Below are 55509 nucleotides of genomic sequence, written 5' to 3' on the forward strand. Positions count from 1 at the left end.
CTCGCCGCCCGCCGCGCCCTCACCCCCGCCGCCCTCGTGGGTCTCCTCGCCGCCGAGGCCGGCCGGCTCGACCACCTCGAATACGACGACCTGAGCGTGCGCCGTTCCCTGTCCGTCGCGCACGACGCCCTCGACCCCGACGCCGCCCTCGCCCTTCGCAGACTGGGCGTGGTCGACCTTCCGGAGTACGACGCGGCGCTGGTCGCGCAGCTGATGGCGTCCGACGCGTCACAGCCCGCCGCGGACGAACGCCGCGCGGTGGCCGCGCTGGAACGGCTCGTCGACGTCGCGCTGCTCGACGAGGTCGCGTACGGCCGCTTCGTACCGCACGACCTGGTACGGGACTTCGCGCGCGAGCTCGCCGTACGGCTGGACGACGAGGACGAGCGCACGGCCACGGCCGAACGCGCCCTGCGCTGGTACGGGGAGTCCGCCCGGCAGGCGGGGCTGGCCCTGGTCCCCGCCCATCTGGCGGGCAACCGGGTGCCGCCGCCGATCGGCGAGGCCCCGTCCTTCGCCGGCGAGGCCGAGGCGCTCGCCTGGGGCGACCGCGAGCTGCCGGGACTCGTCGCGCTGGCCCAGACGTACGCGCCGAAGTCGCGCACGGCGCTACGGGTCATCCGCGCCGCGCTCCCGTATCTCCAGCGGCGCGGACGCCTCCAGGAGCTCGGCGTCCTCAACGAGGTGGCGCTGGACGCCGCGCGGGAGGCCGGCGATCCCGAGGCCGAGGCGCACGCGCTGACCGATCTCGCCGGAGTGCACTTCATGCGCGGCCACAGCGAGCGCTCGCTCGCGCTCAACGACGAGGCCATCAGCCTGTGGCGCGGACTGGGCGAGGACAGCTGGGTCCAGCGGGGGCTCGCCAACCGGGGCATGCTGCTGGAACGTCTCGAACGGTACGAGGAAGCCGCCCTCGCACTGGAGGAGTCGCTCGCCTGCGCCCACCGCCTCGGCGACGACTACGGGGAAGGGATCATCCTCAGCCACCTCGGCAATCTCCACGAGCACACCGACGCCCGTCTCGCCATCAGCTGCCACGAGCGAAGCCTCGCCGTCGGCGTCCGGCTCGGCAGTTCACTGCTGCGGCACACCGCCCACTGCAACATCGGCTACGCCCGCCTCACCCTCGGCGAGCCGGCCCTCGCCCTGGGCCACTTCGAGGAGTGCCTGGCCATCATCGGCGACGGCGACGAGGGCGACTGGCAGTCCCAGTCCCAGTCCCGGATCGGTCTCGTCCGCGCCCTGCGGGTCCTGGGACGCGGCGCCGCCGCCCTCCGCGAATGCACCCTCGTCCTGGAGCGCGCCGTGTCCCGCGGCGACGAGTTCACCGAGGGGCTGGCACGTCATGAACACGGGCTGCTGCTGAGCGCGGAGGGCCGTACCGACGAGGCGCTCGACGAGTGGCGCCGCGCGTACGCCTCCCTCGACGGGACGGACGCCAAGGCCCTCTCCGAGCTCCGTGAGCTCCTCGGCGAATCCGCCTGAACATTTGCGCAGGTCCATCGCGTCAATGGGGTGAAGGCCAGGAGAGGGGCAAGGGTGGGGACGAGAAGATCCCGGACGGACGAGTTCATGGAGTTCGCGACCGGCCGCACGGGACATCTGTACCGATCCGCGTGCCTGCTCACGAGCGGGGACACCCATCTCGCAGAGGACCTGGTGCAGGAGACGCTCGGGCGGATGTACGGCCTGTGGGGCCGGATCTCCCGGATCGACAACCCCGCGGCGTACGCCCAGACCGTCCTCGTCCGCACCTTCCTCACCCAGCAGCGCAGGCGCTCCTCCACCGAACGCCCGCTGAGCGAACTGCCGGACGTCCCCGCACCGCACAACGGTGGCCTCGACGACGCGGCACTGCGCCTCGCACTCCTCCAGGCCCTGGTGAGCCGGCGCCGAAGGACCGGGCGGTCGTCGTGCTGCGGTACTGGGAGGACCGCAGCGTCGAGGAGACCGCCTCGGCCATGAACGTCAGCTCGGCCGCCGTACGCACGCGGTGCAGTCGCGCCCTCGCCCAACTGCGCGCACAGCTGGGCGGAAGTCTCGCCGAACTGATCGTCGCCCACTGAACGGGTCTCGCGACCGTACGACCTCCTCCTGGCACCTCGACCACGAACGGCGGATTCACCATGCCCTTTGAAGACGAGCTGAGTGAGGCGCTCCGACGCACCGGTGACGCCTTCGAGCCCGACCGCACCGAGCTGACCGTCGGCGGCCTCGTCCGCGGTCGCCGACGGCTGCTCCGCCGCCGCGTCTCCGCGACGGCCGGGGGACTGCTGGCACTCGCCGCGGCCGTGCCGCTGACGGGCATCGGCGACGGGCTCCTCGACGGCCCCGAAGCGGTGTCGGTGGGCGAGCAGAAGCCCACGCCGCTGCCCGTGCGCATCCTCCGCCCGGAGGACTTCCCGGAACCTCAGGCTCCCGACCCCAAGAAGTACTTCAGGGCCTCCGCCTCCCAGATGCTCAAGATCCTCGAGATCTCGCTCCCGGACGGAAAGCTGAGCGGGCAGCGCGGCACGAGCAATTTCGGATCGTTCGGTGAGCCGGCGAAGGCGTCCCTGGTGTACGACGACGGCTTCGGCGGGGGCATGGTGTCCATCGCCGTGAGCCGGATCGACGCGAAGGACAAGAAGTACCGCAAGCTCGTCACCTGCCCGGACAAGAAGACGACTCCGTACGAGAAGTGCAGTGACGAGACCGATGTCCGGCGGCCCGAGTGGGACCCCACGGGTCACATGATGCTGCTGGGGTACGAGGACCCGAAGCGCACCGACGGCGTGAAGCAGTGGAAGTCCGTCGGTGTCTACCAGGAGGGCTATCTCGTCGAGGTGACGGAGACCAATGCCCCGGCCGAGGGCGCGGCGCCCTCCCGGGCGAAGCCGCCGCTGACGGAGATGCAGCTGTCCAATCTGACGCTGTACGTGCAGTCGGCGTTCAACCAGTTCGGCGGGCTCGCCGGAGAGTTCTTCGCCGAACCGAAGGACATCGGCGGCAGCAACGCCGTCATGGACCTGCTTCCCACGCTGCTGCCCAAGGGCATGCAGTCCCGCGGAAGGGGAGGGCTCGGCAACGACGGGTACTCCATCGTCTGGGACGGCAAGGCCAAGACCCACCTGCGCGCGACCATCCAGGGCGGGGTGAAGGGACTGCCCGGCGACGTCTCGGTCCTTCCGGACGGCACCGAGGTGGTGACCTCGCAGAAGGCGGGCAAGGCGAAGGGCGCCGTCGAGTGGACGGTCGACAGCCTCCACCCGAACGGCATGCGCGTCACCGTCACCGCGTACAACTCCGAGTACCCCCACCGCGAACCGGTGCGTGACGAGCCCGCTTTCACGATGGAGCAGTTGCGGGCGCTCGCGACGGACAAGGCGTGGACCACGCTCAAGTAGCGCGAGCGTCACTTCGCGTCGGAGTACCGCTCCACCACCGCCGTCGTGAACGGGAACCGCACCGGAGTCTCACCGAAGGCGATCCGTCCGGCCAGCTCACCGGCCGAGCGGATCGCCCGCACCACGTCGTCGGCCTCGTCGGCCGGGCAGTGCACGATCACCTCGTCGTGCTGGAAGAAGACGAGCTCCGCGCGCATGTCGGCGGTGGCCCTGCGGAGTGCGGCGAGCATCAGCAGCGCCCAGTCCGCGGCGCTGCCCTGGACGACGAAGTTACGGGTGAACCGGCCGCGGGCCCGTGCGTCCGTCGAGGCGTAGCCCGGGGAGAACTCGCCCCGGCCTTCCAACGCGGGGCCCTCGCCTGGGGCCTCCTGCGGGATGCCGGCCTCGTCGTCGTCCCCGCCACCGGCCGCCCGCGGGCTGGTGCGGCCCAGCCAGGTGCGCACGAGGCGGCCCTCCTCGCCGGCGCGGGCCGCGTCGTCCACGTACGCCACGGCGAGGGGGAAACGGCGGCGCAACGCGGCGAGGTTCTTCAGGCCGTCGCCGCTGGTCTGGCCGTAGATGGCGCCGAGCAGCGCGATCTTGGCGTGATCGCGGTCGCCGGAGAACGCCCGGTCCGACAGCCGGGTGTACAGATCGCCGTCGTGGCCCGCGACCTCCATCAGTCCGGGATCGCGGGAGATGGCGGCGAGGACGCGCGGCTCCATCTGGTCCGCGTCGGCGACGACGAGCCGCCAGCCGTCGTCCGCGACGACCGCACGCCGGATCACCTTCGGGATCTGCAGCGCCCCGCCGCCGTTGGTGGTCCAGCGGCCGGAGACGGTGCCGCCGGGCAGATACTCCGGCCGGAAGCGGCCCTCACGCACCCAGTCCTGGAGCCAGCCCCAGCCGTGGGCCGTCCAGATCCGGTACAGCTTCTTGTACGCGATCAGCGGCCGCACCGCCGGATGGTCGATCTCCTCCAGCTCCCAGCGCCGGGTCGACCTCACCTTGATGCCGGCCTGCGCGAACGCCTTCACCACGTCCGTCGGCAGATCCGGGCGCACCCGCCGCCCGAACGCCGTCGAGACCTCGTCCGCCAGTTCGGCGAGGCGGCGCGGCTCGCCACCGCCCGCGTACCGCTCGCCGAGCAGCTCGTGCAGCACCTCCCGGTGGACGTCGGCCCGCCAGGGCAGGCCCACCCGGTTCATCTCCGCGGCCACCAGCATCCCCGCCGACTCGGCCGCGGTCAGCAGCCGCATGCGGCCGGGATGCTCGGTGCCCTCGTGTCTTCGCTGCTGGTCGGCGTAGACCGCGAGCAGGCCCTCGAACGGCACGGACACGGGCTCCGGCTCGAACAGCGACGACTGCGAACCCGGCTCGGCGGCGCGCGGCGGCGGATCGGGCGGCACCGGCGCCTGCCGGAGCCGGGCCCAGGCGGCCGCCGCGGACCGCGGCTCGCCGAGCCGCCCCTCGTGCCCGAGCAGCAGCAGCTCCGCGTCCTCGACGTCGTAACACCGCTCGACGCGCACCCCGGCCGCGAGCAGCCGCGGATAGATCTCCGCCGTGGACCGCCACACCCACCGGCCGACCTCGGGCCGCGACCGCACCGCCCCGACGAGATCCCCCTCCCGCCGCACCTCCCCGGCGGGCAGTCCTTCCGGCCCGAGGGGCACGAGCAACGCCCCGCCGCCCTCGACCGGGGCCAGGGCCCACCGTTCGCTCATGGTTGCGAGTGTGGCACCCACCACTGACAACACCGGCGTGGACGTGTGCGGCCGGCGGTGACGTGTCCTGCGTGCTCCACGCCTCCTGCGCCGCCGCATCGAACGTCACCGTCGCGCTCACGTCAGCGTGCGGACCACCCTCGCCGGGTTGCCCACCGCCAGCACCCCCGCGGGCAGGTCCTTGGTGACCACGGCCCCCGCCCCGACCACCGTGTCGTCCCCGATCGTCACGCCCGGGCAGACGATGACGCCCCCACCGAGCCACACGTTGTCCCCCATCGTGATCGGGTCCCCCTTCTCCCAGCCCTCGCGGCGGCGTCGCGCGTCCAGTTCGTGGGAGGCGGTGAGCAGTTGGACGTTCGGCCCGATCTGGCAGTCCGCGCCGATCGTGATGGGGGCGATGTCGAGGAAGACCGCCCCGAAGTTGACGAACGTTCCCGCGCCGATGCGGATGTGGCTCCCGAAGTCGCACTGGAACGGTGGCCGGATGCGGACGTCCGCGCCGACCGAGCCGAGGAGCTCGGCCAGGATTCCGGCCCGGTCGGCGGACGCGGCACCGCCGTTCGCGTTGTACGCCGCGCAGAGCGCGAAGCGGCGCTCGCTGTCGGCGGCGAGTTCGGGGTCGTCGGGGAGGTACCAGTCTCCCGCCAGCATGCGCTGCTTGTTCTCACCCATGTCCGTCACCGTACGGCCCGCCGGCCGGGCATCGGCGTGATTCCCGCGACCATCGCGACCACCGCGACCACCGTGAGCAGCGCGCACCCGCCGGCCTCCGGGCAGGCGTGGCGCGGCGCGCGGAGCCGTGGGGCGTTCCGGGGCAGGCGTGGCCCTGGCTCCGCGGCGGCCGGGCGGGCTGGCGTAGGCTCGATCGGCGTGAACGTGGTGGAGCGTGCGCTCGGCGGGGCGCTGTACGCCGATGACGACGACGCGCTCGACACCGGCGCCTCACTGCTGGCCGCCGCCCCTGACGCCGACGCGGAACTCGTCAGGCGCGGCGAGGAGTTCGTACGCCGGGCCTGGGAGCGCGGCTGGCAGCCGGCCGATGTCGTGCGGCTCGTCCGCCGCGACCTCGACGAGAGCCATGTGGAGCTGGTCGCGGACCTGGTCGCCGGTGAGACCCGGCGATACGGGAAGGACCTGCCGCCGCGCTGGGAGACGCAGCTCGCCGAGCTGCCGAGCGGGGGCGGGAAGCGGCCCAGTGACCGGTTCTCGTACGCGACGGCGGTGCTGGAGCTGTACCGGCTGCTCGTACGGCTGCCCGCGATCGAGCCGGTCGGCCCGGTGCCGGGAACGCCCGTGCACCGGCAGCCCGCCGCGCGGCACGGCGAGCCGCGCATGCTCACCCGGATCCGCGCACTCCTCGCCAAGGCGGAGGCCACCGGCTTCCCGGAGGAGGCGGAGGCGCTCACCGCGAAGGCGCAGGAACTGATGGCCAGGCACAGCATCGACGAGGCGGTGCTGGCCGCCCGCGCCCACCGCAAGGACGTGCCCGGCGCCTGCCGCATCGGTGTCGACGCGCCGTACGAGACGGCCAAGGCGATCCTGCTCGACGCGGTCGCCTCGGCGAACCGCTGCCGGGCGGTCTGGAACAGCGACCTCGGCTTCTCCACCGTGGTCGGCTTCGAGGCCGACCTGGACGCGGTCGAGCTGCTGCACACCTCGCTGCTGGTGCAGGGCACCGCGGCGATGACCCGCGCGGAGGCGTCCCAGCGCGCGGGCGGACGCAAGCGGACGAAGACCTTCCGCCAGTCCTTCCTGCTGGCGTACGCCCATCGCATCGGCGACCGCCTCGCCCGGGCGACGTCCCACGCGGCGGAGGAGGCGGCCGGCGGGGACCTCCTGCCCGTCCTCGCCGCCCGCGACGTCGCCGTCACGGACCACACGGACCGTCTCTTCCCTGCCACGGTCCGCACCCGTGTCCGAGGCGCCACGGACGAGGCCGGCTGGCACGACGGCACGACGGCGGCCGACACGGCCCACATGCCCTCGCACCGCCCGCCGGACGCCCTCCCGGACTAGCCACCGGACCGATGCGTCAGCCGCCCGCACCGGCCCCCGCCGAGTGTGCGGGCAACGTCACACGCCCATTTTGGGAATGGGGGCCATTTCCATTTGTTATCCCCACATGGCTCACAACGAACTGCGTCCGATCGTCAAGCTCCGCTCCACCGCGGGGACCGGCTATACCTACGTGACACGCAAGAACCGCCGCAACGACCCCGACCGCATGGCGCTGCGCAAGTACGACCCAGTCGCCGGCCGGCACGTCGGCTTCCGCGAGGAGCGCTGACGGAAGATAGGTAGGCGTTTCCCTACGCTTGACGCGTAGGGAAACGCCTACCTATCGTTGATGGCATGACCATCACCCATGCCTCCTTCGTCACGCTCCCGGTCTCCGACCAGGACCGTGCCCTCGCCTTCTACACGGACGTCCTCGGTTTCGAGGTCACCGCCGATCGTCGGATGCCCCCCGGCCGGTGGCTGCAGGTCGCACCCGAGGGCGCGCAGACCGTCTTCACGCTCTCCGGACCTGGCATGGGCGGTTTCGAGCCCGGATCGGCACGGGGGATCATGTTGGTCACGACCGATGTCGACGCCGACTGTGCGAAGCTCGCCGCGGCCGGGGTCACGGTGGACGGGCCCAACGACGTGCCGTGGGGGCGGATGGCAGGCTTCACCGACCCCGACGGCAACGGTCTGATGCTGCTGACGGAGAACGACGGGGCGGAGGGAGCCTGACCCGATGACTGCGACCGGTGTCCGCGAACAGGCTGAGGACCGCATCTTCGCCGCGCTCGCGAACACCACCCGGCGCGAAGTGCTGCGGCTGCTCCGCGAGGGCGGACCCCAGCCGGTCCAGGTCCTCGCCGACCACTTCGACATGCGCCGCCCGAGCCTCTCGGAACACCTCAAGGTGCTCCGGGAGGCCGGACTCGTGTCCGAGGAGCGCTCCGGCAGGCAGCGTATCTACCGCCTCGAGGCCGCTCCGCTCGCCGGTGTATCCGACTGGCTCCATCCGTACGAGCGGTTCTGGCGCGACCGTCTCAAGGGTCTCGGCGAACTGCTGGACCGGATGCCCGACGATGAGGCATGAGTTCCGATCGTGACGACGACCCCACCACCATCAGGGTCGACCAGTTCCTGGCCCATCCGCCGGCCAAGGTCTGGCGTGCGCTGGCCGAGCCCGAGCTCATCGCCCAGTGGCTGATGCCCGGTGCCTTCAGGCTCGAGGTGGGTCACCGCTACACGATGCGGACGCTGCCCAGGCCCGGTACGAACTTCTCCGGCACGGTCGAGGCCGAGGTCCTGGCCTTCGAAAGGGAGCGGATGCTCCGCATCCGCTGGGTCGACCGGCAGTCCGCAGGTGAGAACGCGCGTGCAGCCGGACAGAACGCCGGACAGAACGCCGCGGACTGGACAATCACCTGGACCTTGGATCCGGAAGGGCGTGGAACGCGTCTCTTCCTCGTACACGAGGGTTTCGATCCTGACGACCCGGCGCAGATGAGGGCACGGAAGATCATGGGCGGCGGCTGGCGTGGCCGCGTGATGGTGGCACTGGAGGAGGTCCTGGGCGAGAGCGGGCCCGGGCTGTAATCGAGGGACCACCCCGCGTGCACGTGCATCTGCTCATGCATCCACATATGAACAGAGCTATGATCCGAGACAGTTGACACCTGCACCTTTGTAACTCGGGGAGCGTCCTGTGCACGACGTGTACAACGGCATGGCGGCCACAGAGCTTCACGGAGTCGTCTGGCAGAAGAGCAGGCACAGCAACTCACAGGGATCGTGCGTGGAGTTCGCGAAACTACCCGGCGGGAACGTCGCGGTACGCAACTCGCGCTTCCCGGAAGGACCGGCGCTCGTCTATACACCGGCCGAGATAGAGGCACTGCTGCTGGGGGTGAAGGACGGGGAGTTCGATCACCTCGTCTAAGCCTGCTCCACGGGACAGCACGGTGCGGCCGGCTCCTCAGGGGGCAGGCCGCACGCTCGACTCACTCGGCTCCCGGCTCATTCGGCCACCGGCTCGCCCGGCTCCCGGCTCACTCCGTGGGCAGGAGGAACAGCGCCCAGACGACCTTCCCGGTCAGCGGCCCCGCGAGCGGGTGCCAGCCCCAGCTGTCGCTGAAGGAGTCGACCAGGAACAGCCCCCGGCCGCACTCGGCGGAATCCTCCGCCTCGCCCGCGACGGGGCTCTCCTCGCTGGGGTCGCGCACGGCGCACACCAGCCGGCCCGTCCAGCGCATCAAGTGCAGCCGCACAGGGGGCTCCTGGCCACGCGGGGTGTCCGCGGGCAGGGCGTGCCGCAACGCGTTGGTGACGAGTTCGGACACGACGAGTGCGACGTCGTCGAAGCGTTCGTCGAGCTCCCACTGGGTCAGCGTTCTGCTGGTGAACTTCCGGGCACCGCGTACGGCTTCGTAACGGGCGGGGAGGGCGCAGGAGGCTGAGCTGGACACGGCCGCGGGATCGATCGGCGGAAGGCCCTGCCGTAACGGCTCGAGCATGGTCGATCCATTCGTTCCCATGCGAGGCACTCCCGGGAATCGCGGCTGTGACGCTACAACACGAACGAGCACGAACGAGTACGCAGGTGCGCGGGGTCCATGGTTCCGAATGCGTACATCAGATGCAAGGGCAGATGCACGTGCACGCGCCGGACCTGTCCGAACCCGTGCCGGTTCACACTCATATCTTCCGTGTGCTTCTTGCGCGCCCTTCCCAAAGGCCTCCTCTTTCTGTAATCGATTGAGTACGGGCTGAAGCGTTTTGGTGGCAGAATCCGGGGCTCGGGGTTCGGGGGTGCTCCGAGAACCGATGGCGATGGGGAGGGTTGGAGACGTGACAGCAGCGGAGTCGTGGGGCTACCCCCGGGCCGATGGCCCTGGCGGAGGTTCAGTGGTGCGCCGCATCCTGCTGGGCTCACAGCTGAGGCGGCTTCGTGAGTCGCGAGGCATCACCCGTGAGGCCGCGGGCTACTCGATCCGCGCCTCCGAATCCAAGATCAGTCGTATGGAGTTGGGACGGGTGAGCTTCAAGGCCAGGGACGTCGAGGACCTCCTCACCCTGTACGGCGTCACGGACGATGCCGAGCGCGGCTCGCTGCTCGGGCTGGCCAAGGAGGCCAACGTCGCGGGCTGGTGGCACAGCTACGGCGATGTGCTGCCCGGCTGGTTCCAGACGTACATCGGCCTGGAGGGCGCCGCCTCGCTCATCCGGATCTACGAGGTCCAGTTCGTTCACGGCCTGCTGCAGACCGAGGCGTACGCCCACGCCGTCGTCGCGCGCGGCATGCCCGGGGCGCCGAGCGCCGAGATCGACCGCCGGGTCGCGCTGCGTCTGGAGCGCCAGAAGGCGCTGGTCTCCGAGCGCGCCCCCCGCTTCCACGCCGTCCTGGACGAGGCCGCGCTGCGCCGTCCCTACGGCGACCGGGCCGTCATGCAGGGCCAGTTGCGGCACCTGATCGAGGTCTCCGAGCAGTCGAACATCACGCTCCAGGTCATGCCGTTCAGCTTCGGCGGCCACGCGGGCGAGTCCGGCGCCTTCACGATGCTCCGCTTCCCGGAGTCGGACCTCTCCGACATCGTCTATCTGGAGCAGCTGACCAGCGCGCTGTACCTCGACAAGCGCGAGGAAGTCGCGCAGTACGAAAGGGTGATGGAGCGCCTCCAGGAGGACAGCCCCGGGCCGGCCGAGAGCCGGGACCTTCTCCGTGGTCTACTCCAACTCACCTGACCGGCCAGTACGATGACGTGACATCAGGCTCACTGGTATCTGCACATGCATCTGCTTCCGCGGCCGGTAAAGGGATCTCATGTCCTCCTTCTTCAGCGATCTGGCACTCCAGTACATAGATGGTGAGTGGCGCCCGGGGAGCGGTTCCTGGGACATCATCGACTTCAACCCGTACAACGAGGAGAAGCTCGCCTCGATCACCGTGGCCACGGCCCACGAGGTCGACCAGGCCTACCGGGCGGCTGAGCGTGCGCAGAAGGAGTGGGCCGCCACCAACCCGTATGCGCGACGGGCGGTCTTCGAGCGGGCCCTGAGGATCATCGAGGACCGCGAGGAGGAGATCTCGGAGGCGATCGTCGCCGAGCTGGGCGGCACCCGTGTGAAGGCGGGCTTCGAGCTGCACCTCGCCAAGGAGTTCCTGCGCGAGGCGGTCCAGCTGTCGCTGCGCCCCGAGGGCCGCATCCTCCCGTCGCCCGTCGACGGCAAGGAGAACCGGGTCTACCGGCTCCCCGTCGGTGTCGTCGGCGTCATCAGCCCGTTCAACTTCCCCTTCCTCCTGTCGATCAAGTCGGTCGCCCCCGCGCTGGCGCTCGGGAACGCGGTCGTCCTCAAGCCGCACCAGAACACGCCGATCTGCGGTGGCTCCCTGGTCGCCAAGGTCTTCGAGGACGCGGGACTGCCCGGCGGCCTGCTGAACGTCGTGATCACCGACATCGCGGAGATCGGCGACGCGCTGATAGAGCACCCCGTCCCGAAGGTCATCTCCTTCACCGGCTCCGACCGGGTGGGCCGGCACGTCGCGACCGTGTGCGCGGCCAACTTCAAGCACGCCGTCCTCGAACTGGGCGGCAACAGCGCCTTCATCGTGCTCGACGACGCCGACATCGACTACGCCGTGGACGCCGCGGTCTTCAGCCGCTACGTGCACCAGGGCCAGGTCTGCATGGCGGCCAACCGCATCCTGGTCGACCGCAAGGTGGAGAAGGAGTTCACCGAGAAGCTGGTCGCCAAGGTCCGGACCCTCAAGGTCGGCGACCCCGCGGACCCCGGGACCCACATCGGTCCCCTCATCAACTCCCTGCAGGCCGAGGCCGTGTCGAGCCTGGTCGAGCAGTCCGTCGAGGCAGGCGCGACGGCCCTGCTCCGCGGCCGGACCGAGGGCAATCTGGTCTCCCCGTCCGTGCTGACCGGTCTCGCGCCCGACTCGCCCGTCCTGTCCCAGGAGATCTTCGGTCCTGTGGTGCTCCTCGTGCCGTTCGACGGTGAGGAGGAGGCGGTCCGGATCGCCAACGACACCCCGTACGGGCTCAGCGGCGCCGTGCACACCGGGGACATCGAGCGCGGCGTGGCGCTCGCCCAGCGGATCCACACGGGAATGATCCACATCAACGACTCGACCGTGCACGACGAGCCCATCGTGCCCTTCGGCGGCGAGAAGGCCTCCGGCCTCGGGCGGCTGAACGGCGAGGCGATGGTCGAGGTGTTCACCACCCAGAAGTGGATCTCGGTCCAGCGCGGGCGCTCGATCTTCCCGTTCTGAGAGCCCTCCGGGCACCGAGGAGCGTCCCGAGGACTTGAGGACAGAGGCTGACCGCAAGGGTTCGTAGTGTCGGTGGTGTCAGGGCGGCCGCAACGGCGGCCGCGCCGGTCCCTACCCGAAGGCGGACCCCATGGTCACTCACGTTCCCGCAGAGGCCCACGGCGACGAGCGCGGCGCGCTGCTCAACTTCGTCGAAGCGCAGCGCGGAGCGATCCGCCGCTCGGTGCTCGGCCTGACCGAGGAGCAGGCGGCGAGCCGCCCCAGCGCCAGCGAGCTGTCGCTCTCCGGACTCCTCAAGCACGTCGCGGAGACCGAGCTCAACTGGCTGCGGATGGCGCAGCAGAAGCCGAACGAGCGGCAGCGCACCGAGGAGACCTGGGGCGACAGCTTCCGGCTCGTCGACGGCGAGACGGTCCCCGAGGTCCTGATCTTCTGGGACGGGGTCGCGAAGGAGACCGAGGAGTTCATCCGTTCGGTGCCGAGCCTCGACGACACCTTCCCGCTGCCCGAGGCGCCGTGGTTCCCCAAGGAGGGCCGGGTCTCCATGCGCTGGCTGCTGCTGCATCTGGTCGAGGAGACCGGCCGGCACGCGGGCCACGCGGACATCATCCGCGAGTCGCTGGACGGCAAGGGTGCGTTCGACCTGGTGGCCATGTCGAGCGACGCTTGATGTATGAGTGACGAAGCAGGAGTGGCCCCGATCGTCGTCCACGGTGTCATCCCGGGCGATCCGCCGTTCCGGATGGTGGACATCAACGGGGAGACGGTCGGGACCGCGCACGACATGCTCGACGTGATCCGGCTCGCGCACGCGGCGGGGCTGGATCATCTCGACCTCGACGATCCCGCGTTCGTGCGCTGGGTCGGCGGGGGCAAGTACAAGTGGGTTCCCTGAGCGGGGCCCAGGAACGCCCGAGGGCCGGACGCGTACCCTAGTCAAAGTTGAATAGGAGGGTACGCGCATGTCAGCGATCCGGCTTCTGGTCCTTGGCGCGGTGCGCCAGCACGGCCGCGCGCACGGCTATCAGGTCCGCAACGACCTGGAGTTCTGGGGCGCGCACGAATGGTCGAACGCCAAGCCCGGATCGATCTACCACGCACTCAAACAGATGGCGAAGCAGGGGCTGCTGCACGCTCATGAGATCGCGCCGTCCACGGCCGGCGGTCCGCCGCGCACGGAGTACGAGATCACCGAGAGCGGCACGAAGGAGTTCTTCGCGCTTCTGCGCGAGGCGCTGACCTCGTACGACCAGAAGGTGGACGTGCTCTCGGCGGGGATCGGCTTCATCGTGGACCTGGAGCGGCACGAGGCGGTGGAGCTGCTCCAGGAGCGGGTGCGCAGCATCGAGGAGTGGCGTGCGTCGGTCACCGAGTACTACACCCCTGAGGACGGGCCCGAGTCGCTCGGCCACATCGGCGAGATCATGAACATGTGGGTCCACTCGGCGGACGCCGGTGCGGCCTGGACGCGCGGCCTGATCGAACGGATCGAGGGCGGCGCGTACACCTTCGCGGGGGAGGGCGAGCCCTTCGTGGGGGTTCTCGCGGAGGGGCAGGAGAACCCGTACGCGACAGGTGTCCCGCATGCGGGAGATCAAGCCTAATCAAGTTTGACCAGTGGCGTCCGTGGGTTTACCTTTCCTCGGGTAGTCAAGTTTGACTACGCGATCTCGGGCTGGACCGGAGCGCGGAGGAGACGGATGACGGACGCGATCGTCGTCGAGGGCCTGCACAAGGGATTCGGCGGCAGACAGGCCCTGGACGGGCTCGACCTGGTGGTCGGCAGCGGCACGGTGCACGCGGTGCTCGGGCCGAACGGAGCGGGGAAGACCACGGCGGTACGGATCATGGCGACGCTGCTGCGCCAGGACGCGGGCGTGGTGCGCGTGGCGGGGCACGACGTACGGACACAAGCCGCAGAGGTACGGCGGCGCATAGGCCTGCTCGGGCAGCACGCGGCGGTGGACGAGGAGCTCGGCGGCCGGCAGAACCTGGAGATGTTCGGGCGGCTGCACCACCTGGGCGCGCGGCGGGCGGGGACGCGGGCGGACGAGCTGCTGGAGCGGTTCGGGCTCGCGGACACCGGCCGCAAGGCGGTCAAGCGGTACAGCGGCGGAATGCGACGCCGGCTCGACCTGGCCGCGTCACTGGTCACCGAGCCCCAGGTGCTGTTCCTGGACGAGCCGACGACGGGGCTCGACCCGCGGGGACGTGCCGAGGTGTGGGAGTCGGTGCGCTCACTGGTCGGCGGCGGGACGACCGTTCTGCTCACCACGCAGTATCTGGAGGAGGCGGACCAACTGGCCGACCGCATCTCCGTGATCGACCAGGGGCGGGTCGTCGCGGACGGCACGGCCGACCAGCTCAAGGCGAAACTGGGCGGTGACCGGATCGACGTGGTCCTGCGGGACGCGGCCGACCTGGCGCGCGTCGCCGCCCTGCTGCCCGGTGACGCCGCCGTCGACCAGGACCGGAGGCTGCTGAGCGCGCCGGTCGACGACCGGATGGCGGCGCTGACCGAGACCGTGCGCGCGCTGGAGGAGGCCGGGATCGAAGCCGAGGACATCGCGCTGCGCCGGCCGACCCTCGACGAGGTCTTCCTGCACCTGACGAAGGAGGCCGCGGCGTGAGCACGTACGTCCTGACCGACTCCTGGACCATGACGCGGCGCGAACTGGCCCACTGGGCGCGGCAGCCCGTGGAGGTCCTCGTCGGACTCGCCTTCCCGGTGATGCTGTTGCTGATGTTCGGTCATCTCATCGGCGGCGGGCGCGACGTCGAGGGGGCGTACATCGCCTTTCTCGTCCCCGGGATGCTGGCGCTGACGATGGCCTTCGGCCTCGACGCGACCATGACGGCCGTCACCCAGGACCTCGGCAAGGGAGTGATCGACCGGTTCCGGTCGCTGCCGATGGCGGACTCGGCGGTACTGGTCGGCCGCAGCGTCGCGGATCTGCTCCAGTCGGCGCTGAGCCTGATCGTGATGACCGGTGTCGCCTACGCGATCGGCTGGCGCTGGAACGGCGGATCCGCTGCGCTGCTCGGCGCCTTGGGCCTGCTGCTCCTGCTGCGCTTCGCGATGCTGTGGCTCGGCATCCATCTGGCGATGGTGGCGGGCAGACCGCAGCTGGTGCAGGCCGTGCAGATCCTGATCTGGCCTGCCGGTTTCCTCTCCAACGCGTTCGCCACGCCCGCGTCGATGCCGGGCTGGCTGGGCACGGCGGTCGAGTGGAACCCCCTGTCGGCGACGGCGACCTCGGTACGGGAGCTGTCGGGCATCGCGGCCGGCAGCGGCTCCTGGGCGGCCGAGCACGCCCAGCTTCTGGCGCTCGCCTGGCCGTTGCTGCTGGTCGCGGTGTTCTTCCCGCTGGCGGTGCGCCGCTTCGTACGGCTGAGCCACTAGCTTCCGGGCGGGCGGGGACGCGGCATCTGCCGCGTCCCCGCCCGCGCCGCCTCAGTGGTGGAAGCCGGTCGCCGCCGCCTTGTCCTTGCTCAGCGGGGCGCTCTGCTCCCGCAGGTCGGGCATGATCCGCGCCACGTCCTCCACGAGCAGTTCCGCGAGGTCCGCCGAGAACCCGTTGCGGCAGACGAAGCGGAGGACCGACAGGTCCTCGCGGTTGGGCGGGAAGGTGTACGCGGGGACCAGCCAGCCGTTCTCCCTCAGCCGCCGCGAGACGTCGAAGACGTCGAAGTTCGTGATGTCGGGGGCCGTCGTGACGGCGAAGACCGGCAGCTGGTCACCTCTGGTGAGCAACTGGAAGTCGCCGAGCGCGTCGATCTGTTCGGCCAGGCTTCGAGCCACTTCCCGGGTCGTCTGCTGCACCGCCCGGTAGCCCTCGCGACCGAGCCGCAGGAACGTGTAGTACTGCGCCACGACCTGGGCCCCGGGCCGCGAGAAGTTCAGTGCGAACGTGGGCATGTCGCCGCCGAGATAGTTGACCCGGAACACCAGCTCCTCGGGCAGTTCCTCGGGCGAGCGCCACAGCGCCCAGCCCACACCCGGGTAGACCAGCCCGTACTTGTGGCCCGAGGTGTTGATGGAGGAGACCCGAGGCAGCCGGAAGTCCCAGACCAGGCCCTCGTCCACGAACGGCGCCACCATCGCCCCGGAGGCACCGTCCACATGGACCGGGATGTCCAGGCCCGTGCGCTCCTGGAGCGCGTCCAGTGCCGCGCAGACCTCGGCGACGGGCTCGTACGAGCCGTCGAAGGTGGAGCCCAGGATGGCGACCACCCCGATCGTGTTCTCGTCGCACAGCTCGGCCGCGGCCTGTGGATCGAGGTGGAAGCGGTCTCCCTCCATCGGGACCAGCCGCGGCTCCACCTCCCAGAAGTTGCAGAACTTGTCCCAGCAGACCTGCACGTTGATACCCATGACGAGATTCGGCCTGGCACCGGGACCGGGATACCGCGAGCCCTCCGCCCGGGCCGCGGCCCGCTTCGACCACCGCCGCTTCAGCGCCAGCCCGGCGAGCATGCACGCCTCGCTCGACCCGGTCGTCGAACAGCCCACCGTGGACGACGGGTCCGGCGCGTGCCAGAGGTCGGCGAGCATCGCCACGCACCGCCGCTCCAGCTCCGCCGTCCGCGGGTACTCGTCCTTGTCGATCATGTTCTTGTCGCGGCACTCCGACATCAGCACGGCGGCCTGTGGTTCCATCCACGTCGTGACGAACGTGGCCAGGTTCAGCCGTGAGTTGCCGTCCAGCATCAGCTCGTCATGGACCAGCTGGTACGCCGTCGCGGGTGGCATCGGCCGTTCCGGCAGCCGGTGCCTGGGCGGTGCCGCCATCATGTCGCCGACCGGGTCGGCCGCCCCGTAGAAAGGGTTGATCGAGAGCCTGCGCAGCTCCTGGCTGTCCTGGCGGCGTTTGCCGCCCTTGTGCAGAGCCATGTGTGACTGCCTTTCAGCGTCGTTCAGCGCAATGGGGTGCCGTCGTCGTGGAGTTGCATCTGGGGCCGTCCGGTCACCAGCAGCCAGGCCGGGAGCAGGGCGACGCACAGCAGCGGGAGCACATGCGGGTCGGCGGCGAGGATCGCCGCCGTGAACAGGCTCAGCCAGCCCTGCCGGGTCACGGCCAGCAGCACCCCGAGCACCGAGCACACCACCGCGAGCGTCGGATGTACCTCGGGTACGAGCGCACTCACCCCGAGGCCGAGGGCCACCCCCACGAAGATGCTCGGGAAGATCCGGCCGCCCCGGAATCCGCACGCCGCCGCGACCGTGAGCGCGGCCACCTTGACGACCGTCATCAGCGCGAACTGCCCGGACGACCAGCCCGAGGGGTCCGCCGCCAGCGTCTTCACCTCGGAGAGCCCCTTGAAGAGCGTCAGCTGCCCGCCGAGCGCCCCGAGCAGCCCCAGCACGAGTCCGCCTGCGGTGAGCGCCAGTACGGGGTGCCCGAGCCGCTTGAAGGCGGCGTGGAGGTACGGGAAGGCGTAGACGGCCGCCATTCCCACCAGCGCGCCCAGTGACGAGACCACCAGCGCCGCGGGCACATCGCCCCATCGTGATCCGCTGAACGCCGGCAGCGCCAGATCGAACGTCGGGTGGGCGATCAGCACCGTCGTCAGCGCGCCGGCGCCGCCCGCGATGAGCGGGGCGAACAGCTTGTTCCACAGCGCGCCGGGTGCCGGCCGCGCGGCGAGCGCCTCGGTGAGGATCAGTGCGGCCGCCACCGGTGTGCCGAAGAGCGCCCCGACCGTCCCCGCGGCCGCCAGTGCCGCCCAGAGGTCCGCGTCCGTGCCGCGTATCGCCCTGCCGCCCAGCCAGGCCGCGAGTGCGATGTTCGCGGCCGTGATGGGGTTCTCGGGCCCCAGGCTCACCCCGCCCGCGAGCCCGAGGATCGCCGCCAGCAGCAGGCTCGGCACCACCCTGGCGGGCAGCGGTGGGTCGACGAGTCCCATCGTGGCCGGATCGGGACCGGCGTGCCCGTACACCTTCCACACCACGAGCCCCACCGCGAGGCCGGTGGCCGTGAGCACGGTGATCACCCAGAGGACCGAGTAGCGGCCGATGCCGAGCGCGTCGGGCAGAACCTCCCACAGGACGTCCTTGAGCTGGTCCGAGAGCTCGGTGAGCCCCAGCAGGAGCAGGCTCGACGCGATGCCGACGACGAACGCCGGGACGATCAGCGGCAGCAGGGCGCGCGCCGGGGTGGCTGCCGGGGCGTGCTCGGTCGTCGTCACGGGCCTCACGATAACGGCCCAAATCGTGCATATGGCGCGTAATCAAAGGGTGTGCACGGCACGTGGCGTGGGGCTGCCGTCAGGTTCGCGCGATCACCACCGCGGTCCCGTACGCGCACACCTCCGTGCCCACGTCCGCCGCCTCCGTCACGTCGAAGCGGAACATCAGCACCGCGTTGGCGCCCCGCGAGCGTGCCTGCTCGACCAGTCGCTCCATCGCCTGATTGCGGGTCTCCACAAGGGTCTTCGTCAGACCCTTCAGCTCACCGCCGATCATCGACTTCAGGCCGGCGCCGATCTGGCTGCCGAGATGCCGCGAACGCACCGTCAGCCCGAAGACCTCACCGATCACCTGCTCCACCCGGAACCCCGGGATGTCGTTCGTTGTGACGACCAGCACATCGGCGTTCGGGCCCTGCCCACCGCCGTAATCCTCGATACCCATGGCCACAGCCTTGTGGCCATCCGTTCACCCCGCATCCGGAGAGGGCAGGTGGAACCGGCCGCCCCGCCGATGCGTTGATAGTTTTGGGCAGCCGCCACGCCGACGACTATCACCACAGGAGCCCGGACCTCGTGAACACCCTTGCGCTCGGACCGAGCTGGCTGGACCCGGACTATCTGATCACCACCTTCGGGCTGATCGGTGTACTCATCATCGTGTTCGCCGAGTCCGGTCTGCTGATCGGGTTCTTCCTGCCCGGCGACTCGCTGCTGTTCACGACAGGTCTGCTGGTCACGACGGGTGTGATCAAGCAGCCCCTGTGGATGGTCTGCGTACTCGTCGTGCTCGCCGCGATCATCGGCGACCAGGTGGGCTATCTCTTCGGCCGGAAGGTCGGCCCCAGCCTCTTCAATCGCCCCGACTCCAAGCTCTTCAAGCAGGAGAACGTGGAGAAGGCGCACGACTTCTTCGAGAAGTACGGCCCGAAGTCCCTGGTCCTCGCCCGCTTCGTGCCGATCGTGCGGACGTTCACGCCGATCGTCGCCGGTGTGAGCCGGATGAACTACCGCTCGTTCATCACGTTCAACATCATCGGCGGTGTGCTCTGGGGCGCGGGTGTGACCCTGCTCGGCGCCGCGCTCGGCAAGGTGGACTTCGTCCACAAGAACATCGAGGCGATCCTCATCGCCATCGTCCTCATCTCGGTGCTCCCGATCGTCATCGAGTTCCTGCGGGCCCGTTCCAAGGGCAAGAAGGCGGCCGCGGCCGCCGACGCGGAGGACGTTCCGCCGTCCGGCCAGCGCGGCCGCCACGCCAAGCGCTGAAGCCGTAGCTCTCCTGCCCCCGGGTCCACGTGGGCCCGGGGGCCCGGTCAGAAGCCGCGTGTGCGCTTGGCCGCGCGGCGGCGGCCCGCAGCCGCGGGGCTGCGCAGGAACATCCGGGCGATCTCACCACCGAGGTTCACGCCGATCGCGATGGCCAGGGCCAGCGCCGCGGCCCTCGCCAGCGAGGCGAAGCCCTGGTCCATGTTGTTCTGCGCGATGTGCAGCACGCCGAAGTACGTGGCGCTACCCGGCAGCAGCGGGCCGATCGCCGCCGTCACGTACGGCAGTGACGAGGTGTGCTGCACACGGGCCAGCAGCTGCCCGAACAGGCCGACCAGCCCGGCCGCCACCGCCGTCGCCAGCACCGACGAGCCACGCGCCGTCACCGCGATCGACGCGAAGATCACCCATGCCACTCCGCCGTTGACTGCTGCGATCAGCACCGTGGAACGGTCCTGCTGGAGCAGTACGGCGAAGGTCAGACACAGCGCCATCGACGCCAGGATCTGCACCACCGGCCGCTCGACGATGCTCAGCGACCCCTCCGGACTGAGGTTCGCCTCGAACTGCACGCCGATGTACAGCACCGTGAGCACTCCGACGACGATCGCCACGAAGAAGTAGGCGACCTCCAGCAGTCGGGCCGACGCCGTGATGTAGAAGCCCGTCAGCCCGTCCTGCACCGCCGCCACCAGAGCCCGTCCCGGGATCAGCGCGAACAGCCCACCGGTGATGACCGCGGACGGCCGCAGGTCCGTGTGGAGCGCGCTGAGCGCCACCCCCATCGCGGCCGGCGGCATCGCCGCCACCACGAACTGGTAGAACTCCGGCAGCCCGCGCCCCGCGCACAGCCACGCCAGCCGGTCGCCCAGCATCGCGCCGACCGCCGCCGCCACGAACACCAGCGGGCCACCGCCGACCAGCACGGACGCCGAGCCGGCGAGGACGCCCGCGGCGAGCGTGAGGACCCAGCCGGGGTACGGGTGCCGGTTCCTGCGGATCTCGGCGAGCCGCCGGTAGGCCTCGTCCAGCCTGACGTCGTGGTCCTCGGCGCTGATGTCGGCGACCAGCTGGTAGACGGCCGCCAGCCGGGTGTAGTCGGTGACCCGGCGCCGTACCGTCCGGTTCGCCGTCACCGGATCGTCGACGAGCGACGGCTGGTACGTGATCGACAGCAGGGTGAACGTGACGGTGGGCTCGCAGGCGTCGAGCCCGTACGAGCTCGTGATCGCGAGCATCGCCGCCTCGACGTCCTCGGCGCCCTGACCGCCCGCGAGCAGCAGCTCGCCGATACGCAGCGTCAGGTCGAGCACGCGCGGCACCGCGGGCCCCGACTCGTCGTGCCGCTGGGCGGGCTCCGGCGCCGGCCGCTCGCTGACCGGAATCCGCAGCATCGTGCGCATCCGGTCGTGCCAGGGCGCGTCCTTGGACAGCTGGACCACCGGGATGCCGTGCGCGGGCGTGTACGCCGGCGGGGACGCCTTCGCGCGGTACGTGGACGGCGGCGCGAAGGCCGAGCCCTCGGGTTCGCCCGCCGGCTCCGTGGACAGTCCGTCGGGAACGGCGAACTCGGAGGACGGATGGTCCTCCTCGGGCGGTCCGGGCTGGTCGACACCCTCCGGCGGGGTGAAGGCGCTGTGCGCCTCGTCGGACTGCGGCTTCCGGTCCTCCCCAGGACCTTCCGGCTCCGCAACCACGCTCTACCGTCTCCTCGCGTTCGTGTACGGCGTGTGTGCGCTCAGTATGCGACGGGCGGTGCACCCCGTGTGGGGTGCACCGCCCGTTACGTCTGCCGGGGGCGCGTCAGTGCGCGCCGCCCTGCGCCTCAAGACGCTTGTAGGAGGCCTCGATCTCCGCCTCGGCCTCGGTGCGGCCCACCCAGTTCGCGCCCTCGACGGACTTGCCCGGCTCCAGGTCCTTGTAGACCTCGAAGAAGTGCTGGATCTCCAGGCGGTCGAACTCCGACACGTGGTGGATGTCCCGCAGGTGCTCCACGCGCGGGTCGGAGGCCGGGACGCACAGCAGCTTGTCGTCGCCGCCGGCCTCGTCCGTCATCCGGAACATGCCGATGGCGCGGCACTTGATCAGGCAGCCGGGGAACGTGGGCTCGTCCAGGATGACCAGGGCGTCCAGCGGGTCGCCGTCCTCGCCCAGGGTGTTCTCGACGAAGCCGTAGTCGGCCGGGTAGCTCGTCGAGGTGAAGAGGCGACGGTCCAGACGGATCCGGCCGGTCTCGTGGTCCACCTCGTACTTGTTCCGCGACCCCTTCGGGATCTCGATGGTGACGTCGAACTCCACGGGTGGCACTCCTCCATGATCAACACATATGTAGGTGACGCGGCTATCCGCTATCCGCAGTGATTAAGTGTCCCCTACGCAGGTGGGTGATCGCGAAAGGGGCTGGTCAAGGGTGCCCGACCGAGGAACATGGCAGTTCACGGCAGGTGCGGCCGTGATCGGCCTGGCCATCGCGGCCGCGGCGGTGACCGCGGCCGGTCCCTGGGACTCCGGTCAGCGTAAGGCCGAGCGTGACCGCGCGGCTTCCCTGGGCCGTACAGGTGGCACACATCACCAGGCGCCGGGACGGGGCGTGGACGCGGCGGAAGCGCCCGGGCCCGCGCCCGCGCCGAGCGCCCCCGGCGTACTCGCCGCCGCGCCCGCCCCCGTCACCCGGTCCGACACCGGGCCCGCCGACCCGCCCGCCACGTCGTCCGCCTCCGTGGCCAAGGTCCTCGCCCCGCTGCTGGACGACCCGGCGCTCGGACCGGTCCGTACCGCCTCGGTCGTGGACGTCGGCACCGGGAAGCAGCTGTACGGGCGTGGCGCGACCACGCCCATGACTCCCGCGTCCACGATCAAGATCGCCACCGCCGCGGCCGTGCTGTCCGCGACCGGCCCCGACCACCGCATCCCCACCACGGTCGTCGCCGCATCCGACTTCCACGGGATCACCCTGGTCGGCGGCGGGGACCCCACCCTCGACATGCCCCGGCTGCGCTCCCTGGCCGACCGCACCGCGCACGCCCTGCGCGACCGTGGCGTCACCACCGTCCGCCTCGCCTACGACACGACGCTCTACAAGGGCCCGGTGGCGCATCCCATCGGCGCCGGCAACGACAACATCGCCCCCGTCACGCCCCTGATGCTCAACGAAGGGCGCCTCGACGACTCGACGGAGGGCAGCGCCGACCGCGGCGCCGATCCGGCGGGCGACGCGGCCCGCGCGTTCGTCGGACTGCTGAGCGAGCGCGGCGTGAACACCGAGGCGGGGCCCACTTCGGCCAAGGCCCCCGCCAAGCCCTTCCCCCTCGCCACGACCCACTCCGCGCCGGTCTCCGCGCTCGTCGAGCGCATGCTGACCAACAGCGACAACGACATCGCCGAGGCACTGGCCCGGCAGACCGCGATCGCCGGGGGCCGGCCGGCGAGCTTCGCCGGGGCGGAGGCCGCCGTCACCGAGCAGCTCAAGCGGCTGAAACTGCCCGTCGCCGGCGCCCGGTTCGCCGACGGCAGCGGGCTCAACCGCGCGGACAAGGTCTCCGCGGCGTTCCTCACCGCCGTCCTGAGCCGAGCCGCCGACCCCGCCCACCCCGAGCTCCGCCCGGTCCTCACCGGACTGCCCATCGCCGGCTTCACCGGCACCCTCAGCGGCCGCTCCTCGGCCGGATCCGCCGGCCTCGTCCGCGCCAAGACCGGCACCCTCAGCCACGTCGACACGCTCGCCGGCACGGTCCTCTCACGCGACGGCCGCCTCCTCGCGTTCGCCTTCCTCGCGGGTGACACCTCCTCCGCCTCCGTCGCCCGCCCGGCCCTGGACCGCCTCGCGGCGGCCCTCGTCGGCTGACGTCAGGCGCTGCCGAGGGCCTGGGGACCACCGGGTGGCGTGAGGTCCGTGACGGCGCCGGGGCAGCCACCGGGGGCCGTCGGCCCCGGCCGCAGCGCGCTGTTGGGGTCCGACACCTCACCGTGTGGCGGGGCGACAACGTACCGTTGACGCATGACGAGCATCGGTGGTGCCGAGATGGTCGACTGGAATCTCGCGGTCGCGACCGCGATCCGCCTCGTACGGCCGGGGCCGGACGTCAGCCGGGACGAGGCGCGGGCCGTCGTCGCCGAGCTGCGGCGGCACGCCAAGGCGTCCGAGCAGCACGTCCGGGAGTTCACCCGGATGATTCCCGAGGGGCACGAGCCGGAGGACACTCCGGTTCTCGTCGTCGACCGGGCGGGCTGGGTCAAGGCCAACGTCGCGGGCTTCCGCGAGCTGCTGAAGCCCCTGCTGGACAAGATGCAGGAGCGCCGTTCCGGCAGCCCGGGCGGCGCCGTCCTGGGTGCGGTCGGCGGCAAGGTGACCGGCGTCGAGCTGGGCATGCTGCTGTCGTTCCTGGCCTCCCGGGTCCTCGGTCAGTACGAGACCTTCGCCCCGCCCACGAGCGAGCTGCCCGGCGCGCCGGGCAGCGGTGGCAGGCTCCTGCTGGTCGCGCCCAACATCGTTCACGTCGAACGCGAGATGGAGGTCGACCCGCACGACTTCCGGCTCTGGGTCTGCCTCCACGAGGAGACCCACCGCACCCAGTTCACCGCCGTGCCCTGGCTGCGCGACCATCTCGAGGGCGAGATCCAGTCATTCCTCGCCGAGACCGAGGTCGACCCCATGACCGTGCTGGAGCGGCTGCGCGAAGCCGCCCAGACGCTCGCCGGCGGCCGCCCCGAGGGTGAGCAGGACGAGGGCCGCTCCCTCGTCGAGATCGTGCAGACGCCCGAGCAGCGCGAGATCCTCGGCCGGCTCACCGCCGTGATGTCCCTGCTCGAGGGCCACGCGGACTACGTCATGGACGGGGTCGGGCCCCAGGTCGTGCCGTCCGTCGGCGAGATCCGCGAGAAGTTCCAGCAGCGACGCGCCCGTGGCGCCTCCCGTCTCGACATGGCGCTGCGCAAACTGCTCGGCCTCGACGCCAAGCTGCGCCAGTACCGGGACGGCGAGCGATTCGTACGGGCCGTCGTCGAGGAGGTCGGTATGGATGGTTTCAACCGGGTATGGACGTCGCCGAACACCCTGCCCACCAAGGCGGAGATCGCCAAACCGGCGGACTGGATCGCAAGGGTGCACCGCCGGGCGGAGCCGTGAGTACCGAGCGGCCGACGGCAGACGGACGCCCCCCTAATCACCCATCCGAGGGACCGTAGGTAATGGGTAGGCGTGCAATGCTCGGGGAACGGGCCGGTTCTGTCACCATCGACACACTCTGAGTGACCGAATCTCCGTCCCGACTCCTCACCGAGGCACCCCCCAACTCCACGAAGGGCACCGGACATGGGTCCGCATCCTGCGGTCGCGGCGATACGCCTGGCGGTCCGCCGCGTACTCCACGACGTACTCAACGAACTGAACGAACTCCCGGGCGGCATGTCCGCCGCCGACCGGCGGTCCGAGGCCGTGCGACAGAGCGCCGGACACTGCGCCGGAGTCGGCGCCGCGCATCGCGCTGGGCACAACACCGGGCGTCGCGCCGTGCAGACTCCCGACCGGCGGCCCCTCGTGCTGGTGGCCTGCTCCGGCGGGGCCGACTCCATGGCCCTCGCCTCCGCTCTCGCCTTCGAGGCCCCGAAGCTGTCCGTCCGCGCCGGTGCCGTCACCGTCGACCACGGCCTGCAGGCCGGCTCGGACCTCCGCGCCGCAGAGGTCGCCCACCGCCTCGCCGCCCTGCACCTCGACCCCGTCGAGGCCGTCGCCGTGACCGTCGGCCGCACGGGCGGCCCCGAAGCAGCCGCCCGCGACGCCCGCTACGCCGCCCTGGACGAGGCCGCCGAGCGCCACGGCGCCGTCGCCGTCCTTCTCGGCCACACCCGGGACGACCAGGCCGAGACCGTACTGCTCGGCCTCGCCCGCGGCTCCGGCATCCGCTCGCTCTCCGGCATGGCCGCCGTCTCCGGCACCGGCCGCTACCGCCGACCCTTCCTCCAGCTCGACCGCCAGACCGCGCGCAAGGCCTGCCTCGTGCAGCATCTGCCCGTCTGGGACGACCCGATGAACGCCGACCCCGCGTACACCCGCTCGCGGCTGCGCCACGAGGGTCTGCCCGCGCTGGAGAAGGCGCTCGGCAAGGGCGTCGTCGAGGCCCTGGCCCGCACCGCCCAGCTCTCCCGCGACGACGCCGACGCCCTGGACGCCTGGGCCGCGCAGGCCGATGCGAGCGTCCGGGACGACGCCGGTCTGCTCGACTGCGCGAAGCTCTACGCACTGCCTCCCGCGGTCCGCCGCCGGGTGCTGCGACGGGCCCTGGTCGCAGCCGGTTCACCTGCGGGTTCGCTCTTCGCCCGGCATGTCGAGGAGGTCGAGCGGCTCATCGTCGGCTGGCGCGGCCAGAAGCCCCTGAATCTGCCCGGCCGGGTCGAAGCCCACCGGCAGGGTGGCAGACTGGTCATTCGGCAAGGCTGAGCCGGCAGCGGGCCGAGCGCCGGGACGCCGAGACAGAAAGCGACGCGGGTGAACGAGAAGGACATGGGCGCCGATCTCAAATCGGTCCTCATCACCAAGGAAGAGATCGACGCGAAGCTGGCCGAGCTGGCCGCGAAGATCGACGCAGAGTACGCGGGCAAGGACCTGCTCATCGTCGGAGTCCTCAAGGGCGCCGTGATGGTGATGGCGGACCTGGCGCGTGCGCTGTCCACCCCCGTCACGATGGACTGGATGGCGGTGTCGTCCTACGGCGCGGGCACCCAGTCCTCCGGAGTGGTCCGCATCCTCAAGGACCTGGACACCGACATCAAGGGCAAGCACGTCCTGATCGTCGAGGACATCATCGACTCCGGGCTGACCCTGTCGTGGCTGCTGTCGAACCTCGGCTCCCGTGAGCCGGCCTCGCTGGAGGTCTGCACGCTGCTGCGGAAGCCGGACGCCGCCAAGGTCGCGATCGACGTGAAGTGGATCGGTTTCGACATCCCGAACGAGTTCGTCGTCGGATACGGCCTCGACTACGCCGAGAAGTACCGCAATCTCCCGTTCGTGGGTACGCTCGCGCCCCACGTCTACGGAGGCTGAGGCCCGGGCCGCGCCCCGGGAACCCCGGCCGTCTTCCCGCCGTTGGAGCATGCGAAGGCGGTACCGGGTGACAATGCTGGGGTACCGTCCGAAGAACAGTCTTTTCCGTTGAGTCTCACAGCAGCACTCTCATAGCAGCATTTACCTACGGGCAGGAGGGACGGAGCGACACCGCTCCGTATGGATGGACGTGAAGCGATACTTCCGTGGGCCGGTCATGTGGATCGTGCTGGCCGTCCTCGCCGTGGTCGTGCTGATGCAGGTCGTCGGCTCGTCGGGCGGCTACAAGACGGTGGACACCGGCGAGGTTGTCCAGGCGATCAACAAGAACCAGGTCGAACAGGCCAAGCTGACCACCGGCGACGAGCAGATCATCAAGATCGAGCTGAAGGACGGCCAGAAGGTCGACGGCAGCGACAAGGTCCAGGCGAGCTACATCGGCGACCAGGGCGTCGCGCTCGCCACGACCCTGCAGCAGAAGTACGACGCGGGTGAGATCGAGAAGGGCTACACGGTCTCGCCCGAGCGGCAGAGCCCGTTCCTCTCGGTGCTCCTCTCGCTGCTGCCCTTCGTGCTCATCGTGGTCGTCTTCCTGTTCCTGATGAATCAGATGCAGGGCGGCGGCTCCCGGGTCATGAACTTCGGGAAGTCCAAGGCCAAGCTCATCACCAAGGACACCCCGAAGACGACCTTCTCCGACGTGGCCGGATCCGACGAGGCCGTCGAGGAACTCCACGAGATCAAGGAGTTCCTGCAGGAGCCGGCGAAGTTCCAGGCCGTCGGCGCCAAGATCCCCAAGGGTGTGCTGCTGTACGGGCCGCCCGGTACGGGCAAGACGCTGCTCGCGCGCGCCGTCGCGGGCGAGGCGGGCGTCCCGTTCTACTCGATCTCGGGTTCCGACTTCGTCGAGATGTTCGTCGGTGTCGGCGCCTCCCGGGTCCGTGACCTCTTCGAGCAGGCCAAGGCGAACGCCCCGGCGATCGTCTTCGTCGACGAGATCGACGCGGTGGGCCGACACCGCGGCGCCGGTCTCGGCGGTGGCCACGACGAGCGCGAGCAGACGCTGAACCAGCTCCTCGTCGAGATGGACGGCTTCGACGTGAAGGGCGGCGTCATCCTGATCGCCGCCACGAACCGGCCGGACATCCTCGACCCCGCGCTGCTGCGTCCCGGCCGGTTCGACCGGCAGATCGCCGTCGACCGCCCGGACATGCAGGGCCGTCTCGAGATCCTCAAGGTCCACCAGAAGGGCAAGCCGGTCGCTCCGGACGTCGACCTCTCGGCCGTCGCCCGCCGCACCCCCGGCTTCACGGGTGCCGATCTGTCGAACGTGCTGAACGAGGCCGCCCTGCTGACGGCCCGCAGCGACAAGAAGCTGATCGACAACCACTTCCTGGACGAGGCCATCGACCGCGTCGTGGCGGGCCCGCAGAAGCGGACCCGGATCATGTCCGACAAGGAGAAGAAGATCACCGCGTACCACGAGGGCGGACACGCCCTGGTCGCGGCGGCTTCCCCGAACTCCGACCCGGTCCACAAGATCACGATCCTGTCCCGCGGCCGGGCCCTCGGCTACACGATGGTGCTCCCGGAGGAGGACAAGTACTCCACCACGCGCAACGAGATGCTCGACCAGCTGGCCTACATGCTGGGCGGCCGCGCGGCCGAGGAGCTCGTCTTCCACGACCCCACCACGGGCGCGGCGAACGACATCGAGAAGGCCACGACCACGGCCCGTGCCATGGTCACGCAGTACGGCATGACCGAGCGGCTCGGCGCGATCAAGTTCGGCGGCGACAACACCGAGCCGTTCCTGGGCCGTGAGATGGCGCATCAGCGCGACTACTCGGAAGAGGTCGCGGCGCTGGTCGACGAAGAGGTCAAGAAGCTCATCGAGACCGCGCACAACGAGGCCTGGGAGATCCTCGTCGAGAACCGCGACGTTCTCGACAACCTGGTCCTCGCGCTGCTGGAGAAGGAGACCCTCGGCAAGGAGGAGATCGCCGAGATCTTCGCCCCGATCGTGAAGCGCCCGGCCCGTCCGGCGTGGACCGGCTCCTCGCGCCGTACCCCCTCCACCCGTCCGCCGGTGCTGTCCCCGAAGGAGCTCGCTCTGACGAACGGCGCGGCCAACGGTGCGACGGCGGGCACGGCCCCCACGGTGACCGATGTCACCAAGTCGGCCACCGAGGCGGTCCAGGAGGAGCGCCCAGAGGCCTGACCAGGCATTACTCTGCCGCAAGGGCCACTGGTCCGGAATGAACGCCGCATCTCCCGGGTTCTAGCCTGGGAGATGCGGCGTTTTCACGCCATGTCGGAGCACAGGAGCGAGGCACACATGACCGACCCGGTGACGCTGGACGGCGAGGGCAGGATCGGCGAGTTCGACGAGAAGCGCGCCGAGAACGCCGTGCGCGAACTCCTCATCGCGGTCGGCGAGGACCCGGACCGCGAGGGCCTTCGGGAGACGCCAGGGCGAGTGGCGCGGGCGTACAAGGAAATATTCTCCGGGCTCTGGCAGGAGCCGGAGGACGTGCTGACGACGACGTTCGACCTGGGACACGACGAGATGGTCCTGGTGAAGGACATCGAGGTGTTCTCGACCTGTGAGCACCATCTGGTGCCTTTCCGGGGCGTCGCCCACGTCGGCTACATCCCGTCGACGACCGGCAAGATCACCGGATTGTCCAAGCTGGCGCGCCTTGTCGATGTGTTCGCCCGCCGCCCTCAGGTGCAGGAGCGGCTGACCACGCAGGTCGCGGACTCCCTGATGGACATCCTGGAGCCGCGCGGAGTGATCGTGGTGATCGAGTGCGAGCACATGTGCATGTCGATGCGCGGCATCCGTAAGCCGGGCGCGAAGACGATCACCTCCGCGGTGCGCGGGCAGCTTCGCGATGTCGCCACCCGCAATGAGGCGATGAGCCTGATCATGGCGCGCTGAGCCCGGCCACGGTGCACCGAGCGGTGTGCCCGCCTCAACTCCGGGGCGCGGGCGGGACGCTGCCGCAGGGCGGAGGCCGGGGGCGCAGCACCCGGCCGTCGCACGTCCGAGGCGCGAGGGCCGGCGCGGAGCCTGCCTGGGCGGGCCTGCCGGGGCGGAGCCCCGCTACCTCGCCGGGACCTGGCCCGTGCCGTCGTCCTCGTCCTCGGGGAGCTTGCAGACGCGCTCCAGGAAGATCGCCGCCGCGATCACCGCGATGCCGGCCAGAACCGAGAAGCCGGCGTAGATCGCCTGGTCGCGGCGGGCCGGGATGTCGAGGAAGCCGAGCAGGAAGACGCCCGCGCCGCCGTACAGACCGCTGACGAGGGCCGCGACCAGGGCGCTCGCCTGGCCGAAGACGACCGCGCGGGCGGCCATCAGGGGCTCGACTCCCTTCGCGCCGGGACGGCGCTCGCGCTGGGCGCGCAGCCGGGCACGGAGCGAGAGCGCGGTCGCGGTGAGGACCGCGGCGATCGCCGCGAGCACGATCGGCGCGGCCAGCGGCACGCTCGGCAGCGTGCCGACCGAGTCCCACAGACGGGTGCCGGCCCATGACAGGATTCCGGCCACCACGAAGAGCCCGGCGAGTACCCCGAGCCGTAGTTGCTTCACCATGTGCCCTTCGTGTCGGCGACCCTGGAAAGCGTAACGACTATTCGGGCAGGCGGAGTTCCAGGTCCACGCGCGGCGCGACCCCGGTCCGGCCGACGCCGTCGAGCAGATCGGCGACCGGTCCGCGGCCCGGAAGCTGGGCCTCGGGCTCCACGTCGTGCCACGGCGCGAGGACGAAGGCCCGCTCATGCGCCCGCGGGTGCGGGAGCGTGAGCACCGGGTCGTCGGAGATCACTTCCGCGTACGCCACGATGTCCACGTCGATCGTGCGCGGACCCCAGCGCTCCTCGCGCACCCGGTCGAACGCCTCCTCGATGGCCTGACCGCGCTCCAGCAGGGAGCTGGGCGGCAGGGTCGTCTTCACGAGCACCACCGCGTTGAAGTACGACGGCTGGGAGCCCGGCTCGACGCCCCACGGCTCCGTCTCGTAGACGGGAGAGACCGCCTTGACCCGCACGCCGGGCGTGTCCTCCAGCGCGTCGATGGCGCCCTGGATCGTCTCCAGGCGGTTGCCGAGGTTGGCGCCGAGCGCGATCACGGCCCGCTTCGGGTTGGACAGGGTGATGTCCGCCGCGTCGACCTGCTCGACGACGGCGGTGGGCACGGGCTGCACTGTGGGGTCGCTCATGCTCGGCTCCGGGTGATCGTGATGGTCACATCGTCGAACGGGACGGTGATCGGGGCGTCCGGCTTGTGCACGACGACCTCGACCTCCTGGACGCCCTCGTGCTTGAGGCACTGCTGGGCGATGCGCTCCGCGAGCGTCTCGATCAGGTCCACCGGGTCGCCCTGGACGACGTCGACGACCTCCTCCGCCACCACTCCGTAGTGCACGGTCTTCGCCAGGTCGTCGTCGGCCGCCGCGGGGCGGGTGTCCAGGCCGAGCACCAGGTCCACGATGAAGGTCTGCCCCTCCTCGCGCTCCCGGGGGAAGACGCCATGGTGCCCGCGGGCCTTGAGGCCGCGCAGCGCGACACGATCCACGCGAATCACTCCTGCTGTCGTAGGTCCTGCGCGCACACAGCCGCGTGCGGGCGGCAGCAGTGCACGGGTTCGAATCTACCTGCGAGCACTGACACCATCTGCCCACGGGGGCTATGGACAGAGCGGTCGGCGACTGGTAGCCGCGCCTACCCCGCAGTTGTGGAAACGAACCTCCCACATGCCCGTTTACCCACTCAGGAGGGGGATTCGCCGTCCTGTTCGTCGTCCGATTCGGCCAGAACCGGTGAACCGTGGTGTGACCAGATTCTCCAGCCCTCCGGTGTGCGCCGGAACACATTCGTGGCGACCACCAGTTGTCCCACGAGCGGTCCGAGCTCCCCGGCCTCCTCCGCGGGGCCGCCACTGAGGATGTTCTCCGTGCAGGTGACGAGCGCGGTGTCGCCGACGACGCTGACGCGCACATCGGTGAGGAAGAACTGGATGTACTCGGTGTTCGCCATGATCAGCGCGTACGAGCGCAGCACCTCGCCGCGTCCCGACAGCACCGGCCACCCCGGGTGCACGCACGAGATGTCGTCGGCGCCCTCGCCGTCCAGCCAGAGGGACGCGATCCCCTCGAAGTCGCCGCGCTCCATCGCTTCGTAGAAGGCGGTATTGGCCGCCTCGACGCTTTCGACGTCGGTACGGGAAGTCACTGTGTCCTTCCCGCGCCCTCGACCGCGCGCGCGACCCGCACGGCGTCCGCCGTGGCCCGTACCTCGTGGACCCGGACGGCCCAGGCGCCCTCGTGGGCGGCGATGGCGGAGACGGCGGCGGTGGCCGCGTCCCGCTCACGGGCGGGCGGCGGGGTCGGGGCGCCGTCGGCCAGCACATGGCCGAGGAACCGCTTGCGGGAGGCGGCGACCAGCAGCGGGCGGCCCAGCGTGCGCAGCTCGGCGAGACGGGCGACCAGCGCGAGGTCGTGCTCGGCCTGCTTGGCGAAGCCGAGGCCCGGGTCGATGATGATCCGCTCGGCGGCGACACCGCCCGCGATCACCGCGTCCATCCGCTCGCGCAGCTCCGCGACGACCTCGGCGACGACGTCCCCGTACACCGCCCGGCTGTTCATGTCCTCGCTGAAGCCGCGCCAGTGCATCACGACGAACGGCACCTCCGCGGCGGCGACGGTCCGGACCATCTCCGGGTCGGCGAGTCCGCCGGAGACGTCGTTGACCAGCGCCGCCCCGGCGGCGACCGCCCGGGCGGCGACCGAGGCGCGCATGGTGTCGACGGAGACGGTGACGCCTTCGGCCGCCAGGCCCCGGACGACGGGGACGACGCGCCGCAGCTCCTCGTCCTCGTCGACCCGCGTGGCGCCGGGCCTGGTGGACTCGCCACCGACGTCCACCAGATCGGCGCCCTCGGCGACGAGGTCGAGGCCGTGCTTGACGGCGGCCGTGGTGTCGAACCAGCGACCTCCGTCGGAGAAGGAGTCGGGCGTCACATTGACGACTCCCATGACCGCACAGCGGTCCCACTCCGGCAGGCCCTCGGCCGTGCCCCGTCCACGCAACGTACTCATACGACCAGCCTAGGCCCGTATGCCGCCCCGCTACGCCGCTGCCGCTCCGCTATGCCGCGCGCATCTCGCGCTCGCCGGCCGACGCCGGGTGGATGTGCGCGCAGGGGCGTGGCGCGCGGGTGCGCCGGCGCCGGAAGGGGCGGGGCAGGGCGAAGGTCACGAAGCCCTCGGCCTGCATCGCGGCGAAGCCGATGCGGGGCAGGTCGCGGGTCTTGCGGAAGACCACGAAACGCGGCTCCCAGCGTGGCCGGAACTTGGCGTTGAACTTGTACAGCGACTCGATCTGGAACCAGCGGGAGAGGAACACCAGCAGTCCCCGCCAGGTGCGCAGGACCGGGCCGGCGCCCAGCTTCTCGCCGCGGGCGAGCGCCGAGCGGAACATCGCGAAGTTCAGCGAGACCCGCTCGATGCCGAGCTTGGGGGAGGCCTGCAGGGCGGCGACGATCAGCAGCTCGTTCATGCCGGGGTCGGCGGAGCGGTCGCGGCGCATCAGGTCCAGGGACATGCCGTCCGCACCCCACGGGACGAAGTGGAGGACGGCCTTCAGATCGCCGTACGGTCCCGGCTCGCCCTCGTCCTTGTGGGCGGTGGCGATCACGCTGTCGCCGTCGGAGGGGTCGCCGATCCTGCCGAGGGCCATGGAGAAGCCGCGCTCGGTCTCGGTGCCGCGCCAGTCCTCCGCGGCCCGGCGTATTCGCTCCAGCTCTCCGTCGGAGAGATCACGGACGCGGCGGACGCGGGTCTCGTAACCGTTGCGCTCGATGCGCTTCACCATCTGGCGCACATTGCGCATCGCGCGCCCGGTGAGCGAGAAATCCGCGACGTCCACCACCGCCTCGTCGCCGAGTTCCAGGGCGTCCAGGCCGGTCTCGCGGGTCCACACCTCGCCGCCGGTCTCGGAGCAGCCCATGACCGCGGGGGTCCAGGAGTGGGCCTTGGCCTCGTCCATGAAGCGCTCGATGGCGCCGGGCCAGGCCTCCACGTCGCCGATCGGGTCGCCGCTGGCGAGCATCACGCCGGAGACGACGCGGTAGGTGACGGCCGCCTTGCCGCTGGGGGAGAAGACGACGCCCTTGTCGCGGCGGAGCGCGAAGTGGCCCAGGGAGTCGCGGCCGCCGTGCCTGGCGAGCAGTTCGCGGAGCTGTGCCTCGTCGTCCTCAGTGAGGGTGGCCGCCGGGTGCTCGGGGCGGAAGGCGAGGTAGATGGTGGTGATGGCGGTGAGCAGGCCGAGCGCGCCGAGCGAGTAGCCGACGGTCCAGTCGACGCCGCCTTCGTAGCCGACCGGGCCCTCGACGCCGAAAAGGCCGAAGAGGACGTGCTCGAGGCGGTCGGTGAGGCTGGGGCTGCCGACGACCCTGCGCGGATGGGCGCTGACGATGACCAGGCCCAGAATGATCGAACCGGCGCCCATCAGCACGAAGTTGGCCAGTGCCTTCCACCGGCTGCGTGGGTCGGGCAGCGCCGCGAACTGGCCGCGGTGACGCAGCAGCAGGGCCAGCAGCGTCAGCGACAGCAGGACGCCGATGACGGAGTGGCGGTAGGCGAACTGGGCGGCCGCCCCGGCCGGCAGCAGGATGACGGCGGCCCGCCAGGCGCGCCGCTTGTGCCGCTTGAGACCGTGTGCGAGGAGCAGCAGCAGGACGCCGACGCTGAGGGAGAGCGCGGCGGCGAACGGGCCGAGGGCGCCCGGGAGCACTTCGGCGAGGGCGTGCATCCGGCTGTGTCGGAAGCGCGGGAAGACTCCTGCAGCGATGTCGATCAGGCCGATGAAGGTGCAGGCCGTGCCGACCAGAGCAGGAACGGATTCGGCGCGCGGGCCGCTCAGGATCCGGCGCAGACGATCCGGAACCAAGCCCGACTTATCCCCATCTATCGTGACAGACATCGCTTCCCGTGGCTCTCGAGAGAGATTGTGGAGTCCTTCGCCGCAGAACAGTCGGCACGGACAATTTGCGCTCTCTAGGACGGCACTTCCGGGCGGCGGGTTCACTCACTCTCAGGAAATTCTCACGGAAGAAGCTCGATCGCCTCATGGGTCTCACCAGTAACAAGGTTCTGGCGCTGGCCGTTCTGGCCGCCGTGGCTCTCTTCGCCGCGACGATCTGGCTCTGGCCACGGCTGTCCCGCCGTGGCTGGCGCGCCGTGCTCGGCAGGGTGGGCCTGCTGCTCGCCACCCAGCTGGCGCTGTTCGCCTCGGTGGGCCTGGCCGCGAACAACTCCTTCCTGTTCTACGGCTCGTGGGCCGACCTCTTCGGTCAGCAGCAGGAGATGGGCGTGGTCGTCGACCACTCGGCGAGCAGCAGGACCGTCAAGGTGGTCGGCAAGCAGCGTCTGGACGTGCCGGGTGGTGCCCGGCCGGCGATCGGCGGACAGATCCAGAAGGTCGTGATCATCGGGGAGAAGTCGAAGATCGACAGCCCGGCGTACGTGTATCTGCCGCCCGAGTACTTCCAGCCCGCCTACGCGAAGAAGACGTTTCCCGCGACGGTCGTCCTGACCGGCTATCCGGGCACGGCGGAGAACCTGCTCAAGGGCCTCAAGTACCCGAGAACGGCGTACCAGCAGGCCAAGGACGGGAGGATGCAGCCGATGATCCTGGTGATGCTGCGGCCCACGGTCGCGCCGCCCCGGGACACCGAGTGCGTGGACGTCCCGGGCGGCCCGCAGACCGAGACCTTCTTCGCGAAGGACCTGCCGGCCGCGGTCTCGGAGACGTACCGCGTCGGCACCAAGCCGCGGAACTGGGGCTTCATGGGGAACTCGACCGGTGGCTACTGCGCGCTGAAGATAGCCGTGCACCACCCGGAGCGGTTCGCGGCCGGGGCGGGTCTGTCCGCGTACTACAAGGCCGCCGAGGACCCGACGACCGGCGACCTCTTCCAGGGGAACAAGCTCGAGCGGCAGCGGGCGAACCTGCTGTGGAGCCTGGACAACCGGCCGCAGGGCGCCTCGTCGTTCCTGGTCACCACGTCCGAGCAGGGCGAGGGCAACCTCAAGGGCACCCGCGACTTCGTCAAGAAGGTCAAGGCGCCCGCGCGCGTCTCGTCCATCACGCTGGACAGCGGCGGGCACAACTTCAACACCTGGCGCCGGGAGATCCCGCCGGCGCTGGTGTGGATCAGCGGCCGGCTCAGCGCGGCCTGACGCCGGCGGTCACGGCGACGTTCACGGCGAGGGTCACGGCGACGGAACCTTGTCGATGCGCACGGCGGTACGGGGGACGGCCTGGGCGTCCGCGTCGATGGAGCGGCGCAGCGCCTCGTGCAGCCGCGCCGGGGTCAGCACACCGAGGAAACGTCCCTCCTCCTCCTTGTCGATGACCGCGATCCAGCCCGCGTCGTGCTGCAGCATCGTGGAGAACGCCTGCTTCAGGGAGGCGCCGACGGGCAGCCAGGCTTCCATGCGGCGGGCGTGTTCGCGTACGGAGCCGCTGCGGCCGGCGTGCTCGGCGGAGATCCAGCCGTGCAGCCGGTCCTCGGAGTCCAGGACGACGGCCCAGCGCGAGGCGAGCTCGCGGGGCAGCGGGTCGTCGAGGTGCACGACGGGCGGCTGTTCGAGATCGCCCTCCTCGATGGGGGTGACGGACAGCCGCTTGAGCCCGCGGTCCGCGCCGACGAAGTCCGCCACGTACGGGGTGGCCGGGGCACCGAGGACCGCGGCCGGAGCGCCGAACTGCTCGATCCTGCCCTGCCCGTAGACGGCGATGCGGTCGCCGAGCCGGACGGCCTCCTCGATGTCGTGGGTGACGAACAGGACCGTCTTGCGGACGGCGTCCTGGAGCTTGAGGAACTCGCTCTGCAGATGGTCGCGCACGACGGGGTCGACGGCACCGAACGGCTCGTCCATCAGCAGGACCGGCGGATCGGCCGCCAGCGCCCGGGCCACGCCCACGCGCTGACGCTGTCCGCCGGAGAGCTGCTCGGGGTAGCGGTCGCCGTAGACGCTCGGGTCGAGGCCGACGAGATCGAGGAGTTCGGCGGCCCTCGCGCGGCCCTTGTCGCGGTTCCAGCCGAGCAGATGCGGCACCGTCGCGGTGTTCTCCAGGACCGTCTTGTGCGGGAAGAGGCCGACCTGCTGGATCACGTAGCCGATGCGGCGGCGCAACTGGACGGGGTCGATGGCGGATATGTCGTCTCCGCCCAGGAATATCCGGCCTTCGGTCGGTTCGATGAGCCGGTTGACCATCTTCATCGTGGTGGTCTTGCCGCAGCCGGACGGTCCGACGAGCGTGACCAGTTCGCCCGCGGCGACCTCGAAGGAGAGGTCGTCGACGGCGGTGGTGCCGTCCGGATACCGCTTGCTCACATGCTCGAATCGGATCATGGTTCCCCATTGTGACGGGTGATGGCGGGCCTTGTGTGAAGGCAGTGTTGCTGGAACGCGAAGCTCCTCGGCGATTGTCGGTGATGGGGGTTAGGGTCGGTTTCCGGTCGGCATCGTGTCGAACAGGTCGAACGCAGGGGCGGGGGTGGGGTGGTGGTGGACCGGAACTGCCTGGTGACGAACGACTGGATCTGCGGCGAATATCTCCGTTCCCGCAGTCAGGAGTTGATCGACGCCACGGTGCAGCATGTCTGGATCACGGCGGCTTCGGTCGCGATCGGGCTGGTCGTGGCCTTCCCGCTGGCGCTCCTCGCGCGCAGCCACCCGCGATTCACGGGCCCGGTCCTCGGGCTGACGACCGTGCTCTACACGGTCCCCTCGCTCGCGATGTTCTCGCTGCTGCTGCCGTTCTTCGGCCTCTCCGCCGCCCTGGTGATCACGGGCCTGGTGCTCTACTCACTGACGATCCTCGTGCGGAACGTGGTGGCGGGGCTGGCGTCCGTGCCCGAGGAAGCCCGCGAGGCGGCCCGTGGCATGGGGTACGGGCCGGGAAGACTGCTGTGGGAGGTCGAGCTTCCGCTGGCCCTCCCCGCCGTGATGGCGGGTCTGCGGATCGCGACGGTCTCGACGGTCGCGCTCACGACGGTCGGTTCGATCGTCGGCCGCGGCGGGCTCGGCAATCTCATCGAGGACGCGCTGCCCAGCTTCTTCAAGGCGCAGGTGCTGACCGCGTCCGTGCTCTGTGTGCTGCTGGCCGTCGCCGCCGATCTGCTGCTGCTCGGGCTGCAGCGGCTGCTGACGCCCTGGACCCGAATACGGGCCGCCGGGACCCGGGGGGCCTACTGATGGACGTACTGGCCGAGAGCTGGACCTGGCTGACCACGGACGCCAACTGGTCCGGGGACGGCGGAGCCTGGCACCGCCTCCAGGAGCATCTGTACGTCAGCGGGGTCGCCCTGGCCCTGGCGTGTGCGATCGCCCTGCCGACGGCGCTGTACCTGGGACACGTCGGACGCGGCGGCGCTCTCGCGGTGAACATCTCGAACGCGGGACGGGCCATTCCCGTCTTCGCCGTTCTCGCTCTGTTCATGGTGACACCGCTGCGCAGCGCCGGATACGTCCCGACGGTCATCGCGCTGGTGCTGTTCGCCGTGCCGCCGCTGCTGACGAACGCCTACGTGGGGATGCGGGAGGTGGACCGGGCGGTCGTCGAGGCCGCACGGGGCATGGGCATGTCGGGCCGGCAGCTCTTCGTCCGGGTCGAACTGCCCCTCGCGTACCCGATGGTCATGACCGGGCTGCGGTCGGCCGCGGTCCAGGTCGTCGCCACGGCGACGATCGCGGCGATGGTCGGGCAGGGCGGCCTCGGCCGCATCATCACGGCCGGGTTCAACACGTACAACACTCCTCAAGTGGTCGCGGGCGCCCTGCTCGTGGCCGTGCTCGCCCTCCTGGTGGAGGCCGTGCTGGTGGCGGTGGACCGCTTGTTCAGTCCCCGCCGGAAAACCGTGTGACGACTCACTCCCCTTGGATGGTGAACCAGATGAGCAAGACCTCGCGCATCGCGGGTGCGGTACTGGGCGTCGTGGCCCTCGTCGGCTCGCTCGCCGCCTGCGGCGGTGACAGCCTGGAGCAGGAGAAGGGCGGTTCCGGCGGCTCCGGCGGTGCCACGAGCGGCGGCAAGAAGGGCTCCCTCGTCGTCGGGGCGGCGGCCTTCACGGAGTCCAAGGTGCTCGCCGAGCTCTACGCCCAGGTGCTGCGCGACGCCGGATACGGGGCGTCCGTGACCACCGTGAAGAACCGCGAGCTGTACGAGCCCTCCCTGGAGAAGGGCGAGATCGACGTCGTACCGGAATACGCGGCGACGATCGCCGAATTCCTCAACGCGAAGGCGAACGGGCCGAAGGCCCCGGAGGAGAAGCCGGTCGCGTCGAGCGATGTCGCCGCCACCGTCGCCGGTCTGGAGAAGCTCGCCACCCCGCTCGGGCTGAAGGTGCTGCCCGCCGGCGAGGCCGTCGACCAGAACGCGTTCGCGGTGAGCAAGGAATTCGCCGAGAAGAACAAGCTCAAGTCCCTTTCCGATCTTGGAAAGTCGAAGATCAAGGTCAAGATCGCGGCCGGTGACGAGTGCGAGGTACGGCCGTTCTGCGCGCCCGGACTGAAGAAGACGTACGGCATCGACGTGGCGGGCGTGGACCCGAAGGGCGTCGGCACCCCGCAGGCCAAGCAGGCCGTCAAGGACGGTGAGGACCAGCTGGTCCTGACCACCACGACCGACGCCACGCTGGAGAGCTTCGGGCTGGTGCTGCTGGAGGACGACAAGAAGCTCCAGAACGCCGACAACGTGCTGCCCGTGGTCAATGCCAAGGACGCCGGATCGCAGGAGATAGCCGACGCGCTCGGCAAGCTCACGAAGGCGCTGACGACGGCGGATCTGGTCGAGCTGAACCGGAAGGTGGACGCCGAGCGGGCGAAGCCCGAGGACGTCGCGAAGGAGTATCTGGTGTCCGAGGGCCTGCTGAAGAAGTAACCGGCGGCGAAGGAACGCGGCGCCGAAGCAGCGCTGAAGCACGGCACGAACAAGCTTCGGTCACGGCGTGCACAAGCCTTCGGCACGGCGCGAACAAAGAGGGTCGGCCCGGCACATCGAAAGCGATGTGTTCATGTGGCGAAGAGATTGCCGGGCTGACCCCCCAATCGTCACCTACGCACGGTAAATTTCAGGCCATGCCACGTGGACGCCACCGCCATTCCCCACCTCTGCACAAGCTCCTTCCGCCCTCCGCGGTCGCCGGAGCGTCGGTTCTTTGTGCCGCGGGCGCCTGGCTGCTCTCCGATCCGGTCCTGCTCCGCACCCTCGTCGCGGCCGCTGCGGCGGCCGCGGTCACCGGCGCGGTGCTCATGCGCAGTTGGGACCGGAGCGCGGGCCGCCGCGTCGCCGAGCTCACCCGCCTCCGCGCCAGCGACGCGTGGAAGACGGAGGAGCGGACAGCCGAGCTGGAGACCGATCTCGACGAGTCCCGCGAGCTGCGCCTCAAGCTCGACGCGAAGCTGCGTGCCAAGCGGGTCGAGCTGGCCGGACTCCGCAACGAGCACGCCGCGCTCCTGCGGCGGTACGCCACCGCCGAGACCGAGCGGGCCTCCGCGCTCGAGGGCCGCAGGCAGCTCGCGCTCGAAGCCGCCACGCCCAAGGAGCTTCCGCCGGCCGGTTCCACGCCGACGCCGTCCGCGTATCTGCGCGCGGCCAAGGCGCTGGAGGACCTGCCCCGCAACGCCGCGGCCCAGGAGGCCAGACGCACCGTAGAGGACGCCCGCAAGCGCGACCTCGCCGAGCGGTCGCGAGAGGCGGACGAGCCGCAGGGGAAGCACTCGGCGGCCGCCGGGGGAGCGCAGCACGCCCGCCCGTCGTCCGCCGTCCCTGCCACACGGGTGCCGGTCGCCGCGGCGATCGTCCCGTACTCCGCGCAGCGTCGCCCGGCCCGTCCCCAGGGCGGCTTCGACTTCTTCGGCACTCAGGTGGCCGCCAAGACCGCCGGCTCCGCCGGGACGGGTAGCAGGAAGAAGCCCGTCGCGGCTCTTGAAGCGGCCGTCGAACCGGCCCAGCTCGCCACGGTCCAGAACGAGGACCTGGCGGACGTGGTGGGCGAGGAAGTGCTGGCCGCCGCCGAGGACACCGCCCGGGCGAAGGTGCCGGGGAGCACGGCGGACCGTGTGGTGGGCGAGGTCATCGACCTCACGGCGCACGACGAGACGGAGCAGCTGGACGTCGCGGAACTGCGCAGCGCGATCTCCTGATCCGCGGCGGCTCGGGCCGGGCGGCTTGCCGTCCGGCCATGTGCCGAGCCTCTCGGCGAGCGAGCTCCTGGAGAGCGAGCTGCTGTCGGCCGAGCTGCTTCTCGACCTGCGGTCGGCCTACTTGTCGATGTCGCCGACGACGAAGAACAGCGACCCCAGGATCGCCACCATGTCCGCGACCAGCGTGCCGGGCAGGAGTTCGGTGAGCGCCTGGATGTTGTTGTACGAGGCCGACCGGAGCTTGAGGCGGTACGGCGTCTTCTCTCCCTTGGAGACCAGGTAGTAGCCGTTGATGCCCAGCGGGTTCTCGGTCCAGGCGTAGGTGTGGCCCTCGGGAGCCTTCAGCACCTTCGGCAGCCGCTGGTTGACCGGCCCCGGCGGCAGCTCGGCGAGCCGGTCGAGGCAGGCGTCCGCCAGTTCCAGTGAGTTGTGCGTCTGCTCCAGCAGGCACTCGAACCTGGCCAGGCAGTCGCCCTCGGTACGGGTGACGACCTTCAGGGTGTCCTGCAGCTCCGCGTACGCGAGGTACGGCTCGTCGCGCCGCAGGTCGAAGTCGACGCCGGAGGCGCGGGCGATGGGGCCGGACACTCCGTACGCCTGGGCGGTCGGTGCGGTCAGCACGCCGATGCCGCGGGTGCGGCCGCGGAAGATCTCGTTGCCGAGGACGAGCCGGTCGTACACGTCCATCCGCGAACGGACCTCGGCGATCGCGGCCCGCGCCCGGCCGGTCCAGCCGGCGGGCAGGTCCTCTTTGAGACCGCCGACCCGGTTGAACATGTAGTGCATCCGGCCGCCGGAGACCTCCTCCATCACGTGCTGGAGGTCCTCCCGCTCACGGAAGGCGTGGAAGATCGGGGTGATTCCGCCGAGTTCGAGGGGATACGACCCCAGGAACATGAGGTGGTTGAGGACCCGGTTCAGCTCGGCGAGCAGGGTGCGCAGCCAGACCGCCCGCTCCGGGACCTCCATGCCGAGCATGCGCTCGACGGCCATCACGACGCCCAGCTCGTTGGAGAACGCCGACAGCCAGTCGTGGCGATTGGCCAGCATCACGATCTGCCGGTAGTCGCGCGCCTCGAAGAGCTTCTCGGCGCCCCGGTGCATGTAGCCGATGACCGGCTCGGCGTGTTGGATGCGCTCGCCGTCCAGGACGAGACGCAGACGCAGCACACCGTGTGTGGAGGGATGCTGCGGCCCGATGTTCAGCACCATGTCGGTGCTCTCCGCCGCGCCGCCGATGCCGATCGTCGTCTCCGTCATGGGCGACAGTATCCCTCCCGGCGTGGCGCGGCGGGGTCCTGGCCCCGGTGCCCGGTGCCCGGTGCCCGTTGCCCGGGGTCGGGCCGGCAGGGCCGGGGCTGCCGTGCCTCGTCGGGGCGTCGGGGCTGCCGTGCCTCGTCGCGGCGTCGCGGCGTCGCGGCGTCGGGGCGCCAGGGTGCCGGGGTACCGGGGCGTCGGAGGGCCGAGGCCGTGGACCTCAGGCCCGGGGGATGGGCTGGAGGAGCCAGGTGAAGTCGCCGAGGCCGCCGTGGGCGGTGAGTTCGGCGGCCTCACCGGCGCGGGAGAGGGCGCGGACGTACGCCGCCGGGTCGGACGAGGCCAGGGCGAGCGGCGGGCGGCCGCCCGAGACGCCGAGACGGTGCAGGGCCTCGCGCTGGCTGAGCAGTTCGGCTCCCGGGCGGGCACAGGCGTCCAGGGCCACGTGGGCGGTGATGTCACAGCTGCCGTCCGGGACCGGGTGGACCTCGCGCCCGCCGCGGAATCCGGTCATCGTCCCGAAGGGCGGCCGGGCGGCGGCGTCGTGCGCGTAGTCCACGGCGACCGCGAGCCCGGCGTCCAGGGTGGCGACCGCCGCGGCCCACGCCTCGTCGCGGGGCCGGCCGATCTCCGCGCGGCCGCCGGGGCCGGTCGGCGGCCACCAGCGGTCCAGCCACTCGGCGTCCGCGCCGGTCACCGGGTTCCCGAGGCGTTCCTCGCCGTCCGCGCGCACCAGGACGTACCGACGGACGCCCTCGCCGTCCGTCTCGGCGACGTCGACCGGAACGTTGTCCAGCCACTCGTTCGCGAACAGCAGCCCCGACACCCCGGCCGGGGGACGCCCGCACCACTCGATCCGCGGGTCGAGGCCGGCGGGACGCGCGGCCCGCTCGACGGCGTACGCCCGTACCGGAAAGCCGTCCGGCAGCGCCGCGAGCACTCCCGTCAGCAGCTCACCCCGCCCCGCGCCGACGTCGACCAGCGCGATCTCCGTCACCCCCGCGGGCAGCGACCGCGCCGTCTCCTCCAGCAGCCGGGCGACCGCGCCCGCGTACAGCGGGGAGGCGTGCACGGACGTACGGAAGTGTCCCGCCGGTCCCTCCGGCCGCAGGTAGAAGCCCCGGGGGCCGTACAGCGCGCGCTCCGTGGCCTCCCGCCACGGGACCCATTCCCCGTCGGCGGCCCGCTCCGCTTCCTTCGTCACCTCATGCGTCACGCGCCCAGTCTCCACCTTGGGGAGTAGGTATTCGCTGACCGGATCGACCCTCCGGTTGACCCGTGCACCTTCGTGGTTTGCCTACGCTGGGTGACGTGCAGCGCCTCTATGATTTTCTCCGCAGGCACCCGACGGGCGTCGACAGCTTCTGGGCTGTGATGCTCTTCGGGTTCTCCATGCTGTGGGTCGTCGGGGACCACGTCGGAGCGGAGCCGCGCCTCGCGGCCGGCGCCGTCGTGCTGTTCCTGTGCCTGGCCGTGGCACTGCGCCGCCGTATGCCGGAGAAGATGCTGCTCCTCGTGGCCGTGCTCGGCGTCGTCCAGCTGGTGCTGGGCGTCAAGCCGAACGCGGCCGACTTCGCGATGCTCGCGATCATCTACACCGTCGCGGCGCACGACGGTCCGCGCTGGGCCTCGCGGTTCGCCCTGGCCGGCGGGCTGTCCGCGGCCTCGCTCGCCCAGATCCGCTTTCCGGAGGAGAGCACGGGCGTCGGCCAGCGGATCTTCTTCATCGTGGTCATGACCGTCCCGTTCGCCCTGGCCTGGGTGCTCGGGGACTCCCTGCGCACCCGGCGCGCGTACTTCGCTCAGCTGGAGGAGCGTGCCTCCCGGCTGGAGAAGGAGCGCGAGGCGCAGTCCAAGGTCGCCGTCGCCGCCGAGCGCGCCCGGATCGCCCGCGAGCTGCACGACGTCGTCGCGCACAACGTCTCCGTGATGGTCGTGCAGGCGGATGGCGCCGCCTACGTCATGGACACCGCGCCCGACCAGGCCCGGCAGGCCCTGGAGACGATCTCCTCCACCGGCCGTCAGGCCCTCGCCGAGATGCGCCGGCTGCTGGGTGTGCTGCGCACGGGAGACGCCCCCGAGAGCGGGGAGTACGTACCTCAGCCCGATGTTCAGCAGATCGAGGATCTGGTCGAGCAGGTGCGCGGCGCGGGCCTCACCGTCGACTTCAAGGTCGAGGGCACGCCGCGCCCGCTGCCCAGCGGCGTGGAGCTCACCGCGTACCGCATCGTGCAGGAGGCCCTCACCAACACCCGCAAGCACGGCGGACCGGACGCCGGGGCGAGCGTCCGGCTGGTGTACTTCGACGACGGCCTCGGACTCCTCGTGGAGGACGACGGCCGGGGCGCGGCGCACGAGGTGTACGAGGACGGGGGCGCGGACGGCAAGGGTCACGGCCTCATCGGTATGCGGGAGCGCATCGGCATGGTCGGCGGCACCCTCGACGCGGGGCCGCGGCCCGGCGGCGGATTCCGGATCAGCGCCCTGCTTCCCCTCAAGCCCGCCCACTAGGCTGACCCCGCCAACGAGACAAGGACCCCGCTCATGACCATCCGCGTGATGCTCGTCGACGATCAGGTGCTGCTGCGCACCGGTTTCCGGATGGTGCTCGCCGCCCAGCCCGACATGGAGGTCGTGGCGGAGGCCGGAGACGGGGCCGAGGCGATCGAGGTCCTCCGCTCGACGGCGGTCGACGTGGTGCTGATGGACGTCCGGATGCCCCGGCTTGACGGGGTGGAGGCGACGAGCCGCATCTGTGCCCGGCCGGACGCGCCGAAGGTGCTGATCCTGACGACGTTCGACCTCGACGAGTACGCCTTCTCGGGGCTGAAGGCGGGCGCCAGCGGATTCATGCTGAAGGACGTTCCGCCGGGTGAACTGCTCGGCGCGATCCGCTCCGTGCACAGCGGCGACGCGGTGGTGGCCCCCTCCACGACGCGCCGGCTGCTCGACCGCTTCTCGCCCCTGCTGCCGTCCTCCGGCAAGGAGCCGCAGCAGAAGGAGCTGGAGCGGCTCACCGAACGCGAGCGGGAGGTCATGCTGCTCGTCGCCCAGGGCCTGTCGAACGGCGAGATCGCCGCCCGGCTGGTGCTGTCCGAGGCGACGGTGAAGACCCATGTGGGCCGCATCCTGACCAAGCTGGGCCTGCGGGACCGGGTGCAGGTCGTGGTCCTCGCGTACGAGAGCGGTCTGGTGCGAGCCGGCGGCGGCGCGGGGGCCTGAGCCCCGGGCAGCACGGAGGCGTGGGTCTCCGCACCGGGCCGAGTGGGCCCGGCGAGACCTGGCGCAGCACCCGGGACCTGGCGCAGCACCCGGGACCTGGCGCAGCACCCGGGACCTAGCGCAGCACCGTCTCCAGGAAGTCGCTCCCCAGCCGCGCCACCACCGACACGTCCAGCTGGTGCAGCACGTACCGGCCGCGCCGTCGCGTCGTGACCAGGCCCGCCTGCTTCAGCACCGACAAATGGCGGGAGACCTCCGGGGCCGTGATGCCGTGGGCCTCGGCCAGTTCGCTCGTCGTGTACGAGGCCCGGGCGAGGTTGCGGCACAGGCGCATCCGCAGAGGGTGGGCCAGCGCGTCCATCCGGCGCTTGAGGAGTTCGACGGAGGCGGGCGCCGGGAGGTCCGGCGCCCCCACCGGGTAGACGATGGCGGGCCGCCAGCCCGGGGCGTACAGGACCGTCAGGTGCGGCCAGCCGAAGTGGGACGGCACGAACGACAGCCCGGCGCCCACGGCGGGGTCCACGGCGGTGGTCCTGCCCTCGCTCAGTTTGTCGGCGCAGACGCGTTCCGCCGCCTCGTCGTACGTGAGCGCGGAGGAGACCGAGCGCAGCGCCTCCTCGAGGCCCTTGCGGCGCAGCAGCTCCGTCTTGTGCCGGGCGTCGGCGGCCAGTCGCGGGCTGACCCGGCGCCAGGTGTCGGCGAAGAACGCCTGGTCGCAGTCCTCGAACAGGCGCCGCAGCCATGCGCGTACGGCCCCGGGGTCGTCGAGGATCCGGCGGGCGAAGCCGTGCTGCTTCGGGCCGCGGGTGGCCGCCAGCTCCAGGGCGCGGCGGGGCTCGATCATGACGCCGGTCGCGTACGAGCGGGAGCAGGTGAACTCCAGCGTGGCCGAGACGAAGCGCTCGTCGTCGAGCCGGTCCAGCATGTCGAGCTCCTCGGCGAGGGTGGCGCCGGTGCGCCCGTCGCCGCCGTGGATGCCGGAGAACGGCAGGAACACGTCGGAGAAGCTGGACGTCCAGAGGAAGTCGGCCTCGTGCAGCCGGTCGGCGAGGTCGGGCTTCAGCCCGGCGGAGGTCGCCGTGGCCCAGCCGTGCAGCCCCGGATGGTGCCCGGGCTCGGCGAGCGCGTGCAGGGCGATGCCCAGCTCGGCGAGGGGCGAGATCTCGAACACGATGCGCTCGGGCGGCAGGCCCGCGATGTCGATGGTGACGCTCACGTGTTCCATGGTGCGGGGTCGTCGGGGCGACCGGTCGCGCCGGTTGACGCCGATCGTCAATCGACGCGCCGCGGAGCGCGGGGCGGCGCAGGCTGAATCGCATGGACGCCATCCAGCAGCACATGCTCGACACCTACCGCGCCGCCCGGCACGGCGAGGCCCCGCCGCCCCTTCCGGGCCGGTACGACGTGGCCGTGGTGCGGTCCCTGCGCGACCACCACCGCTTCACCAGGGTGCTGGCGGGCCGCCCCGTGCACCCCGTCCGTTCCGGCCTCCGTACGACGGTCTCCCGTGTGCTCCACCGCGAGGGACGCGAGGGACCCCACCGCGGGTAACGGCCGCGGCGTGCGCCCTCCGGCGCGGGGGCCGCTATCCCGCCCGTACCCGGGACAGGAACTCGGCCAGTGCCGTCCGGACGTCCTCGGCCGTCCAGGACATGCCCGCCGAGGACACCGTCACCTCCGTCACACAGACACCCGGAGGGCCTTCCGGGCCCGCCGGGAACCAGCGGCGGAAGAGGGTGACACCCGTTTCCTCCGCCTGCCGCAGCGCCGCCTCGTTCAGCACATCGGCCTCGTAGGGCAGCCACACCTGGAACTGGTGCGTGTGCGGCGGCTCGGGGTGCACCCGGAACCACGGCACACCGGGATGGTCCGCCAGTCCGGCCGACAGCGCCGCCGCCACCGTCTTCGCGTGGGCCACGTAGGACGGAAGCCTCGGCAGCTCCCGCTCCAGCCCGAGCAGCGCCGACAGCGCCGCCGGGTACTGCTGGAAGAGCAGTCCGCCGTACCGGTGCCGCCAGGCCCGCGCCTCCGCCACGAGCGACTCGGGACCGGCCAGCACCGCACCGGACAGTCCCCCCAGGGACTTGTAGAACGACACGTACACGCTGTCCGCGAGCCCCGCGATCTCGTCCAGCTCCCGCCCGAAGTGGGGGGCGCACTCCCAAAGTCGTGCACCGTCGACATGCACGACCGCATCCATTTCCCGCGCCGCCTCCACCACCTCCACCAGCTCGTCCCACTCCGGCAGCACGAAGCCCGCGTCACGCAGCGGCAGCTCCAGCATCAGCGTGCCGAACGGCTCGTCGAGCCCTCGCACCTCCTCCGCCGTCGGCAGCCGCCGCTCCCGGGTCGGATGGACCGTACGCAACCCGCTCACCGCGCCGAGCGCGCCGCGTTCGTGCACCTCGGGGTGGGCGAGCGGATGCAGCGCGACCGTGCGGTTGCCCGTGCGACCGGCCCAGCAGCGCAGCGCCACCTGCTGGGCCATCGTCCCCGTCGGGAAGAACGCGGCGGCCGGGAAGCCGAGCAGCGCGGCCACCCGTCCCTCCAGCTCGGCGACGACCCCGTCCCCGTAGATGTCCACGGGCTCGTCCAGGTCATGGACCTCGCCCGCGGCTGCCGCCAGCTCGGCCAGCTGCTCACCGAGCCGGCCGTCGGCCGAGCCGCGCGACAGCACCCGCTCGGAGGCACGCCAGGCGGCGAGCCTGCGCCGCCGCTCCTCCTGCTCGCTCTTCTCCGTGGCGTCCGCCCTGCCCGTGGTCTCCGACTTCCCCGTGGCGTCCTCCCTGCCCGTGGTCTCCGCCTTCCTCGCCGCGTCCTTCGTGGTGCCCGTCCCGTCCGTCCCCTTCCTGGCGTCGGCCCGCGCCACGGCGCCCGTGCTCCGCACGTTCTCCCCGTACTCCGCGTTCTCCGTCATCCTGCGATCATCGCCCACGTCCGGCGCAGGCGTGCCGTTGTCCACAGGGCCGCCCGACCCGGATCCGATACCGCCTCCACAGCCTGTGGACAAGCGGAAGCCCCGCCGAAACGCTGGCGTAGCATGGCGAAGAATCGTCCGGTACCCCCTGCGGACTGGAACGGAAGGCCGCGAGTGAACGCACCACCACCGTCAGCAACTCCACCGGCACAGGAGCCGGCCGAGCCCAAGGACCGGCCGGCCCGCCTCACCGTGGGCGTCGTCGGAGCGGGCCGCGTCGGCCCCGCCCTCGCCGCGTCCCTGCAGCTCGCCGGCCACCGCCCGGTCGCGGTCTCCGGGGTGTCCGACGCCTCCCGCCGCCGTGCCGCCACGCTGCTGCCCGACGTGCCGGTGGTCCCTCCGGCCGAGGTGCTCGCCCGCGCCGAGCTGGTGCTGCTCACCGTGCCCGACGACGCCCTGCCCGGACTCGTCGAGGGCCTCGCGGAGACGGGCGCCGTCCGCCCGGGACAGCTGCTGGTGCACACCTCCGGGCGGTACGGCACGGGGGTCCTCGACCCCGCCCGCCGCGCGGGCGCGCTGCCGCTCGCCCTGCACCCCGCCATGACCTTCACCGGCACCTCCGTCGACGTCCAGCGGCTGGCCGGCTGCTCGTTCGGCGTCACCGCCCCCGAGGAGCTGCGGCTCGCCGCCGAGGCCCTGGTCATCGAGATGGGCGGCGAGCCCGAGTGGATCGAGGAAGAGGCCCGACCGCTGTACCACGCGGCCCTCGCCCTCGGCGCGAACCACCTGGTCACGCTCGTCGCCCAGTCCATGGAGCTGCTGCGCTCGGCCGGGGTCGGTGCACCCGACCGGATGCTGGGCCCGCTGCTCGGCGCCGCGCTCGACAACGCCCTGCGCTCGGGCGACGCCGCGCTCACGGGCCCGGTCGCCCGCGGGGACGCCGGCACCGTCGCCGCCCATGTGTCGGTGCTCCGCGAGCACGCGCCGGCCACGGTCGCCGGCTACCTGGCCATGGCGCGTACGACGGCGGACCGCGCCCTCGCGCACGGTCTGCTCAAGCCGGAGCTCGCCGAGGACCTGCTGGTGGTCCTCGCGGACGGTTCGTCCGCCGCGGACGGAGAGAGCAGCCGATGACCGCCCCGCTGCGTACGGCCGCCGAGCTGCACGCCCTCGCCCCGGCGACCGCACGCCGCGCCGTCGTGATGACCATGGGCGCCCTTCACGAGGGCCACGCCACGCTGATCCGCACGGCCCGCACACTGGTCGGCCCCGAGGGCCAGGTCGTCGTCACGGTCTTCGTCAACCCCCTGCAGTTCGGCGCGGGTGAGGATCTCGACCGGTACCCGCGCACCCTCGAAGCGGACCTGAAGACCGCGGTGGGAGCGGGCGCGGACGCCGTGTTCGCCCCGCCCGTGGAGGAGGTGTACCCGGGCGGTGAGCCCCAGGTGCGCGTCTCCGCGGGCCCCATGGGCGAGCTCCTCGAAGGAGCCTCCCGCCCCGGCCACTTCGACGGGATGCTCACGGTCGTCGCCAAGCTGCTCCATCTGACGCGTCCTGATGTGGCGCTGTTCGGGCAGAAGGACGCCCAGCAGCTCGCCCTGATCCGCCGCATGACCCGCGACCTGAACTTCCCGGTGGAGATCGTCGGCGTACCGACCGTTCGGGAGCCGGACGGCCTCGCGCTCTCCAGCCGCAACCGTTATCTGTCCACCGAGGAGCGGCACACCGCCCTCGTGCTCTCCCGGGCCCTCTTCGCCGCCCGGGACCGGCTCGCCGCCCAGCAGGCACTGCGAGCCCGGGCCGAGTCGGCGCCCGCGCCCACCGCACGGGCCGCCGCGCTCTCCGCGCTCGGCGAGGCCCGCGCGGCCGCCGACGCGCACGCGGTCGCGGCCGCCCAGCCCGGCGGGTGCGCCGACGCCGTACGAGCCGCGGCCCGGGCCGTCCTCGAAGACGCGGCGAAGACGACGCCGCCTCTCGTCCTGGACTATCTGGCGCTGGTCGACCCGGCCGACTTCACCGAGGTCCCCGACGCGCACACCGGCGAGGCGATCATGGCCCTCGCCGGGCGGGTCGGGGCGACGCGGCTGATCGACAACATCCATCTGACCTTCGGAGCCGCCTCGTGACGAGCACCGGCATGACCAGCACCGGCAGCCCCGGCACCGTCATACGGCTGAACGCCCCCGCGCCCGGCTGGTCCATCGAGGCCGACGTCGTCGTGGTCGGCTCCGGCGTCGCCGGCCTGACGACGGCCCTGCGGTGCACGGCCGAGGGTCTGCGTACGGTCGTGGTCACCAAGGCACTCCTGGACGACGGTTCCACCCGCTGGGCGCAGGGTGGCATCGCCGCGGCGCTCGGCGAGGGCGACACCGCCGAGCAGCATCTGGACGACACCCTGGTCGCGGGCGCCGGGCTGTGCGACGAGGAGGCCGTACGCACCCTCGTCACCGAAGGGCCCGACGCGGTACGGCGGCTGATCGCGACGGGCGCCCGCTTCGATCTGACCGCCGAGGGAGGCATCGCGCTCACCCGCGAGGGCGGCCACCACCGGCGCCGCATCGCCCACGCGGGCGGCGACGCGACGGGTGCGGAGATCTCCAGGGCGCTGGTCACGGCGATACGCGACGGGGCCGTCCGCGTCATCGAGCACGCGCTGGTGCTGGACCTTCTGACGGACGCGGAAGGCCGTACGGCAGGTATCACCCTGCACGTCATGGGCGAGGGCCAGCACGACGGCGTGGGCGCGGTGCACGCGCCCGCTGTGGTCCTGGCGACCGGCGGCATGGGCCAGGTCTTCTCCGCCACCACCAACCCGCCGGTGTCCACCGGGGACGGGGTGGCGCTCGCCCTGCGCGCCGGCGCGGAGGTCAGCGACCTCGAGTTCGTCCAGTTCCACCCGACCGTCCTGTACCTGGGCCCGGAGTCCGAGGGCCAGCAGCCGCTCGTCTCCGAGGCGGTACGGGGCGAGGGCGCCCACCTCGTCGACGCGTCCGGCAACCGTTTCATGCTGGGCCGGCACGAGCTGGCCGAGCTCGCTCCCCGCGACATCGTGGCGAAGGGCATCATGCGCCGCATGCAGGAGCAGGGCGCGGACCACATGTTCCTGGACGCCCGCCACTTCGGCGCGGAGATGTGGGAGACCCGCTTCCCCACGATCCTCGTGGCCTGCCGTTCCCACGGCATCGACCCGGTCACCGAGCCCGTCCCGGTCGCCCCGGCGGCCCACTACGCCTCCGGCGGCGTGCGCACCGACCTCCACGGCCGCACGACCGTCCCCGGCCTCTACGCCTGCGGCGAGGTCGCCTGCACAGGTGTCCACGGCGCCAACCGCCTGGCCTCCAACTCCCTCCTGGAGGGCCTGGTCTTCGCGGAGCGCATCGCGACGGCGATCGCGACGCGGGAGCCCGGTGCACCGGCCCCCGACGGCGGGACCTCCGGCCCGGCCACGGACGCGGCGCAGCCCGAAGGGGCCCCACAGGCCGCTGCCGGATGGCTGGACGGGCCCACGGCCGACGCCGAGCCGGCCGGTGCGCCGCAGGCCGCCGCCGAGTCCCTGCGTACGGTCTGCCCGGACGGCGGGACCGTCGGGGCAGGGGGCCTCGTACCGCTGCTCATGCCCGAGGCGCGGCACGAGATCCAGCGGATCATGACGCGCGGCGCGGGTGTGCTCCGTTCCGCCGCGAGCCTGGACGAGGCGGCGGACGCGCTGGAGGCGCTGCACCTGTCGGCGCTGCACGACGCCGAGGAGTTCGACAAGGCCGCAGAGCCCGGCGTCGAGTCCTGGGAGGCGGCCAATCTGCTGCTCGTCTCGCGGGTCCTGGTCGCCGCCGCCCGTGAGCGCGCGGAGACCCGCGGCTGCCACTGGCGCGAGGACCACCCCGGGCGGGACGACGCGCAGTGGCGCCGTCATATCGTCGTGCGGCTCACCCCCGACCGCCGTCTCGTCGTACGCCGCACCGCCACCGAAGCACTTCCGCCCGTAACCCCGATCCCCACCAGCCCCACCGCCGACAGGGAGCCGCAACCGTGAGTACGCCCGAAGAACGTCCGGAGCCCGTTGAGGTCCCGCTGATCCAGATCGGCGCCCCCGCCGGCGAGGCGGGCTGCGGCGACGACTGCGGCTGCGCCGACGAGGTGTACGAGTGCGGTCTCGACCCCGCCCTCGCCGAACTCCTCGCCGAGGCCGGTCTCGACCCCGTCCAGGTCGAGGACATCGCGCACCTCGCGATCGAGGAGGACCTGGACGGCGGCGTCGACATCACGACCGTCGCCACCGTCCCCGAGGACGCGGTGGCGACCGGCGACTTCACCGCCCGCGAGGACGGCGTCGTCGCGGGCCTGCGGGTCGCCGAGGCGGTCCTCTCGATCGTCTGCACCGACGCTTTCGAGGTCGAGCGCCATGTCGAGGACGGCGACCGCGTCGAGGCGGGCCAGAAGCTCCTCTCCGTGACCGCCCGCACCCGTGACCTGCTCACCGGCGAGCGCAGCGCCCTGAACCTCCTGTGCCGCCTCTCCGGCATCGCCACCGCCACCCGCGCCTGGGCCGACGTCCTCGAAGGCACCAACGCGCGCGTGCGCGACACCCGCAAGACGACGCCGGGCCTGCGCGCCCTGGAGAAGTACGCCGTGCGCTGCGGCGGCGGCGTCAACCACCGCATGTCGCTGTCCGACGCGGCGCTCGTCAAGGACAACCACGTCGTCGCCGCCGGCGGTGTCGCCCAGGCCTTCAAGGCCGTCCGGGAGACGCTCGCCGAGCTGGGCACCCCGGACCTCCCCGTCGAGGTCGAGGTCGACACCCTCCACCAGGTCCGCGAGGTCCTGGACGCCGGAGCGGACCTGATCCTGCTCGACAACTTCACCCCGGTGGAGACCGAGGAGGCCGTCGCCCTGGTCAGGAACCGCGCGGTCCTGGAGTCCTCCGGCCGCCTCTCCCTGGCCAACGCCCGGGCGTACGCCGAGACGGGCGTCGACTACCTCGCGGTCGGGGCCCTCACCCACTCCTCCGCGATCCTCGACATCGGTCTCGACCTGCGAGAGGCCGGGGTCTGAACCGATGCTGCTCACCATCGACGTCGGCAACACCCACACCGTCCTCGGCCTCTTCGACGGCGAGGACATCGTGGAGCACTGGCGCGTCTCCACCGATCCGCGCCGCACCGCCGACGAGCTGGCGGTGCTCCTCAACGGGCTGATGGGCATGCACCCGCTGCTCGGTGAGGAACTCGGCGACGGCATCGAGGGCATCGCGATCTGCGCCACCGTCCCGTCGGTGCTGCACGAACTGCGTGAGGTGACCCGCCGCTACTACGGCGACGTCCCCGCCGTCCTCGTCGAGCCCGGCGTCAAGACCGGTGTGCCGGTTCTGACGGACAACCCCAAGGAGGTCGGCGCCGACCGCATCATCAACGCGGTCGCCGCCGTCGAGCTGTACGGCGGCCCGGCGATCGTCGTCGACTTCGGCACGGCGACGACCTTCGACGCGATCAGTGCCCGCGGCGAGTACGCGGGCGGGGTCATCGCTCCCGGCATCGAGATCTCGGTCGACGCCCTCGGCGTGCGGGGTGCCCAGCTCCGCAAGATCGAGCTGGCCCGCCCGCGCAGCGTCATCGGCAAGAACACGGTGGAGGCCATGCAGGCGGGCATCGTGTACGGCTTCGCGGGCCAGGTGGACGGTGTCGTCGAGCGCATGAAGCGGGAACTCGCCGAGGACCCGGACGAGGTGACCGTGATCGCGACGGGTGGCCTGGCACCGGTGGTGCTCGCCGAGTCGTCCGTGATCGACGAGCACGAGCCCTGGCTGACGCTGATCGGCCTGCGCCTCGTGTACGAGCGGAACGTCTCGCGTATGTGAACCCGCGCCGGCACCCTCGGCCGTCCGGTGCCGGCGCCGCGCCACGAGTCAGACGTTAAACAAATTTTGTCCGATTAGCGCGTATCGTCGGCCCATGCCCACGCCATACGGATCCCGCGGCGGCATGGCGTTCAGCGCGGACGAACTGCGTGTGCTCCGCCGCGCCCTCGCCATCGCCCTCCACCCCGACCAGTTCCGCCCCACCGACACGGCCGACGGCCCGGGCGGGAACACCGCCCAGGAGTGCCTGCGGCTCGCCCAGTCCGTGGACGAGGCCGTCCGTGAGGCGGGCCGGCTGCGTACGTTCCTCCTCGCCGACCTGGCCAGGTACCGCGACGCCCTTCCCGGCTCGGAGGGGGGCTATCTGGAGCTCCTCCAGGACGCCCTCGCCGCCGGGTACGAGCCGGCCCCCGAGGATCTCGCCGCCCTGCGCTCACTGCGCCGGACGCCCCTGACGGCCGCGCTGCTGGAGCGCTGCCAGGATCTCGCCGAGGAGTCGGTACGCGCCCGCCTCGCCGGCCGCACGGCCGACCGGGCAGCCGACCGGGCGCCGGTCGCGGCCCCGCCCCGCATCCGTCTGCTCGCCCTGCCGGGCGGCCGTGCCGCCGCCACCGGGGACAAGCCGGAGCCCCGCCCGGCGGACCCCAAACCCTCGCCCAGGCCCGCTCCGCGGCCGGACCGCCCCATCCCCACGCCCGGCGAGGTCTTCCCGCCGCGCCGCCGACCCGTCCCCCCGCCGGAGAAGCGGGCTGCCGGATAGCTACTCTGGAGGGCATGGACTACGTATCCGCGCTCCTGCCCCCCATCGTGATGGCCGGGTTCTTCATCGCTCTCGTCGTGACGATCGTGAAGAGCCAGGGCGGCCCGAACAAGGCCAAGGAGGACGCCGCGGTGGACGCGGCGATGGCACGCGCGGAAGCCGCTCGTCAGTCCGCCCCGGCCGAGCGCCCGAAAGAGGCCTGACCCCCGGTCCGACCCCGCTGCTTCCAGGACGTACGGCTCAACAAGGCCGTACGTCCTTTTTCGTACCCGAACTACGTCAATAGCCAGTCATTCCGACATCTCAGACTATGGTGGCGATGTGCCCCGCCAATTGGGAGAGCTCGAAGACTCCGTCATGACGCGCATCTGGCAATGGAACCGCCCGGTGACGGTGCGCGAAGTGCTGGAAGATC

The 55509-nt window shown here is 71.3% G+C and carries 57 protein-coding genes and 1 pseudogene (2 of these 58 cut by a window edge); 39 read left to right on the forward strand and 19 right to left on the reverse strand.

The window, feature by feature from the left end:
- From OG766_RS19770 to OG766_RS19780, 3 genes and pseudogenes are all read left to right on the forward strand, one after another.
- Positions 1–1485, forward strand: partial view of an AfsR/SARP family transcriptional regulator gene (locus OG766_RS19770; protein WP_266381140.1) — the 3' end only. Its footprint begins 1590 nt before the window's first position; only the last 1485 of its 3075 coding nucleotides appear in the window; its start codon lies beyond the left edge, outside the window; its stop codon occupies positions 1483–1485.
- Between the two features lie 87 nt (positions 1486–1572).
- A pseudogene (locus OG766_RS19775) lies at positions 1573–2066 on the forward strand (SigE family RNA polymerase sigma factor).
- A gap of 60 nt (positions 2067–2126) precedes the next feature.
- Positions 2127–3386, forward strand: a complete 1260-nt coding sequence (locus OG766_RS19780; protein WP_328725895.1) for a hypothetical protein — start codon at positions 2127–2129, stop codon at positions 3384–3386.
- Positions 3387–3394: 8 nt separating this feature from the next.
- Here OG766_RS19780 and OG766_RS19785 read toward each other — a convergent pair whose 3' ends face one another.
- On the reverse strand, positions 3395–5089 hold the full coding sequence (locus OG766_RS19785; protein ID WP_328725896.1) for a bifunctional 3'-5' exonuclease/DNA polymerase: 1695 nt from the start codon (positions 5087–5089) through the stop codon (positions 3395–3397).
- Between the two features lie 117 nt (positions 5090–5206).
- Entirely contained in the window at positions 5207–5764 is a 558-nt protein-coding gene (locus tag OG766_RS19790) for a sugar O-acetyltransferase (protein ID WP_266381144.1), read from the reverse strand.
- 198 nt (positions 5765–5962) lie between these two features.
- Here OG766_RS19790 and OG766_RS19795 point away from each other — a divergent pair, with 198 nt between their 5' ends.
- From OG766_RS19795 to OG766_RS19820, 6 genes are all read left to right on the forward strand, one after another.
- Complete coding sequence (locus OG766_RS19795; protein WP_423247070.1) at positions 5963–7108, forward strand: DUF2786 domain-containing protein; 1146 nt, start codon at positions 5963–5965, stop codon at positions 7106–7108.
- 106 nt (positions 7109–7214) lie between these two features.
- The gene (gene rpmG, locus OG766_RS19800) at positions 7215–7379 is read left to right on the forward strand and encodes a 50S ribosomal protein L33 (protein ID WP_266381145.1); all 165 of its coding nucleotides are present in this window, start codon (positions 7215–7217) and stop codon (positions 7377–7379) included.
- A 65-nt stretch (positions 7380–7444) separates the two neighbouring features.
- A complete protein-coding gene (locus OG766_RS19805; protein ID WP_328725897.1) occupies positions 7445–7828 on the forward strand; it encodes a VOC family protein in 384 nt (127 codons plus the stop codon).
- A gap of 4 nt (positions 7829–7832) precedes the next feature.
- Positions 7833–8183, forward strand: a complete 351-nt coding sequence (locus tag OG766_RS19810) for an ArsR/SmtB family transcription factor (RefSeq protein ID WP_266381147.1) — start codon at positions 7833–7835, stop codon at positions 8181–8183.
- The gene (locus OG766_RS19815) at positions 8180–8686 is read left to right on the forward strand and encodes an SRPBCC family protein (protein ID WP_328725898.1); all 507 of its coding nucleotides are present in this window, start codon (positions 8180–8182) and stop codon (positions 8684–8686) included. The genes OG766_RS19810 and OG766_RS19815 overlap by 4 nt, the downstream gene beginning before the upstream one ends.
- A 109-nt stretch (positions 8687–8795) precedes the next feature.
- The gene (locus OG766_RS19820; protein WP_266381149.1) at positions 8796–9029 is read left to right on the forward strand and encodes a DUF397 domain-containing protein; all 234 of its coding nucleotides are present in this window, start codon (positions 8796–8798) and stop codon (positions 9027–9029) included.
- 109 nt (positions 9030–9138) lie between these two features.
- Here OG766_RS19820 and OG766_RS19825 read toward each other — a convergent pair whose 3' ends face one another.
- On the reverse strand, positions 9139–9624 hold the full coding sequence (locus OG766_RS19825; protein WP_266381150.1) for an ATP-binding protein: 486 nt from the start codon (positions 9622–9624) through the stop codon (positions 9139–9141).
- 373 nt (positions 9625–9997) lie between these two features.
- Between OG766_RS19825 and OG766_RS19830 the strand changes: the two genes are divergently transcribed.
- From OG766_RS19830 to OG766_RS19860, 7 genes are all read left to right on the forward strand, one after another.
- Positions 9998–10831, forward strand: a complete 834-nt coding sequence (locus OG766_RS19830) for a helix-turn-helix domain-containing protein (protein WP_266384307.1) — start codon at positions 9998–10000, stop codon at positions 10829–10831.
- Positions 10832–10910: 79 nt separating this feature from the next.
- Positions 10911–12371, forward strand: a complete 1461-nt coding sequence (locus tag OG766_RS19835; protein ID WP_266381151.1) for an aldehyde dehydrogenase family protein — start codon at positions 10911–10913, stop codon at positions 12369–12371.
- Positions 12372–12501: 130 nt separating this feature from the next.
- Positions 12502–13041, forward strand: a complete 540-nt coding sequence (locus tag OG766_RS19840; protein ID WP_266381152.1) for a DinB family protein — start codon at positions 12502–12504, stop codon at positions 13039–13041.
- 3 nt (positions 13042–13044) lie between these two features.
- Positions 13045–13266 carry a hypothetical protein gene (locus OG766_RS19845; protein WP_266381153.1) on the forward strand — a complete coding sequence of 74 codons (222 nt, stop codon included), beginning with the start codon at positions 13045–13047 and terminating at the stop codon, positions 13264–13266.
- 67 nt (positions 13267–13333) lie between these two features.
- On the forward strand, positions 13334–13975 hold the full coding sequence (locus OG766_RS19850; RefSeq protein WP_266381154.1) for a PadR family transcriptional regulator: 642 nt from the start codon (positions 13334–13336) through the stop codon (positions 13973–13975).
- 96 nt (positions 13976–14071) lie between these two features.
- On the forward strand, positions 14072–15001 hold the full coding sequence (locus OG766_RS19855) for an ATP-binding cassette domain-containing protein (protein ID WP_266381155.1): 930 nt from the start codon (positions 14072–14074) through the stop codon (positions 14999–15001).
- Positions 15002–15030: 29 nt separating this feature from the next.
- Positions 15031–15774, forward strand: coding sequence for an ABC transporter permease (locus OG766_RS19860; protein ID WP_266384310.1), 744 nt, complete (start codon positions 15031–15033; stop codon positions 15772–15774).
- A 51-nt stretch (positions 15775–15825) separates the two neighbouring features.
- On the opposite strand, the gene OG766_RS19865 is transcribed toward OG766_RS19860, so the two are convergent.
- From OG766_RS19865 to OG766_RS19875, 3 genes are all read right to left on the reverse strand, one after another.
- Complete coding sequence (locus OG766_RS19865) at positions 15826–17265, reverse strand: glutamate decarboxylase (protein WP_266381156.1); 1440 nt, start codon at positions 17263–17265, stop codon at positions 15826–15828.
- Between the two features lie 23 nt (positions 17266–17288).
- Positions 17289–18569 (reverse strand): ion channel protein, encoded by a 1281-nt coding sequence (locus OG766_RS19870; RefSeq protein WP_443045515.1) that lies wholly within the window; start codon positions 18567–18569, stop codon positions 17289–17291.
- A 70-nt stretch (positions 18570–18639) separates the two neighbouring features.
- Positions 18640–19005, reverse strand: a complete 366-nt coding sequence (locus OG766_RS19875) for a YbjQ family protein (protein WP_328725900.1) — start codon at positions 19003–19005, stop codon at positions 18640–18642.
- 131 nt (positions 19006–19136) lie between these two features.
- Between OG766_RS19875 and OG766_RS19880 the strand changes: the two genes are divergently transcribed.
- Positions 19137–19829 (forward strand): DedA family protein, encoded by a 693-nt coding sequence (locus OG766_RS19880; protein WP_266381159.1) that lies wholly within the window; start codon positions 19137–19139, stop codon positions 19827–19829.
- Positions 19830–19876: 47 nt separating this feature from the next.
- Here OG766_RS19880 and OG766_RS19885 read toward each other — a convergent pair whose 3' ends face one another.
- Both OG766_RS19885 and OG766_RS19890 read right to left on the reverse strand, forming a co-directional pair.
- Positions 19877–21526 (reverse strand): threonine/serine ThrE exporter family protein, encoded by a 1650-nt coding sequence (locus OG766_RS19885; RefSeq protein WP_266381160.1) that lies wholly within the window; start codon positions 21524–21526, stop codon positions 19877–19879.
- A gap of 106 nt (positions 21527–21632) precedes the next feature.
- The gene (locus OG766_RS19890) at positions 21633–22127 is read right to left on the reverse strand and encodes an inorganic diphosphatase (RefSeq protein WP_108151010.1); all 495 of its coding nucleotides are present in this window, start codon (positions 22125–22127) and stop codon (positions 21633–21635) included.
- 112 nt (positions 22128–22239) lie between these two features.
- Between OG766_RS19890 and dacB the strand changes: the two genes are divergently transcribed.
- From dacB to folE, 6 genes are all read left to right on the forward strand, one after another.
- Entirely contained in the window at positions 22240–23673 is a 1434-nt protein-coding gene (gene dacB, locus OG766_RS19895) for a D-alanyl-D-alanine carboxypeptidase/D-alanyl-D-alanine endopeptidase (RefSeq protein ID WP_328725901.1), read from the forward strand.
- Between the two features lie 153 nt (positions 23674–23826).
- Positions 23827–24954 (forward strand): zinc-dependent metalloprotease, encoded by a 1128-nt coding sequence (locus tag OG766_RS19900; RefSeq protein ID WP_266381162.1) that lies wholly within the window; start codon positions 23827–23829, stop codon positions 24952–24954.
- A 186-nt stretch (positions 24955–25140) separates the two neighbouring features.
- Positions 25141–26265, forward strand: a complete 1125-nt coding sequence (gene tilS, locus OG766_RS19905) for a tRNA lysidine(34) synthetase TilS (RefSeq protein WP_266381163.1) — start codon at positions 25141–25143, stop codon at positions 26263–26265.
- A 63-nt stretch (positions 26266–26328) separates the two neighbouring features.
- Entirely contained in the window at positions 26329–26868 is a 540-nt protein-coding gene (gene hpt / locus OG766_RS19910) for a hypoxanthine phosphoribosyltransferase (protein WP_093660903.1), read from the forward strand.
- Positions 26869–27052: 184 nt separating this feature from the next.
- Positions 27053–29089, forward strand: coding sequence for an ATP-dependent zinc metalloprotease FtsH (gene ftsH / locus OG766_RS19915; RefSeq protein WP_266381165.1), 2037 nt, complete (start codon positions 27053–27055; stop codon positions 29087–29089).
- A gap of 117 nt (positions 29090–29206) precedes the next feature.
- Positions 29207–29812, forward strand: coding sequence for a GTP cyclohydrolase I FolE (gene folE / locus OG766_RS19920; RefSeq protein ID WP_328725902.1), 606 nt, complete (start codon positions 29207–29209; stop codon positions 29810–29812).
- Positions 29813–29977: 165 nt separating this feature from the next.
- Here the strand turns inward: folE and OG766_RS19925 are convergent, their stop codons facing one another.
- The 6 genes from OG766_RS19925 to OG766_RS19950 all read right to left on the reverse strand — a co-directional run bounded on the left by OG766_RS19925 (position 29978) and on the right by OG766_RS19950 (position 34854).
- Positions 29978–30463: a DUF3180 domain-containing protein gene (locus tag OG766_RS19925; RefSeq protein WP_328727506.1), complete on the reverse strand. Its 486-nt coding sequence runs from the start codon at positions 30461–30463 to the stop codon at positions 29978–29980.
- Between the two features lie 40 nt (positions 30464–30503).
- On the reverse strand, positions 30504–31091 hold the full coding sequence (gene folK / locus OG766_RS19930) for a 2-amino-4-hydroxy-6-hydroxymethyldihydropteridine diphosphokinase (RefSeq protein WP_266381167.1): 588 nt from the start codon (positions 31089–31091) through the stop codon (positions 30504–30506).
- The gene (gene folB / locus OG766_RS19935) at positions 31088–31447 is read right to left on the reverse strand and encodes a dihydroneopterin aldolase (RefSeq protein WP_266381168.1); all 360 of its coding nucleotides are present in this window, start codon (positions 31445–31447) and stop codon (positions 31088–31090) included. The genes folK and folB overlap by 4 nt, the downstream gene beginning before the upstream one ends.
- Positions 31448–31641: 194 nt before the next feature.
- On the reverse strand, positions 31642–32103 hold the full coding sequence (locus tag OG766_RS19940) for a nuclear transport factor 2 family protein (RefSeq protein WP_266381169.1): 462 nt from the start codon (positions 32101–32103) through the stop codon (positions 31642–31644).
- Positions 32100–32969 carry a dihydropteroate synthase gene (gene folP / locus OG766_RS19945; RefSeq protein ID WP_328725903.1) on the reverse strand — a complete coding sequence of 290 codons (870 nt, stop codon included), beginning with the start codon at positions 32967–32969 and terminating at the stop codon, positions 32100–32102. Before folP ends, OG766_RS19940 begins: the two co-directional genes overlap by 4 nt.
- A gap of 49 nt (positions 32970–33018) precedes the next feature.
- Positions 33019–34854 (reverse strand): phosphatidylglycerol lysyltransferase domain-containing protein, encoded by a 1836-nt coding sequence (locus OG766_RS19950; protein ID WP_266381171.1) that lies wholly within the window; start codon positions 34852–34854, stop codon positions 33019–33021.
- 146 nt (positions 34855–35000) lie between these two features.
- Here OG766_RS19950 and OG766_RS19955 point away from each other — a divergent pair, with 146 nt between their 5' ends.
- Positions 35001–36113 (forward strand): alpha/beta hydrolase, encoded by a 1113-nt coding sequence (locus tag OG766_RS19955; RefSeq protein WP_266381172.1) that lies wholly within the window; start codon positions 35001–35003, stop codon positions 36111–36113.
- Between the two features lie 33 nt (positions 36114–36146).
- On the opposite strand, the gene OG766_RS19960 is transcribed toward OG766_RS19955, so the two are convergent.
- Complete coding sequence (locus tag OG766_RS19960; protein ID WP_266381173.1) at positions 36147–37292, reverse strand: ABC transporter ATP-binding protein; 1146 nt, start codon at positions 37290–37292, stop codon at positions 36147–36149.
- A gap of 153 nt (positions 37293–37445) precedes the next feature.
- On the opposite strand from OG766_RS19960, the gene OG766_RS19965 reads away from it, so the two are divergent.
- The 4 genes from OG766_RS19965 (at position 37446) to OG766_RS19980 (ending at position 41087) form a co-directional block, all read left to right on the forward strand.
- Complete coding sequence (locus tag OG766_RS19965; RefSeq protein WP_266381174.1) at positions 37446–38138, forward strand: ABC transporter permease; 693 nt, start codon at positions 37446–37448, stop codon at positions 38136–38138.
- Positions 38138–38806: an ABC transporter permease gene (locus OG766_RS19970; RefSeq protein WP_328725904.1), complete on the forward strand. Its 669-nt coding sequence runs from the start codon at positions 38138–38140 to the stop codon at positions 38804–38806. The genes OG766_RS19965 and OG766_RS19970 overlap by 1 nt, the downstream gene beginning before the upstream one ends.
- Before the next feature lie 29 nt (positions 38807–38835).
- Positions 38836–39822 carry an ABC transporter substrate-binding protein gene (locus OG766_RS19975; protein ID WP_266381176.1) on the forward strand — a complete coding sequence of 329 codons (987 nt, stop codon included), beginning with the start codon at positions 38836–38838 and terminating at the stop codon, positions 39820–39822.
- 197 nt (positions 39823–40019) lie between these two features.
- Complete coding sequence (locus OG766_RS19980; RefSeq protein ID WP_266381177.1) at positions 40020–41087, forward strand: hypothetical protein; 1068 nt, start codon at positions 40020–40022, stop codon at positions 41085–41087.
- 117 nt (positions 41088–41204) lie between these two features.
- On the opposite strand, the gene OG766_RS19985 is transcribed toward OG766_RS19980, so the two are convergent.
- Complete coding sequence (locus OG766_RS19985) at positions 41205–42347, reverse strand: NADH-quinone oxidoreductase subunit D (protein ID WP_266381178.1); 1143 nt, start codon at positions 42345–42347, stop codon at positions 41205–41207.
- 217 nt (positions 42348–42564) lie between these two features.
- Positions 42565–43560, reverse strand: a complete 996-nt coding sequence (locus OG766_RS19990; protein WP_328725905.1) for an SAM-dependent methyltransferase — start codon at positions 43558–43560, stop codon at positions 42565–42567.
- 95 nt (positions 43561–43655) lie between these two features.
- On the opposite strand from OG766_RS19990, the gene OG766_RS19995 reads away from it, so the two are divergent.
- Together OG766_RS19995 and OG766_RS20000 are read left to right on the forward strand one after the other, a co-directional pair.
- On the forward strand, positions 43656–44855 hold the full coding sequence (locus OG766_RS19995) for a sensor histidine kinase (protein WP_266381180.1): 1200 nt from the start codon (positions 43656–43658) through the stop codon (positions 44853–44855).
- A gap of 33 nt (positions 44856–44888) precedes the next feature.
- Positions 44889–45566, forward strand: a complete 678-nt coding sequence (locus OG766_RS20000) for a response regulator (protein ID WP_266381181.1) — start codon at positions 44889–44891, stop codon at positions 45564–45566.
- A 115-nt stretch (positions 45567–45681) separates the two neighbouring features.
- Here the strand turns inward: OG766_RS20000 and OG766_RS20005 are convergent, their stop codons facing one another.
- Positions 45682–46791: a DUF5937 family protein gene (locus tag OG766_RS20005; protein WP_328725906.1), complete on the reverse strand. Its 1110-nt coding sequence runs from the start codon at positions 46789–46791 to the stop codon at positions 45682–45684.
- Between the two features lie 92 nt (positions 46792–46883).
- Here OG766_RS20005 and OG766_RS20010 point away from each other — a divergent pair, with 92 nt between their 5' ends.
- A complete protein-coding gene (locus OG766_RS20010; RefSeq protein ID WP_266381183.1) occupies positions 46884–47117 on the forward strand; it encodes a hypothetical protein in 234 nt (77 codons plus the stop codon).
- A 34-nt stretch (positions 47118–47151) separates the two neighbouring features.
- On the opposite strand, the gene OG766_RS20015 is transcribed toward OG766_RS20010, so the two are convergent.
- Positions 47152–48483, reverse strand: a complete 1332-nt coding sequence (locus OG766_RS20015; protein WP_328725907.1) for a threonine aldolase family protein — start codon at positions 48481–48483, stop codon at positions 47152–47154.
- A gap of 123 nt (positions 48484–48606) precedes the next feature.
- On the opposite strand from OG766_RS20015, the gene OG766_RS20020 reads away from it, so the two are divergent.
- The 8 genes from OG766_RS20020 to OG766_RS20055 form a co-directional block, all read left to right on the forward strand.
- Positions 48607–49617, forward strand: a complete 1011-nt coding sequence (locus tag OG766_RS20020; protein ID WP_328725908.1) for a Rossmann-like and DUF2520 domain-containing protein — start codon at positions 48607–48609, stop codon at positions 49615–49617.
- A complete protein-coding gene (gene panC / locus OG766_RS20025) occupies positions 49614–50609 on the forward strand; it encodes a pantoate--beta-alanine ligase (protein WP_266381191.1) in 996 nt (331 codons plus the stop codon). The genes OG766_RS20020 and panC overlap by 4 nt, the downstream gene beginning before the upstream one ends.
- 11 nt (positions 50610–50620) lie before the next feature.
- Entirely contained in the window at positions 50621–52513 is a 1893-nt protein-coding gene (locus tag OG766_RS20030) for an L-aspartate oxidase (protein ID WP_328727507.1), read from the forward strand.
- A complete protein-coding gene (gene nadC, locus OG766_RS20035; protein ID WP_328725909.1) occupies positions 52510–53532 on the forward strand; it encodes a carboxylating nicotinate-nucleotide diphosphorylase in 1023 nt (340 codons plus the stop codon). The genes OG766_RS20030 and nadC overlap by 4 nt, the downstream gene beginning before the upstream one ends.
- A 4-nt stretch (positions 53533–53536) precedes the next feature.
- Positions 53537–54334, forward strand: coding sequence for a type III pantothenate kinase (locus OG766_RS20040; protein ID WP_266381195.1), 798 nt, complete (start codon positions 53537–53539; stop codon positions 54332–54334).
- Between the two features lie 124 nt (positions 54335–54458).
- A complete protein-coding gene (locus OG766_RS20045; protein WP_328727508.1) occupies positions 54459–55094 on the forward strand; it encodes a hypothetical protein in 636 nt (211 codons plus the stop codon).
- Positions 55095–55108: 14 nt separating this feature from the next.
- Entirely contained in the window at positions 55109–55297 is a 189-nt protein-coding gene (locus tag OG766_RS20050; protein WP_328725910.1) for a hypothetical protein, read from the forward strand.
- Between the two features lie 118 nt (positions 55298–55415).
- Positions 55416–55509: the 5' portion of a BlaI/MecI/CopY family transcriptional regulator gene (locus OG766_RS20055; RefSeq protein WP_266381201.1), read on the forward strand. The gene runs 398 nt beyond the window's last position; the window shows 94 of its 492 coding nt (coding positions 1–94); the start codon lies at positions 55416–55418; its stop codon lies beyond the right edge, outside the window.

Source organism: Streptomyces sp. NBC_00259 (assembly GCF_036181745.1).
GTDB classification, from domain to species: domain Bacteria; phylum Actinomycetota; class Actinomycetes; order Streptomycetales; family Streptomycetaceae; genus Streptomyces; species Streptomyces pratisoli.

Excerpts from the sequence above, each read along its gene's own strand:
- OG766_RS19780 (WP_328725895.1), top strand. The coding sequence starts at position 2,127 with ATGCCCTTTGAAGACGAGCTGAGTGAGGCGCTCCGACGCACCGGTGAC.
- OG766_RS19785 (WP_328725896.1), bottom strand. The coding sequence starts at position 5,089 with ATGAGCGAACGGTGGGCCCTGGCCCCGGTCGAGGGCGGCGGGGCGTTG.
- OG766_RS19790 (WP_266381144.1), bottom strand. The coding sequence starts at position 5,764 with ATGGGTGAGAACAAGCAGCGCATGCTGGCGGGAGACTGGTACCTCCCC.
- rpmG (WP_266381145.1), top strand. The coding sequence starts at position 7,215 with ATGGCTCACAACGAACTGCGTCCGATCGTCAAGCTCCGCTCCACCGCG.
- OG766_RS19805 (WP_328725897.1), top strand. The coding sequence starts at position 7,445 with ATGACCATCACCCATGCCTCCTTCGTCACGCTCCCGGTCTCCGACCAG.
- OG766_RS19810 (WP_266381147.1), top strand. The coding sequence starts at position 7,833 with ATGACTGCGACCGGTGTCCGCGAACAGGCTGAGGACCGCATCTTCGCC.
- OG766_RS19815 (WP_328725898.1), top strand. The coding sequence starts at position 8,180 with ATGAGTTCCGATCGTGACGACGACCCCACCACCATCAGGGTCGACCAG.
- OG766_RS19825 (WP_266381150.1), bottom strand. The coding sequence starts at position 9,624 with ATGGGAACGAATGGATCGACCATGCTCGAGCCGTTACGGCAGGGCCTT.
- OG766_RS19835 (WP_266381151.1), top strand. The coding sequence starts at position 10,911 with ATGTCCTCCTTCTTCAGCGATCTGGCACTCCAGTACATAGATGGTGAG.
- OG766_RS19840 (WP_266381152.1), top strand. The coding sequence starts at position 12,502 with ATGGTCACTCACGTTCCCGCAGAGGCCCACGGCGACGAGCGCGGCGCG.
- OG766_RS19845 (WP_266381153.1), top strand. The coding sequence starts at position 13,045 with ATGAGTGACGAAGCAGGAGTGGCCCCGATCGTCGTCCACGGTGTCATC.
- OG766_RS19850 (WP_266381154.1), top strand. The coding sequence starts at position 13,334 with ATGTCAGCGATCCGGCTTCTGGTCCTTGGCGCGGTGCGCCAGCACGGC.
- OG766_RS19855 (WP_266381155.1), top strand. The coding sequence starts at position 14,072 with ATGACGGACGCGATCGTCGTCGAGGGCCTGCACAAGGGATTCGGCGGC.
- OG766_RS19860 (WP_266384310.1), top strand. The coding sequence starts at position 15,031 with ATGACGCGGCGCGAACTGGCCCACTGGGCGCGGCAGCCCGTGGAGGTC.
- OG766_RS19865 (WP_266381156.1), bottom strand. The coding sequence starts at position 17,265 with ATGGCTCTGCACAAGGGCGGCAAACGCCGCCAGGACAGCCAGGAGCTG.
- OG766_RS19875 (WP_328725900.1), bottom strand. The coding sequence starts at position 19,005 with ATGGGTATCGAGGATTACGGCGGTGGGCAGGGCCCGAACGCCGATGTG.
- OG766_RS19900 (WP_266381162.1), top strand. The coding sequence starts at position 23,827 with ATGACGAGCATCGGTGGTGCCGAGATGGTCGACTGGAATCTCGCGGTC.
- tilS (WP_266381163.1), top strand. The coding sequence starts at position 25,141 with ATGGGTCCGCATCCTGCGGTCGCGGCGATACGCCTGGCGGTCCGCCGC.
- hpt (WP_093660903.1), top strand. The coding sequence starts at position 26,329 with ATGGGCGCCGATCTCAAATCGGTCCTCATCACCAAGGAAGAGATCGAC.
- ftsH (WP_266381165.1), top strand. The coding sequence starts at position 27,053 with ATGGACGTGAAGCGATACTTCCGTGGGCCGGTCATGTGGATCGTGCTG.
- folE (WP_328725902.1), top strand. The coding sequence starts at position 29,207 with ATGACCGACCCGGTGACGCTGGACGGCGAGGGCAGGATCGGCGAGTTC.
- folK (WP_266381167.1), bottom strand. The coding sequence starts at position 31,091 with ATGAGCGACCCCACAGTGCAGCCCGTGCCCACCGCCGTCGTCGAGCAG.
- folP (WP_328725903.1), bottom strand. The coding sequence starts at position 32,969 with ATGAGTACGTTGCGTGGACGGGGCACGGCCGAGGGCCTGCCGGAGTGG.
- OG766_RS19950 (WP_266381171.1), bottom strand. The coding sequence starts at position 34,854 with ATGTCTGTCACGATAGATGGGGATAAGTCGGGCTTGGTTCCGGATCGT.
- OG766_RS19955 (WP_266381172.1), top strand. The coding sequence starts at position 35,001 with ATGGGTCTCACCAGTAACAAGGTTCTGGCGCTGGCCGTTCTGGCCGCC.
- OG766_RS19960 (WP_266381173.1), bottom strand. The coding sequence starts at position 37,292 with ATGATCCGATTCGAGCATGTGAGCAAGCGGTATCCGGACGGCACCACC.
- OG766_RS19970 (WP_328725904.1), top strand. The coding sequence starts at position 38,138 with ATGGACGTACTGGCCGAGAGCTGGACCTGGCTGACCACGGACGCCAAC.
- OG766_RS19975 (WP_266381176.1), top strand. The coding sequence starts at position 38,836 with ATGAGCAAGACCTCGCGCATCGCGGGTGCGGTACTGGGCGTCGTGGCC.
- OG766_RS19980 (WP_266381177.1), top strand. The coding sequence starts at position 40,020 with ATGCCACGTGGACGCCACCGCCATTCCCCACCTCTGCACAAGCTCCTT.
- OG766_RS19985 (WP_266381178.1), bottom strand. The coding sequence starts at position 42,347 with ATGACGGAGACGACGATCGGCATCGGCGGCGCGGCGGAGAGCACCGAC.
- OG766_RS20000 (WP_266381181.1), top strand. The coding sequence starts at position 44,889 with ATGACCATCCGCGTGATGCTCGTCGACGATCAGGTGCTGCTGCGCACC.
- OG766_RS20005 (WP_328725906.1), bottom strand. The coding sequence starts at position 46,791 with ATGGAACACGTGAGCGTCACCATCGACATCGCGGGCCTGCCGCCCGAG.
- OG766_RS20010 (WP_266381183.1), top strand. The coding sequence starts at position 46,884 with ATGGACGCCATCCAGCAGCACATGCTCGACACCTACCGCGCCGCCCGG.
- OG766_RS20015 (WP_328725907.1), bottom strand. The coding sequence starts at position 48,483 with ATGACGGAGAACGCGGAGTACGGGGAGAACGTGCGGAGCACGGGCGCC.
- OG766_RS20020 (WP_328725908.1), top strand. The coding sequence starts at position 48,607 with ATGGCGAAGAATCGTCCGGTACCCCCTGCGGACTGGAACGGAAGGCCG.
- panC (WP_266381191.1), top strand. The coding sequence starts at position 49,614 with ATGACCGCCCCGCTGCGTACGGCCGCCGAGCTGCACGCCCTCGCCCCG.
- OG766_RS20030 (WP_328727507.1), top strand. The coding sequence starts at position 50,621 with ATGACCAGCACCGGCAGCCCCGGCACCGTCATACGGCTGAACGCCCCC.
- OG766_RS20040 (WP_266381195.1), top strand. The coding sequence starts at position 53,537 with ATGCTGCTCACCATCGACGTCGGCAACACCCACACCGTCCTCGGCCTC.
- OG766_RS20045 (WP_328727508.1), top strand. The coding sequence starts at position 54,459 with ATGGCGTTCAGCGCGGACGAACTGCGTGTGCTCCGCCGCGCCCTCGCC.
- OG766_RS20050 (WP_328725910.1), top strand. The coding sequence starts at position 55,109 with ATGGACTACGTATCCGCGCTCCTGCCCCCCATCGTGATGGCCGGGTTC.